General features: G+C 36.6%; 35 protein-coding genes. 18 read left to right on the plus strand and 17 right to left on the minus strand.

The window, feature by feature from the left end:
* The first annotated feature begins 419 nt into the window (after window positions 1–419).
* The 11 genes from tig (at window position 420) to metH (ending at window position 16,399) form a co-directional block, all read left to right on the plus strand.
* Window positions 420–1,793, plus strand: coding sequence for a trigger factor (gene tig / locus HGC4_RS16840; RefSeq protein ID WP_050711303.1), 1,374 nt, complete (start codon window positions 420–422; stop codon window positions 1,791–1,793).
* Between the two features lie 320 nt (window positions 1,794–2,113).
* The gene (gene clpP / locus HGC4_RS16845; protein WP_050711304.1) at window positions 2,114–2,779 is read left to right on the plus strand and encodes an ATP-dependent Clp endopeptidase proteolytic subunit ClpP; all 666 of its coding nucleotides are present in this window, start codon (window positions 2,114–2,116) and stop codon (window positions 2,777–2,779) included.
* 134 nt (window positions 2,780–2,913) lie between these two features.
* A complete protein-coding gene (clpX, locus tag HGC4_RS16850) occupies window positions 2,914–4,158 on the plus strand; it encodes an ATP-dependent Clp protease ATP-binding subunit ClpX (RefSeq protein ID WP_050711305.1) in 1,245 nt (414 codons plus the stop codon).
* A 146-nt stretch (window positions 4,159–4,304) separates the two neighbouring features.
* Window positions 4,305–6,491, plus strand: coding sequence for a DNA helicase RecQ (recQ, locus tag HGC4_RS16855; RefSeq protein ID WP_050711306.1), 2,187 nt, complete (start codon window positions 4,305–4,307; stop codon window positions 6,489–6,491).
* A gap of 176 nt (window positions 6,492–6,667) precedes the next feature.
* On the plus strand, window positions 6,668–7,129 hold the full coding sequence (gene coaD, locus HGC4_RS16860; RefSeq protein WP_050711307.1) for a pantetheine-phosphate adenylyltransferase: 462 nt from the start codon (window positions 6,668–6,670) through the stop codon (window positions 7,127–7,129).
* A 180-nt stretch (window positions 7,130–7,309) separates the two neighbouring features.
* Window positions 7,310–8,902: a S41 family peptidase gene (locus tag HGC4_RS16865; RefSeq protein WP_050711308.1), complete on the plus strand. Its 1,593-nt coding sequence runs from the start codon at window positions 7,310–7,312 to the stop codon at window positions 8,900–8,902.
* Between the two features lie 38 nt (window positions 8,903–8,940).
* Window positions 8,941–9,378: a hypothetical protein gene (locus HGC4_RS16870; RefSeq protein WP_050711309.1), complete on the plus strand. Its 438-nt coding sequence runs from the start codon at window positions 8,941–8,943 to the stop codon at window positions 9,376–9,378.
* Between the two features lie 48 nt (window positions 9,379–9,426).
* The gene (gene smpB / locus HGC4_RS16875) at window positions 9,427–9,879 is read left to right on the plus strand and encodes an SsrA-binding protein (protein WP_050711310.1); all 453 of its coding nucleotides are present in this window, start codon (window positions 9,427–9,429) and stop codon (window positions 9,877–9,879) included.
* Between the two features lie 6 nt (window positions 9,880–9,885).
* On the plus strand, window positions 9,886–11,265 hold the full coding sequence (locus HGC4_RS16880; RefSeq protein ID WP_050711311.1) for a DUF3329 domain-containing protein: 1,380 nt from the start codon (window positions 9,886–9,888) through the stop codon (window positions 11,263–11,265).
* 19 nt (window positions 11,266–11,284) lie between these two features.
* Window positions 11,285–12,691, plus strand: coding sequence for a DUF3329 domain-containing protein (locus HGC4_RS16885; RefSeq protein WP_050711312.1), 1,407 nt, complete (start codon window positions 11,285–11,287; stop codon window positions 12,689–12,691).
* A 15-nt stretch (window positions 12,692–12,706) separates the two neighbouring features.
* Entirely contained in the window at window positions 12,707–16,399 is a 3,693-nt protein-coding gene (gene metH, locus HGC4_RS16890) for a methionine synthase (protein ID WP_050711313.1), read from the plus strand.
* A gap of 147 nt (window positions 16,400–16,546) precedes the next feature.
* Here the strand turns inward: metH and HGC4_RS16895 are convergent, their stop codons facing one another.
* The 14 genes from HGC4_RS16895 to HGC4_RS16960 all read right to left on the minus strand — a co-directional run bounded on the left by HGC4_RS16895 (window position 16,547) and on the right by HGC4_RS16960 (window position 32,994).
* The gene (locus HGC4_RS16895) at window positions 16,547–16,996 is read right to left on the minus strand and encodes a GatB/YqeY domain-containing protein (RefSeq protein ID WP_050711314.1); all 450 of its coding nucleotides are present in this window, start codon (window positions 16,994–16,996) and stop codon (window positions 16,547–16,549) included.
* A gap of 29 nt (window positions 16,997–17,025) precedes the next feature.
* Window positions 17,026–18,318 carry a cell division protein FtsZ gene (gene ftsZ, locus HGC4_RS16900; protein ID WP_050711315.1) on the minus strand — a complete coding sequence of 431 codons (1,293 nt, stop codon included), beginning with the start codon at window positions 18,316–18,318 and terminating at the stop codon, window positions 17,026–17,028.
* 120 nt (window positions 18,319–18,438) lie between these two features.
* Window positions 18,439–19,851 (minus strand): cell division protein FtsA, encoded by a 1,413-nt coding sequence (gene ftsA / locus HGC4_RS16905; protein WP_050711316.1) that lies wholly within the window; start codon window positions 19,849–19,851, stop codon window positions 18,439–18,441.
* Window positions 19,852–20,095: 244 nt separating this feature from the next.
* Window positions 20,096–20,830, minus strand: coding sequence for a cell division protein FtsQ/DivIB (locus HGC4_RS16910; protein ID WP_050711317.1), 735 nt, complete (start codon window positions 20,828–20,830; stop codon window positions 20,096–20,098).
* A gap of 126 nt (window positions 20,831–20,956) precedes the next feature.
* On the minus strand, window positions 20,957–22,330 hold the full coding sequence (murC, locus tag HGC4_RS16915; protein ID WP_050711318.1) for a UDP-N-acetylmuramate--L-alanine ligase: 1,374 nt from the start codon (window positions 22,328–22,330) through the stop codon (window positions 20,957–20,959).
* A 5-nt stretch (window positions 22,331–22,335) separates the two neighbouring features.
* On the minus strand, window positions 22,336–23,451 hold the full coding sequence (gene murG, locus HGC4_RS16920; RefSeq protein WP_050711319.1) for an undecaprenyldiphospho-muramoylpentapeptide beta-N-acetylglucosaminyltransferase: 1,116 nt from the start codon (window positions 23,449–23,451) through the stop codon (window positions 22,336–22,338).
* A 13-nt stretch (window positions 23,452–23,464) separates the two neighbouring features.
* Window positions 23,465–24,667: an FtsW/RodA/SpoVE family cell cycle protein gene (locus HGC4_RS16925; RefSeq protein WP_050711320.1), complete on the minus strand. Its 1,203-nt coding sequence runs from the start codon at window positions 24,665–24,667 to the stop codon at window positions 23,465–23,467.
* A gap of 90 nt (window positions 24,668–24,757) precedes the next feature.
* Window positions 24,758–26,092: a UDP-N-acetylmuramoyl-L-alanine--D-glutamate ligase gene (gene murD / locus HGC4_RS16930; protein ID WP_050711321.1), complete on the minus strand. Its 1,335-nt coding sequence runs from the start codon at window positions 26,090–26,092 to the stop codon at window positions 24,758–24,760.
* Window positions 26,093–26,181: 89 nt separating this feature from the next.
* Window positions 26,182–27,444, minus strand: a complete 1,263-nt coding sequence (mraY, locus tag HGC4_RS16935) for a phospho-N-acetylmuramoyl-pentapeptide-transferase (RefSeq protein ID WP_050711322.1) — start codon at window positions 27,442–27,444, stop codon at window positions 26,182–26,184.
* Window positions 27,445–27,500: 56 nt separating this feature from the next.
* The gene (locus HGC4_RS16940) at window positions 27,501–28,961 is read right to left on the minus strand and encodes a UDP-N-acetylmuramoyl-L-alanyl-D-glutamate--2,6-diaminopimelate ligase (protein WP_050711323.1); all 1,461 of its coding nucleotides are present in this window, start codon (window positions 28,959–28,961) and stop codon (window positions 27,501–27,503) included.
* A 37-nt stretch (window positions 28,962–28,998) separates the two neighbouring features.
* Entirely contained in the window at window positions 28,999–31,206 is a 2,208-nt protein-coding gene (locus HGC4_RS16945; RefSeq protein ID WP_050711324.1) for a penicillin-binding protein, read from the minus strand.
* 27 nt (window positions 31,207–31,233) lie between these two features.
* The gene (locus tag HGC4_RS16950) at window positions 31,234–31,536 is read right to left on the minus strand and encodes an FtsL-like putative cell division protein (RefSeq protein ID WP_242053295.1); all 303 of its coding nucleotides are present in this window, start codon (window positions 31,534–31,536) and stop codon (window positions 31,234–31,236) included.
* A 71-nt stretch (window positions 31,537–31,607) separates the two neighbouring features.
* Window positions 31,608–32,543, minus strand: coding sequence for a 16S rRNA (cytosine(1402)-N(4))-methyltransferase RsmH (rsmH, locus tag HGC4_RS16955; protein WP_050711325.1), 936 nt, complete (start codon window positions 32,541–32,543; stop codon window positions 31,608–31,610).
* Between the two features lies 1 nt (window position 32,544).
* On the minus strand, window positions 32,545–32,994 hold the full coding sequence (locus HGC4_RS16960; protein WP_050711326.1) for a division/cell wall cluster transcriptional repressor MraZ: 450 nt from the start codon (window positions 32,992–32,994) through the stop codon (window positions 32,545–32,547).
* Window positions 32,995–33,430: 436 nt separating this feature from the next.
* On the opposite strand from HGC4_RS16960, the gene HGC4_RS16965 reads away from it, so the two are divergent.
* The 5 genes from HGC4_RS16965 to HGC4_RS16985 all read left to right on the plus strand — a co-directional run bounded on the left by HGC4_RS16965 (window position 33,431) and on the right by HGC4_RS16985 (window position 38,044).
* On the plus strand, window positions 33,431–34,276 hold the full coding sequence (locus HGC4_RS16965) for a 1-acyl-sn-glycerol-3-phosphate acyltransferase (protein ID WP_050711327.1): 846 nt from the start codon (window positions 33,431–33,433) through the stop codon (window positions 34,274–34,276).
* A 94-nt stretch (window positions 34,277–34,370) separates the two neighbouring features.
* On the plus strand, window positions 34,371–35,390 hold the full coding sequence (locus HGC4_RS16970; protein WP_050711328.1) for a GNAT family N-acetyltransferase: 1,020 nt from the start codon (window positions 34,371–34,373) through the stop codon (window positions 35,388–35,390).
* Window positions 35,391–35,553: 163 nt separating this feature from the next.
* Complete coding sequence (locus tag HGC4_RS16975) at window positions 35,554–36,777, plus strand: 3-phosphoshikimate 1-carboxyvinyltransferase (RefSeq protein WP_050711329.1); 1,224 nt, start codon at window positions 35,554–35,556, stop codon at window positions 36,775–36,777.
* 7 nt (window positions 36,778–36,784) lie between these two features.
* Complete coding sequence (locus HGC4_RS16980; RefSeq protein ID WP_050711330.1) at window positions 36,785–37,213, plus strand: hypothetical protein; 429 nt, start codon at window positions 36,785–36,787, stop codon at window positions 37,211–37,213.
* Complete coding sequence (locus HGC4_RS16985; RefSeq protein ID WP_050711331.1) at window positions 37,214–38,044, plus strand: metal ABC transporter permease; 831 nt, start codon at window positions 37,214–37,216, stop codon at window positions 38,042–38,044.
* 213 nt (window positions 38,045–38,257) lie between these two features.
* Here HGC4_RS16985 and HGC4_RS16990 read toward each other — a convergent pair whose 3' ends face one another.
* The 3 genes from HGC4_RS16990 to HGC4_RS17000 all read right to left on the minus strand — a co-directional run bounded on the left by HGC4_RS16990 (window position 38,258) and on the right by HGC4_RS17000 (window position 44,112).
* Window positions 38,258–40,147, minus strand: a complete 1,890-nt coding sequence (locus tag HGC4_RS16990; protein ID WP_050711332.1) for a carbohydrate-binding domain-containing protein — start codon at window positions 40,145–40,147, stop codon at window positions 38,258–38,260.
* A 269-nt stretch (window positions 40,148–40,416) separates the two neighbouring features.
* Window positions 40,417–42,540 (minus strand): S46 family peptidase, encoded by a 2,124-nt coding sequence (locus HGC4_RS16995; RefSeq protein WP_050711333.1) that lies wholly within the window; start codon window positions 42,538–42,540, stop codon window positions 40,417–40,419.
* 78 nt (window positions 42,541–42,618) lie between these two features.
* Window positions 42,619–44,112 (minus strand): lipopolysaccharide biosynthesis protein, encoded by a 1,494-nt coding sequence (locus tag HGC4_RS17000; protein WP_050711334.1) that lies wholly within the window; start codon window positions 44,110–44,112, stop codon window positions 42,619–42,621.
* A 293-nt stretch (window positions 44,113–44,405) separates the two neighbouring features.
* Here HGC4_RS17000 and HGC4_RS17005 point away from each other — a divergent pair, with 293 nt between their 5' ends.
* Window positions 44,406–46,217, plus strand: a complete 1,812-nt coding sequence (locus tag HGC4_RS17005) for an AMP-dependent synthetase/ligase (RefSeq protein WP_050711335.1) — start codon at window positions 44,406–44,408, stop codon at window positions 46,215–46,217.
* 3 nt (window positions 46,218–46,220) lie between these two features.
* Complete coding sequence (hemW, locus tag HGC4_RS17010; protein ID WP_050711336.1) at window positions 46,221–47,351, plus strand: radical SAM family heme chaperone HemW; 1,131 nt, start codon at window positions 46,221–46,223, stop codon at window positions 47,349–47,351.
* Window positions 47,352–47,369: the final 18 nt, after the last annotated feature.

The raw sequence follows: 47,369 nt of genomic DNA on the forward strand, positions 1-47,369 counted from the left end.
GGATGCTAGCTTCAAAGCTGATTACATCTCCCTTATCTTTTATCATATAACGCCATTTTTACTAGGTATCTGATATATAAGATACCGAATATAGGAGCAAATATAAATATTATTTATTCATTATCTGAGTTTTCGAGGTGATAAAAAAATGATATAAAAATTACAATAATATATTCGCTCTTAAAATCGAAGGCCAAATAGCATCAACAATAATTTAATATTCAACAAATTAATCATATTAACACGGGAATTGGTCATAACTAAAATGAAAATGAGAAATAAATTTGAATATTGGAATAATATAAACTATTTTTGTGCCACTAAAAAATTTATCTTTATTCTGAGTCTGAAGCAATATAGCTGGATTTAGTAGATCGACCGAATTAATTACATAACAATATATAAAATACAAGCGAAAGATGGATACATCTCTTATAAACGTAGATAGCGTAAATGCTATACTTAAGGTAGACGTAAAGAAAGCTGATTATCAAGGAAAAGTCGATGAGGCTATCAAAACTTTTCGCAAAAAGGCGAATGTACCGGGATTCCGTCCGGGAACTGTACCAGTAGGTATGGTTAAAAAAATGCACGGAAAATCGATCCTTGCCGAAGAAGTAAACAAATTGGTTGGTGAAGGAATCTACAATTACATACAAGAAAACAAACTTAATATATTAGGTGAACCTCTTCCTAACGAAGAAAAACAACAACCTGTTGATTTTTCTAAAGAAGAAGATTTCGAGTTTTTCTTTGATATTGCTCTTGCTCCTGAAGTAAAATTGGCTTTGAGCAAAAAAGACAAAATCACTTATTACAAAATAGCTGTAGAACAAGATTTAGTTGACAAACAAATCGCTTCTTACAAAGCAAACTACGGTAAATACGAAACTGTTGAAGAAGGTGCTAAACCAACTGACCTTCTTAAAGGTGAAGTAGTAGAACTAGAAGGTGGAAAACCTAAAGACGGTGGTATCCGCGTAGAAGGAGCTGTTTTGATGCCTTCTTATATGAAAGACGAAGAAGAGCAAGCTAAATTTGCAGATGTAAAAAAAGGTGCAACTATCGTTTTCAACCCAGGTAAAGCTTATGAAGGAAACGAAACTGAAATAGCTTCGTTCTTACATATCGAAAAAGATGCAGTAGAATCTATCGCTGCTGAATTTTCATTCACTGTAAACGAAATTACTCGTTACAAAGAGGCTGATTTAGATCAGGCATTATTCGATAAAGTATTTGGAGAAGGAACTGTTACAACTGAGGCTGATTTTATCGCTAAAGTAAAAGAAACTCTTCAAACACAATTAGCTCCAGATAGCGACTACAAATTCTTATTGGATGCACGTGTATTACTTGAAGAAAAAGCAGGTAATCTTGAATTCCCTGATGCATTCCTTAAAAGATGGTTAATGGCAACAGGTACTGACAGAACTGCAGAATCTCTTGAAGCTGATTATCCTCAAATCATCAACGATTTGAAATTCCATTTGATTAAAGAACAATTAGTGAAAGAAAACGATCTTAAGATCGAAGAAGCTGATGTTCGTGCCGTAGCTCTACAAGCTGCTCGTGTACAATTTGCTCAATACGGAATGATGGGTATGCCTGATGATGTTCTTGCAAACTATGCAAACGAAATGCTTAAGAACAAAGAAACTTCTCGCAACTTGGTTGACAAAGCAATGGAAGAAAAAATCGTTGTATGTCTTAAATCTATCGTTGGAGTAGAAGAAAAAGAAATGAGTCTTGACGAATTCAAAAAATTCTTCGAAGGAGAAGCTAACGCTGAATAAAGACCCATATTCATAATATTGCAATAAAAAAATAAGGTCTATACGAAGAGACCTTTGCCTCTAATCTTAAGAAAGACAAAGTTTTTATTTGTTGGTTTCCAATAATTATTTATAACTTTGTTTTAGACTAAGCTCCAATGGCAAAGGTCTCTTTTTTGTTCGCTGCACAACAAGGTCTAAGACCTGTTTATAGCTTCAACAGGTTATTAAGTTATAATTCAAATAACATACAAAATAGTTACTGTAACTTACAACATTAAAAGTTAGGCATAAAATTTGCAGTCTTCTAAGTGAATTAATAATTAAAGATATAAACAACTATGAATGATTTTAGAAAATACGCAACCAAACATATTGGTTTGAACGGATTGGCTCTCGATCAATACATGGATATAACCAGCAGCTATATTTCACCAACCATCATTGAAGAACGTCAACTTAATGTTGCACAAATGGACGTGTTCTCTCGATTAATGATGGATCGTATCATTTTCCTTGGTACTGGTATTGACGATTATACTGCCAATGTTATTCAGGCACAATTACTTTATTTAGATTCTGCCGATTCGGGTAAAGATATTTCTATCTATATCAATTCACCGGGAGGATCAGTATATGCCGGATATGGAATATATGACACCATGCAATTTATCAGCAGCGATGTATCTACAATCTGTACAGGCATGGCAGCTTCTATGGCAGCAGTACTATTGGTTGCAGGACAAAAAGGCAAACGTTTTGGCTTGAAGCACTCACGTACCATGATACACCAACCTTTAGGTGGTGCACAAGGACAAGCTTCTGATATTGAGATCACTGCTCGTGAGATTGCTAAAGTTAAACAAGAATTATATGCTATTATAGCAGATCATTCTGGACAAACTATCGAAAAAGTTGCTCAGGATTCGGATCGTGACTATTGGATGAATTCTACTGAAGCTAAAGACTACGGTATGATTGACGAAATATTAGTTCGAACAAAATAATGCATACATATCATTGTGAATGACTTAATAATTGGCTGCTTATAATTTATAGGCAGTCAATTATTCGTTTGTAGACATAGGCAATAGATAATAAATACATTTCAAAAACAGGTCTGTGACCTCAAATAAAAAATATGGCTAAAAAAGGAACAAACGATTCTTGTAGTTTCTGTGGACGACCTGATAGCGAGGTTAATTTATTAATCTCAGGGATATCGGCACATATATGCGACAAATGCATCGATCAGGCATATCTTATAGTAAAAGATTCTTTAAAATCGGACAAAGGTTTTGGAGATTCACTTGACAGAAAGACGCTGCCAAATCCAAAACAAATAAAAGAATTCTTGGATCAATACATTATTGGACAAGATGATGCTAAGCGTTACCTGTCGGTTTCGGTATACAATCACTACAAAAGATTGTTGCAGGAAGTAGGCGAAGATGATATTGAGATCGAAAAATCTAATATTATCATGGTAGGACCAACCGGAACGGGTAAAACAATGCTGGCACGTACCATCGCAAAATTATTACACGTACCATTCGCAATTGTTGATGCAACTGTGTTAACAGAAGCGGGATACGTGGGTGAAGATATCGAAAGTATTTTGACTCGTCTTTTACAAGCTGCTGACTATGATGTGGCTGCTGCTGAGCGTGGTATTGTATTTATTGATGAAATAGATAAAATTGCCCGTAAAGGAGACAACCCTTCTATCACTCGCGATGTAAGCGGCGAAGGTGTACAACAAGGTTTATTAAAATTACTGGAAGGTTCTATCGTGAATGTACCACCTCAGGGAGGCCGTAAACACCCTGACCAAAAAATGATTGCCGTAAACACCAAAAATATACTTTTTGTTTGCGGAGGTGCTTTTGATGGCATTGAGCGTAAGATAGCACAACGTCTGAATACTCGTGTAGTTGGATATTCTTCGGCTCTGAAAAATGCTGATATCGACAGAAAAGAACTGTTGAAATATATAACTCCTCAGGATTTAAAATCTTTTGGATTAATCCCCGAGATTATAGGTCGTCTGCCTATTCTTACTTACCTGAATGCATTAGATCATTCTGCTTTGAGAAGAATTTTAACAGAGCCTAAAAACTCAATCATCAAGCAATATCTGAAATTATTTACAATGGATGGTGTTGAACTAACCTTCGATGAGGATGTTTATGAATATATAGTAGATAAAGCCATTGAATACAAATTGGGAGCCAGAGGGCTTCGTTCGATAGTAGAAACAGTGATGATGGATGCCATGTTTACCATCCCTTCAAGCGAAGAAAAGAGCCTGCATATTACAAAAGACTACGCAGTGCAACAGTTGGAAAGCTCGAATCTGGACAGGCTGAAAAATTCTTATGAATAATTCTCATTTTTCTATTAAAAAAAAATCTTTTTCTATTGTATTTTTCACTTAAGAAGCTATCTTCGTAAGATATAATTACATTTTCAAAAATTACGAGTGTAGGTTATGTCTATTTTTGAGATTCCATTTATGCGATTTAATTAACTATGTCAAAACGAGAAGATTTATTAATCGAAAATCTAAAAAAGCATTTTGGATTTGATAAGTTCAAGGGTAACCAGGAGGCTATCATTCAGAATGTTTTAGCGGAAAAAGATACTTTTGTTTTGATGCCAACAGGAGGTGGCAAATCCCTTTGCTATCAGCTTCCTGCAATTTTGATGGAGGGTACAGCTATTATTATATCCCCATTGATTGCATTGATGAAAAATCAGGTTGATGCCATGCGCAACTTCAGCGAAGAAGATGGGATAGCTCACTTTTTGAATTCATCCTTAAATAAAGCTTCCATTGAGTTGGTAAAAGCTGATGTAGTATCGGGCAAAACAAAATTATTATATGTAGCTCCCGAATCTTTAACAAAAGAGGAAAACATCGACTTTTTGCGACATATCAAGGTATCTTTTTATGCGATAGATGAAGCGCATTGTATATCGGAATGGGGACACGATTTCAGACCCGAGTACAGACGTATCAAACCCATAATAATGGAAATCGGGCAACGTCCGCTTGTAGCATTAACAGCTACTGCGACGCCTAAAGTACAGCACGACATCCAGAAGAGTCTGGGTATGTTGGATGCAAAAATCTACAAATCATCCTTTAATCGGGAAAACCTTTATTACGAAGTTCGACCCAAAACAGAGAAAGTAGATCGGGACATTATCCGCTATATTAAATCTCAGGCTGGAAAATCAGGGATCGTATATTGTTTAAGTAGAAAAAAAGTAGAAGAATTCGCAGAAATTCTTCGTGCCAATAATATAAATGCACTTGCTTATCATGCAGGGTTAGATGCTTCTACTCGCGGAGAGAATCAGGACTCGTTCTTAATGGAAAAAGTGGACGTAATTGTTGCCACTATTGCTTTTGGGATGGGAATTGACAAACCCGATGTAAGGTATGTTATCCATTATGATATGCCCAAAAGTCTCGAAGGATATTACCAAGAGACCGGACGTGCAGGACGTGATGGAGGCGAAGGGCAATGTGTTGCATTCTATTCTTATAAAGATTTGCAAAAACTCGAAAAGTTTATGCAAGGAAAACCTGTAGCCGAACAGGAAATAGGCAAGCAACTTCTTCTTGAAACTGCAGCTTATGCTGAAACAGCGATGTGTCGTAGAATAGTTCTATTACATTATTTCGGAGAAAAATATAATCAACATAATTGTGGTAATTGTGACAATTGTATAAACCCTAAAAAACAAGTGGAAGCTCAAGATTTATTATTAACAGCGATAGAAGCTGTGTTAGCATTAAAAGAAAAATTTAAGACCGAGTATGTGATTAATTTCCTTAGAGGAAAAGAAACATCTGAGATTGAGACCTACGGACATCAAGAGTTGGAAGCATTTGGATCTGGAGAAGAGACAAACGACGAAACATGGAATGCCGTTATAAAACAGGGGTTAATTGCGGGTTATCTGGACAAGGATATTGAAAACTACGGTTTACTGAAAGTTACAAAAAAAGGAAAAGACTTTTTAAAGAAGCCAGTTTCATTCAAAATTGCTCAAGAAGAGGATTTTGATGATGAAAGTGACGATGAGGTAGTTATCAAAGGCGGTGGCGGAAGTTCGGCTGTCGATCCTGTACTATTCTCGATAATGAAAGACCTTCGTAAGAAGATGTCTAAAAAGCTGAATGTTCCTCCTTATGTAATATTCCAAGATCCTTCGTTAGAATCGATGGCAACCATCTATCCTACAAGTATCGACGAATTACAAAACATACCGGGTGTAGGAGCAGGTAAAGCAAAAAGATACGGTGCTGAGTTTGTTGAAATCATCAAAAAGCACGTAGAAGAAAACGAAATTGAACGCCCTGAAGATTTACGTGTTAGAACAGTAGCAAATAAATCGAAATTAAAGGTAGCGATAGTTCAAAGTATAGACCGTAAGGTGGCTCTTGATGATCTTGCTGAATCGAAAGGCATAGAATTTCCTGAGCTATTGGCTGAACTTGAAGCTATTGTTTATTCGGGTACTAAAATAAATATCGATTATTTCTTGAATGAAGTGATAGACGAAGACCATATGGCTGACATCTTTGACTATTTTCAGGAAGCCGAGTCGGATGATCTCGAAGATGCAATTAATGAACTAGGCATGTTTACCGAAGAAGAAATTCGTCTGGTAAGAATCAAGTTCATTTCCGATATGGCAAATTAAGGTCATTGACCTTCTTATTATTACTGTTTGATTCATAATTAAGTTCATCTAGGTATTAAATAATATACAACTATTTGTTGTTATATCTTGTAGCGAAAATCTACGATTTAATTCCCTAAGTCATAAAAGGTTTGTGAACCTAATAATGATACAAACAGTAAGTACAGCAGTAAAAAATGAAGAGAGCTATTTTTCCAGGCACATTCGACCCATTTACAATTGGTCATGCATCACTGGTTCGAAGAGGATTAAACGTTGTTGATGAAATTGTTATATCAATTGGAGTTAACGATAGTAAAAGGAGTTATTTTTCGTTGGAGCAACGAATTCAAATGATAGAAAAGTTGTATGCGGATGAGCCTCGAGTTTCGGTAGGTTCATACGATTCTCTGACTGTTGATTTTGCAAACAAAGTAGGTGCAAAATTTATTATCCGAGGAATAAGATCCGTTAATGATTTCGAATATGAGAAAACTATAGCCGACATGAATCGCAATATCTCAGGTATCGAAACATTAGTACTCTTTACTGAGCCAGAATTAACTCATATTAGCTCTACAATTGTTCGGGAACTTTTGCGCTATAAACACGACGTTAGCAAATTTGTACCGGATGGTATTGATTTTAATACAGACTAAGACAATTGAATTGGAATAAAATAAAACTATCCAAAGAGTCAAGTAAGAGCCTTTGCTTGACTTTTTTGCATAAATAAGGTCGTAGACTTTTTATTACTTTAGAACTATAACACCTACAACCTGTTATAATTCTAAATATATATCACTTAATACTTTTATTTACTTAAAAGAGAACACAGAATGAGAAAGACACTGTTATTGATAATAACCTGTACATTTATTTTTGTTAATACAATTTCGGCACAATACGCCATGAGTCAAGGGACTAAGAAATTAGCCACGACTATGACTTTAATAGAGAGAATGTATGTTGATACTGTTGACGACGAAAAGTTGGCAGAAGATGCTATCGTAGCCATACTAAAGGAACTCGATCCTCATTCCTCTTATCTAAGTGCTGAGACTGTAGCAGATATGAATGAACCATTGGAAGGTAATTTCGATGGAATAGGTATATCATTTAACATGATCTCCGACACGCTGTATGTGATAGAAACAATAGCCGATGGTCCTTCGGAGCGTGTAGGCTTACTTCCTGGCGATCGTATTATAGCTGTGAACGATACCGCCATTGCAGGTGTTAATATGAATACACGTGATATAATGAAACGGCTGAAAGGGCCAAAAGGAACTAAGGTGAATATAAAAGTACTTCGCCGAGGTGTTCAAAAACCAATAAGCTTTCAGATAATACGTGCAAAGATTCCTATTTACAGTCTGGATGCAGCCTATATGATTGATGATAAAACAGGCTATATCAGATTGAGCCGCTTTGGAGCAACAACCGTTGCCGAATTTAAAGAGGCACTAGCTAAACTATCATCTCAAGGTTTACAGAACTTGATTCTGGACCTTGAAGGTAATGGCGGAGGCTATTTAAATGCTGCAACAGAACTTGCTGATGAATTCTTAGATAAGGACAAGCTTATTGTTTATATGGAGGGAACTCATCAGGCTAGAACCAGCGATTCGACAACTGAAAAAGGGCTATTCGAAAAAGGAAAATTAGTAATTCTGGTTGATGAAGGTTCGGCTTCGGCAAGTGAAATTGTTTCAGGAGCAGTTCAAGATTGGGACAGAGGTTTAATAGTTGGTAGACGCACCTTTGGTAAAGGGCTTGTTCAAAGACAGTTTCCCCTACCCGATGGATCGATGATTCGCTTAACTGTTGCACGTTATTACACACCTACAGGACGTTCTATTCAGAAACCATATACACATGGAGATCAAGATTCTTACAATAAAGATTTGATTGACAGATACAACAGAGGTGAAATGATGAATGCAGACAGCATACATTTCCCTGATTCTTTGAAATACAAAACACTCGTAAATGAGCGTACTGTATATGGTGGCGGTGGTATTATGCCTGACTATTTTGTGCCAATAGATACTGCTGAATATACAGAATACAGCGGACGTATAAATGCAATGGGCATTATTTACCGACTGTCATTACAAACAGTGGATGCTAATAGAAAAGAGCTTCTGAAGAAATATCCGACTATCGAGAAATTCAAAAAAGAATATGAGGTATCGGATGAACTTCTATCAGAAATGATAAAAATGGCAACCGATGATAAAATCGAATATAAAGAAGATCAATATCTCAGATCTAAAGAACAGTTTAAGCGCAGAATAAAGGCTTTAATTGCGAGAGATCTATTCAACACCGAAGCATACTTCAAGATTATCAATGACGAGAGTGAAATCTTCAAAAAAGGTCTTGAAATTATAAATAGTGATACTGAATACAATAAGTTACTTAAATAAGGAGTATCAAGAAAGAAAAGAATAAACATCAATAGATTATGACAGCAAGAAAAGTGTATAAAGAAATTTCGAAAGTTCTGACCGAGGCAATTAATGGTTTGAACGAAGGGTATACAGGCAGTTCTTTAACTGATATATTTCTTGTTGTCGATAAAGATAGCGGTAGCCTATCCGTTTTTGATGATGAAGAGAATCTACTTTCTCAAGTTATAGTAGAGGCTTGGGCATCAGAAGATGATGACCAAGTTATTGCCCGTCAATTAAGAGAGGTTGTGGAACAATTCGATATGGATAATAAGTTCGACTCTCTGGACGTGTTTAAACCATTCTCGATTAACATTGCTGATGAAAACTTGGTGGTTCTCGAAGAACTATTAGTTATTGAAGATGATTCTATCATCAGAATCGAGAATGATTTTCTTAGCCGTATAGATAAAGAATTTGACGACTTTTTAGATAAATTGCTGAAAGAATAAGCTCTTCGCATCTTATTCACACACAGCTACTCCAAGATAGATTATACGATGAAACAATTAAATATAAATATAAAGAATAAACGAGCAACTTTCGATTATGAGTTACTCGATACTTATACTGCGGGAATAGTATTAACCGGAACCGAAATTAAATCAATCAGATTAGGTAAAGCCAGTCTGGTTGATACTTTTTGTATATTCGAGAAAGAGGCACTATGGGTAAGAAACATGAATATTACCGAATATTTTTACGGTTCATACAACAACCACGTAGCTCGTAGAGACCGCAAACTTCTACTCAATAAAAAAGAACTAAAAAAGATTCAGCGATCTGTTAAAGAAACAGGCTATACAATTGTTCCTACACGCCTATTTCTTAACGACAGAGGCTTGGCGAAACTTAATATTGCAATTGCACGAGGTAAAAAGCAATATGACAAACGACAAACTCTAAAAGAAAAAGATGATAAAAGAATGATGGATAGAATAATGAAAAAATAAAGAGGAATGAATTACAATAAAAAAAAAATAACGGGGGATAATACTAATAAGATTATTCTGGGATTATTTCTTCTTATTTTTTTCATCTTAGTTTTTTTACTAAATCGATTGTATCCTATTCATTCAGATGATTGGATGTACTCATTTATTTTCAATGAGACTCCACCCAAACGTATTGAAAGCATACTCGATATATTCGTATCACAGTACAATCATTATCTGTATTGGGGTGGTCGAAACGTGGTTCATTTCATCGATCAGCTTTTGTTATTATTGAATCCTATTATCAGAGAGATAATCAATAGTATAGCTTATATTCTTTTCGCATTTATAATATACAGAATAGCCAATAACGGGCGACCAACCAATCCCTTTTTATTTTTGCTGATCAACTTATTGATCTGGTTACTAACACCCGTATTTCCTCAAACAGTTATTTGGATTACAGGCAGCAGTAATTATTTATGGGGCACATTAATCATCATTGTATTTCTATCATACTATTATAGCTTTTATTTGAACGAAAAAAAGCACAAAGGTGTTTTTAGAAACATTCTGTTTTTGCTCTGTGGAGTTATTGCAGGATGGACAAACGAAAATTCCGCCATTGCACTTATTTTCATTCTATTCAACATCCTTCTGTATTTTAAGATAAGAAAGATCAAGATACCTATGTGGGCTACTTATGGCTTTATTGGTGTTTGTATCGGTTGCATCATTATGTTGTTAGCACCCGGTAACTTCATCAGATCGAAAGATACACATGCAGCGTTTAATCTAACTGACAAACCCTTCATGGATGTACTAGAGTACAAAGCGCGAAATATATATTGGATTTATAAATATGTCAATTCAATAGGTATTCTTATTGTAATATATGCATGCTTTACATTCCTCTTCTTTTGTCAGAATAAGGATAGCAGGAATTACAAAGCATGGTTTGGCTCATTATTGTTTTTTACTGCGGCTCATGTCTCAGCTTTTGCAATGATTGGCTCACCTATATTTCCACTTCGTGCTACATTCTGCTTATCAAGTTTTATGATCATATCCATATGCATACTTTATGCTAATATCAGTTTGAGTAATTTGACTCTCAAAATCGGAAATATTTTGATATTGATCGCGGGAACTACTATCTTCGTATTTACTTACATAGAAAGGTATCAAGTGTTATCCTCTCTTTCTGACAGATATCAGCAAAGAGAATTATATATAGAAGACCAAAAAGAAATAGGTAATAAGGATATTATATTAAAAGAATCACCGATTATACTGCCTGCCGAATTTGATTTTGAAGATATTTCGGGTGATCCAACATCTTGGCGGAATACAATTTGCGCCGACTATTATAAGTTAAATTCAATAAAACGGATCGATCCGTAAGCACATCTAAGATTGACTAATGAAAGAGTATTACGAAAACTGTATCAGCAAATATCTTAAACTAGATGCTACACTATCTGGTGAAAAGTCAGCTAAATTTATTTTTAGCATACTTCTGCTATTCTTTTTCGTACTCATTCTATCGCTAAATATTATATATCCTTTATATGCTGACGATTGGGGTTATGTATTTAAAGAAGGAACAAATTTCACTCAAAGGAATAGTGGTATATCCGATATTCTACATTCGCAGTATAGCCACTATTTTGGGCATGGCGGAAGAACTGTAGTGCATATCATAGCCCAATATCTACTCTTTCTTGGAGGTTATTGGACTGATCTCCTTAATAGTGTTGCTTACATTCTATTTACTTTTGTAATATACAAGATCTCTAATATTGATAGAAAGGTTAATCCTTCGTTATTCTTTTTTATCAATATCCTAATCTGGTTTTTTCAACCAGCATTTTCTCAAACAATTCTCTGGATAACAGGTAGTGCTAACTACTTATGGGGAACGCTCATTATTATTTCGTTTCTATATTTCTTTTGTCAATCATTTATAAAAGAAAGCAATAAAAGTTCCGCCTCTAAAACTACTATCTTCTTCTTTGCTGGTATTATTGCAGGATGGACTAACGAAAATACAGCTTTAGGCATGATATTTATGATCTGCCTATTGCTTATATATTTAAAAAGAACACATAATCCAATACCGATGTGGATGATAACCGGATTGGCAGGAGCAATTATAGGCTTCATCATTATGGCTGCCGCACCCGGTAATTATGTAAGATACGAAGGTATCATCCAAACTAATGAAGTCATACAACAATCGAAAATAAAATATTACTTAACAAGGCTACTACCCGTCATAGGTGATTTTTACAAATTTGCGTTACCTCTTGTCATGATATATTCGCTAGCACTAGTCACATATATCTATTTCGACAAAAAAAGAAATATAAGAATCATATACCTATCGCTCTGCTTCTGTGCTGCTGGTATTATAGCAGATATGGCAATGATTGCTTCTCCTGAGTTTCCTTCTAGGGCTTGGTTTGGTATCATTACATTCTTTATTATTGCTATTGGAATTATATATGCCAATCTAAAGACAGAACATATATACCTTTCAGTTATAAAGACACTTCTAATCTTTTTTGCATCAATCTATTTCTTACTGACATACCAAAAAGGATTTAAAGACTTATATGCTCTTAACGAAGTATTTAAAAGAAGGGAACAAATTATAGATCAACAACAAAACAAGGCTGAATTCGACTTTGTTACTAAAGAAACAATCAATCCTCAAACAGCTCTACCGATGATAGATGAAGTTCCATCGGATAGTGAACACTGGATAAATTACTTCTATATTAAATATCACAAAATCAGATCCTTCAAAATAGAGTCCGAGAAATAAATAAGAATACTAAGAATGCTACAGATTAAAGATATACTAAAAGAGAGAATACTTATATTAGATGGTGCCATGGGTACCATGATACAACGATATACGCTTACTGAAGAAGATTTTAGAGGAGACAGATTCAAAAACTCTACGAATCTCCTTAAAGGCAATAACGATTTATTGTGTCTTACCCGTCCTGATATAATTGAAGCTATACACTGCGAATACTTAGAAGCAGGAGCAGATATCATAGAGACCAACTCGTTCAATGCAAACTCTATTTCTATGGACGACTATAATATGTCGGACTTAGTAAAAGAAATGAATATTGCAGCGGCTCGTCTTGCTCGTAAGGCAGCAGATGAATATACAAAACGTACACCTAATAAGCCTCGCTTTGTGGCAGGATCAATAGGTCCTACTAACAAGACTGCATCTATGAGTCCTAAGGTAGAGAACCCAATCTACCGTGCTGTGACCTTTGACGATTTGCATCAAGTATACAAAGAGCAAATAGAAGGTTTGATTGATGGTGGAGTTGATCTGCTTTTAATAGAAACTATATTTGATACACTGAATGCTAAAGCAGCTCTTTTTGCAGCAGCAGAAGTTCGCAAAGAACGAAATATAGAGATGCCAATTATGATTTCGGTAACGTTATCAGACAAAGGCGGACGTACTCTTTCGGGACAAACAACCGGAGCATTTCTTGCATCTGTCAGCCATATCGATTTCCTCTCAATAGGTCTTAACTGCTCATTCGGGGCATCTGACATGAAACCTTTCCTTAAGGAATTGGGCAGACTTGCACCTACATATGTATCGGCATATCCTAATGCAGGTTTACCAAATCAATTTGGAGAATATGATGAGACTCCCGAAATTATGGCTAAGCAGATCAAAGAATATATAGACGAAGGTCTTGTTAATATTCTTGGTGGATGTTGTGGTACTACCCCCGATCACATAGCGCAATACGTGAGTTTAGTTGAAGGAGCAACTCCTCATAAACCTGCTGAAAAGCCTAAATATATGTGGCTTTCCGGTTTAGAATTATTGGAAGCTAAACCTGAGATTAATTTTATAAATGTTGGTGAGCGTTGTAATGTAGCCGGTTCTCGTAAGTTTCTTCGACTTATAAAAGAAGAAAAATACGAAGAAGCACTAACCATTGCCCATAGACAAGTAGAAGATGGCGCTCAGATTCTTGATGTAAACATGGATGAAGGTCTATTGGATGGAGTCAAAGAAATGACGACCTTCCTCAATCTGGTAGCGTCCGATCCCGATGTATCACGTATTCCCGTAATGGTCGATTCATCTAAATGGGAAGTACTTGAAGCAGGTCTTAAATGTCTGCAAGGTAAAGCTGTTGTAAACTCAATCTCGCTGAAAGGTGGAGAGGAAGAGTTTCTTCGTCAAGCACGTTTGGTTAACCAATACGGAGCAGCCGTAATTATTATGGCATTTGATGAAACAGGACAAGCTGATAGATTCGAGAGACGTATCGAAATATGTGAGCGTGCTTATAAGTTACTTGTAAATGACGGATTTAATCCGATGAATATAATCTTCGACCCCAACATCTTAGCAATAGCTACGGGGATTGAAGAACATAGAGGCTATGCGGTTGATTTTCTTAAAACCATTGAATGGATAAAAGCGAATCTACCTCATGCTAAAATCAGTGGAGGTGTTAGCAACCTTTCGTTCTCGTTCCGCGGGAATGATTATATACGAGAAGCTATGCACTCGGTATTTCTTTACTATGCCATCCAAAAAGGTATGGATATGGGTATTGTGAATCCGGGGCAGTCAGTTATATACGACGACATCCCCACAGACCTTAGAAACCTCATAGAAGACGTTATCTTCAACAGAAGAGAAGAAGCTACCGATGAACTTATTGATTACGCTGAGCGTATCAAGAATGAGAAATCGAACCAACCCGAACAAAAAGTAGAAGAATGGCGTAGCTATGCCTTAGATCAGCGTTTAGAATATGCTCTGATTAAAGGTATCAGCGACTTTATGGAAGAAGACTTGGAAGAAGCTCTAAGAGTGTATCCAAAAGCCGTAGATATCATCGATAAACCTCTTATGTCAGGGATGAACAAAGTAGGAGATCTCTTCGGATCGGGAAAAATGTTTTTACCACAGGTTGTAAAAACCGCACGTACAATGAAACGTGCCGTAGCTATACTTGAACCTACACTTGAGGCTCAAAAAGATTCAAAATCGGTTTCTAACAGTGCCGGTAAACTTGTTATCGCAACCGTGAAAGGCGATGTTCACGATATTGGTAAAAATATCGTAGCTATCATTCTGGCTTGTAACAACTATGAAGTTATCGATCTTGGCGTAATGGTTCCACCGGAAGTAATTATCCAAAAGGTAATAGAAGAGCAACCTGATATATTATGTCTTAGTGGACTTATTACTCCATCTTTAGAAGAAATGAGTATTGTTGCTCATGAGATGGAAAAAGCTGGATTTACGATTCCGCTTATGATTGGAGGTGCTACGACTTCAAAACTGCATACAGCTATAAAAATTGATCCTAAATATAACAACGGTTCGGTAGTATATGTGAAGGATGCTTCACAAGCTCCATCAGCTGTTGCTAAACTCATCAATCCTGCCTCTAAAGAATCTTTTATCCAAGAGATAAGAGACGAGTATCAGGATCTGAGAGATTCAATGGAGACAAAAAAAGTGGAACTTCTTCCACTTGATGAAGCTATAAAGAATTCATTCAAAATTGATTGGGCAAATTATACACCGTCTACTCCTAATAACTTGGGTCGCCATATTATTCCTCACATTCCGATAGAAGAGATTCTTCCATATATCGATTGGAAGTTCTTCTTCCACTCCTGGAATCTTTCGGCACGTTATCACACTGTACAGCATTTAGATGGTTGTCCTAGTTGCGATATTGAATGGCTGAACACTTTCCCCGAGAAAGAGAAAGAAAAGGCTCAAGAGGGTATGAGTTTGTATCGTGATGCTAAGAAAATGTTAGATCAACTAATCTTTTCGAAAGCTGAGTACATCAAGGCTGTATATGCTATTCATGAAGCTTATGTAGATAATGAATGTATCTATATCAACAACATTTGCTTTCCAATGTTACGTCAGCAAAAGAAAAACGACAAAGGGGTATATCTTTCTCTTTGTGATTTTGTTCTACCAAAGAATAGTGGCAAAAAAGATTATGTAGCAGGATTTACAGCAACAGCAGGTGTAGGTTCTAACGAATTGCTAAGCCAATACGAACATCAGGGAGATGAGTACAATGTATTGCTTTTGAAATCATTACTTGACCGTTTGGCTGAAGCCACAACCGAATACCTTCATGCTAAAATTAGAAAAGAATTCTGGGGATTTGCTCCAGATGAAGATATTACAATAGATCAGATGTTTACTCTTAAATATCAAGGCATTCGCCCAGCAGTAGGCTACCCTTCTATACCCGATCAGTCTATCAACTTCCTATTGAATACCGATCTTTTACAATCAACAGAAATAGGTGTTGAACTAACTGAAAATGGTGTTATGCTACCTAATGCTTCGGTGAGTGGGCTAATCTTTGCTCATCCACAATCTAGATATTTCAGTATCGGACAGATTTCAGAAGAGCAAGCTGATAATTATATCGAACGCCGAGGAGAAAAAGCTGAGCTAACCAGAAAATTTCTAGCTGCCAATATGATGTAAGATCATAAACCTTTTTATTGCCTTGGTAAGGCAGAACTGCATTTGCTAGGTACAAGCAAAAAGGTACAATAATAAATAAAGAAGCCGATGAAAATTATTTTCATCGGCTTCTTTATTATGATAAGAATCAAAAGGTTTGTTGACCTTTTATGATAATAATTTCTTTACAGTCTCCGAAATTGCTTTTCCCGGAGCTAATCCTGCTAATTGTTTTGTAGCAGCACCCATTACTTTACCCATATCGGCTGCACTTGTTGCTCCTACAGAAGCTATAATCTCTTTCAATTTAACTTCAAGCTCTTGTTCTGTGAGTTGCTTTGGTAAATAATGCTCTAGTACAGCTATTTCTTCCAATTCTTTTTCAGCTAACTCAGGACGATCTTGCGACTTGTAAATATCTGCACTGTCTCTTCTTTGCTTTACCATTTTTTGAAGAATCTTCACAGCAACTTCGTCCGACAATTCACCATCGCTATCTTTAGCTGTTTTTGCTTCAATAAACTCTTTTTTCGCTCCGCGTAATGCTTCTAATTTGATCTTATCTTTAGCACGCATTGCATCTTTAATATCTTCACTTACTCTATCAAACAAGTCCATATATGGTTGTATTTTTAAGGTCTCAGACCTTAGTTAAATAAATCTGTTGATTTTTTAGTTTCGGGCTTATAGTCATTCGGATTGAAATCTTCACCTCTTTTAAATACAGGAGTGTTTTCCAATGCTTCAACTATCTTATCATCATCCAGTTCTTCGGTCGATAATATAATAGGACGTGGAGTAAAGAATGATTTAACATCCATAGTTTTAACTCCGTCTTTCCCGTAATGCTGCTCAATCATAGTATTGATACGGCGTTTTTCTTCCTCTTCTTTGATGAAACGTTCCTCTTCCAAGCGTTGCTCTTCTTCGGTCATTTCTCTCAGATGATCTCCAATACCTGGTATGCTCGACATTCCAAAACCTGTTGCCAGCAAAGTAATTTTAACCTTACCACCCAAGCTCTCTTCTGTTGCTGTACCCCATATAACTTCAATCTCAGGACCAAAGCGTTTCATGAATTCAGATACAGATTCCATTTCTTCAACAATAAGTGGAGTTTCTGCTCCTGCATAAATGTTGAATAGTATCTTTTTTGCTTTAAAGACATCATTGTTATTCAACAATGGCGAATGTAATGCGTTTCTGATAGCTTCCTCTACTCTGTTTTCTCCTTCGCCCATGCCACTACTCATGATAGCTACACCACCATCTTTAAGGATGGTTTTAACATCGGCAAAGTCGAGATTTATATGCCCGTGTACGGTTATAATCTCGGCAATACCTTTTGCTGCAATAGCTAAAGTATCATCAGCTTTGGCAAATGCATTCGGAATCGTAAGATCCGAATATATATCTATCAAACGCTCATTGTTGATTACCAATAAGGCATCTACATTCTGAGCAATATCTTCAACACCTCTAAGGGCTTGGATTATCTTTTTACGACCTTCAAACACAAAAGGTATTGTAACAATACCAACGGTCAGAATATTCATATCTTTTGCAATACGGGCTACAACAGGAGCTGCACCGGTTCCGGTTCCCCCTCCCATACCTGCCGTAATAAATACCATTTTGGTACCATCAGCCAGAAGTTCCTGTATGTCTTGGCGACTTTCTTCGGCAGCAGATTTTGCTACTTCGGGGCGGTTACCTGCTCCTAGACCTTCGGTTGTACGTCTACCAAGTTGTACACGGGTTTCAACGGGAGATTCATGCAATGCCTGATTGTCTGTATTACAGAGAGCAAACGATACGTCATGTATTCCCTCATTATACATATGATTCACGGCATTTCCACCACCACCACCTACACCAATAACTTTGATGATAGTCTGGGTTTTTCGCGGAAACTGAAATTCTAATATCTCGTCATTCATATAGCGTATCTTCTTTATTTATCACGTTTGTAAGGTTGCAGACCTTATATTGCTTTGGTAGGTCTAATATCCCTAATTAGCTATTAATTCGAAATTGGAGGACTAAAAGCTGTAGATTAATTAATCTTCATCTTTAAACATAGTTCCACCTAAGTTCTGTATTTTACCGAAGAAATCAAAAAGACCAGGCGTTTTTTTGTCTTTCACCTTTTTCGCTTTTCTTGGTCTTTCTTCGTATTCCGGCTCTTCGTCTTCGTATTCTTCGTCATCATCATTATCCACAGGTGGTTGTTCATGATGTACAGAAGAGTTCTGATTTCTTTCTGAGGCTTCAGAATAACTACCACTCTGTGCTGAATCTAATGGACGTGGACGGTTGATATAATCAACTTTAGGAGCTTCTACTTTTTCGCAATTCTCATTTGCAAATAACAATAGTCCTAAACATTGAGCATACGCAGGATTTTGCAATAAATCGGCTGCATTATTAATATACAATCGTTTTGCTGCTCCTTTTTTAACAGGCATCTGTGCTTTTTCTTCTAAAAACTCAGGTAAACCTGTCAACTGAGAAGCACCTCCCACTATTATTATACCGGCATCTAATTTGCCTGCATAACCCGATTCTTTTATCTGATTAAGGATGTTTAAAATAATCTCTTCTTCACGAAGTTGGATTACTTTATTCATCTCCTTTACATCAACTTCAGAATTAGAAGAAGATGTGGCTTGCTTATTTTTATCCTTGCCTACTCTACCATATTTTATTTTATACGATTCGGCAGCTGTGTCTATAAAACCTAGTTCTTTTACATCTTTAGAAATGGTGCGACCTCCAAATGGTATCACTGCCATGTAACGAAGAAGACCTTCTTTGTATATTGATAGTGTAGTTGTACCTGCACCAAAGTCGATAAGAGCACAGCCTGCTTGCTTATCAGTCTCATCCAGAACGATAGCTCCGGCTGCAACGGGTCCAACAATAAATCCGGCAATGTCTAACTGATTCTTTTCAGTAATACATTTTATAAGGTTGCTCTTGATATTGGGACGACCTACTATAAGGCGATAACGCCCCTCTACTAGAGTTGCAGTTTTACCAATAGGATCATCCTCGGGATGTCCATCCAAAAATATTTCTGGTGCAACAACACTATAATTTGTCAAAAAATCAGGCTTATTCTGACGAGCTTGTTGTTCCATTTGGTCTATAACCGCAAATGAAACTTCTGACTCATCTATAAGATCTTTTGTTAAAGTATATTCTATTGCCCGCAGAGATTTTCCGGCAACCGACACATATATTTTTCCTATTTTACGACCCGACTTGTTTTCCAACAAGTTTACCAACTTCTTTATTTTTCCTGCCGCTTCATCTATATTGTAAACCACTCCGTGCTTTACACAATTATCAGATGGGATAGATTCTGATGCGAGAATAGATATTACTCCCTGCTCATTTTTCCGTCCTAACAATCCTACAATTTTCGAAGTCCCTAAGTCGATACCGACAATAAAACCTGATTGTTCCATATCTTCTTTCCTATTAAGGTCTAAGACCCATTATATCATTTCCTCTAGCAAAACAATTCTAGTTTGTTTACTTAGATAGATCTCTAAACTCTTTTATTTACTTATATACATACTAAACGTTCTTTTCACAAAAATATTTAAGCTCGTAAAGCTTTTTATGGCTTTGATAAACATAATAACAACAAGCTATTATAATTATCGGCTCTGCCTTTAATATTTTTTGTATCTGTAGTATTTCTTACATTCAACGCTTTGTGCCTACAACTTGTTTGTCGTATTTCAAATTTATTTTTGTATACCTGTTCCAGCCCGTACCGGGTAAAGCTTCGGTATAGAATTTTTTCAGCCGATCTAGCTTAGCATCAACATCTTCTAACTTTCCCATCAGTACTTCGTGATTCCCAATTCGGGTTATCAAGATAACTTCGTCTTTCGGTTGAACCACAATTTGTTCGATCTGAGCATTCCAAAATTCGTTCTTTGACAAAAATAGTGCAAATTTATATAAATCTGTCTTTGCAAACTCATCTTTTATTTCCCCAGTTGCAATTGGTAGGTACGCTGTATTATGAATAGAGAGGGGCATTTTCTCCCCATCTTTATCAATATAGTAACTTTGTTCACCCGATGGCATAACCCTGAGAATAGGGATTCGCTCAATAATTACGGCTCTTATACCACCTCCGCTAGTTAAGAAAACCTCGGCAGATTTAATCAATTTATTAGACAACAAGGCTTCTTGTATAGCTAAAGTATTAACTTCTTTTAGCTGCTTTCCATAAGGATTTAACCCTCGCGAGTCTATATCTTTCTCCAGGTCAGACACCTGTATAAAACGGTCAGTATCTTCATTGTTTACCACAATCTCAAATTGGTTGCATACTTTATCTTGTGGCTTTTTCTCGAAAAAGAAAGCCGCAAAAATCAGGTAACCACCCAATAAACACAATCCGATAATAACTAATATTTTCTTTACCATTCAGTATTTTAAAGTCTCAGACTTTTTTCAATATTAAGTAACATTAAAATATTTATTGCTACATTTTTGTTTGTAACCAAACTATGTTTTTATTCACTCCTATGTCCTGTAACAAGGTTAGTAGCCTTATTTTAAACGAGCTTCTAATATATCTTTTATTTCAGGTAACAGACGATCAATATCTCCGGCTCCAATTGTCAAGAGTACTTCAATATCGTCCTTTTTCTCTAGTATATCTAATAGTTCTTCTTTTTTACACAACGTCTTTTTGCAGGTTACTTTATCAAAAATAACTATTGAAGTTATACCTTCAATAGGTTTTTCGCGAGCTGGATATATATCTAATAGAATCAATTCATCTAAGAGTGATAAACTTCTGGCAAACTCATCTACAAAATCTCGGGTTCGTGTATATAAGTGCGGTTGAAAAACACCCAGCACTTTTTTATCGGGATATAATTCTTTGACAGAAGATATACTTGCCGACAATTCATCGGGATGATGCGCATAATCATCTATCATTACCAGATTATCAGATTTGAGAAGAAAATCAAAACGACGTTTTGCTCCTTGAAAGGTAGCCATTGCACGGCGTAATTCTTCATCCGTCGTTCCATTTAACCAAGCCAGCGCCATAGAACCTATTCCGTTTTCGATATTAATTCGAACAGGAACTCCCAATTCTATATTTTTAATAGAGCCTTTAGGTGTCACAAAATCGAAACGAATAGTACCTCCACCTACTTTTATATTCTCTGCATGAAAGTCTCCTCTATCAATAGAATATGTATATAGTCTGACTCCTTCAACCAGTTTAGGTGACAATTTTATATTGTGCTTCATCACTAAAGCCCCTCCGGGTTGGATTAGGCTTGTGAATTTTTCAAAGCTTTTCAAATACTCGGCTTCTGTTCCATATATATCCAGGTGATCGGGATCAACCGAAGTTATCAAAGCCATATAAGGATGCAGCCAATGGAAAGAACGATCGTACTCGTCAGCTTCAACCACTGTAAATTCACTTGTATCGGACAACATGAGATTACTTCCGTAATTCTTAAGTATTCCTCCCAGAAAAGCATTACAATCGAGATGAGAGCCTTTCAGAATATGAGCAAGCATACTCGAAGTAGTTGTCTTGCCATGAGTACCTGCACAACATAAAGCTTTACTGCTTTTAGTTATCAAGCCTAAAACCTGAGCTCGTTTTTTAAGATCGAAATTATTTTGTTGGAAATATTGTAACTCAGCACTATCACTGGGTAAAGCTGGGGTATAAACAACTAAAGTTGAATCTTTATCTATAAAATCAGTTGGAATATTATTTGTATTATCATCGTAATGAATACTTGCTCCTTCTTGCACAAGAGTCTGAGTCAACAAAGTTTCGGCTCTATCATATCCTGCCACTTTTTTACCTTTCGATAAAAAATAACGAGCCAAGTTACTCATACCAATACCACCTATTCCTAAAAAATATACTGATTTTATATTTTCCATAATTTCTATTTACCTTCTTTATTAACCAGTTTTTCTATTTCGTCAACTATATGATCTGCCGCATTAGGATGCGCCATTGTCTTTATATTTTTTGCTAACATAGCAAGCATACTGTCATCTTTCACTATCTGTAACGCACTACCTAGAAGTTTGGACGTCGCATCTTCATCTTTAATCATTATAGCAGCATTTTTATCAACCAATGCCATTGCATTTTTAGTTTGATGATCTTCAGCTACATTCGGAGATGGTACCAAAATTGTAGGTTTTCCCAATATACTAAGTTCCGATATAGAACCTGCTCCTGCTCTCGAAACCACAATATCGGCAGCCTTATATGCCAAATCCATTCTATTTATAAAATCATATAAATGAATATCTTTTGCCTGAGGTTTATCCGACATTTCTATTGTCAAATCATATTGGTAACGTTCGCCACATTGCCAAAGAATCTGCACCCCTGAATTATCTAAAAGAGATAAATTTCTCATTATACTCTGGTTCAAAGTGCGTGCGCCGAGACTTCCTCCCAAAACAAGAATAGTTCTTTTCATGGGGTCAAGCTTGAAGAAACGATACGCTTCTTCTTTCGAAACGTCCGAAAGCAAATCCTGACGACAAGGGTTACCCGTCAATACTATTTTATCTTTTGGAAAGAATGCTTCCATCCCTTCGTAAGCTACACAAATTTTAGAAGCTTTTTTAGCCAATAATTTATTAGTTACCCCGGCATATGAGTTTTGCTCCTGAATAAGAGTCGGTATACCTCTTCTTGAAGCTACTTTTAACAATGGACCACTTGCATAGCCTCCTACACCAATTGCTATATCGGGATTAAATTTCTTTACAACACTGTTTGCCTTAAAAAGACTTGTTATCAGTTTCTTTACAACTGCTATATTTTTAAATAATTCTTTTCTATTGAAACCTGCTACCGGAAGACCTACAATGTCATAACCAGCTTTTGGAACGCGGGTCATTTCCATTCTATCTTCTGCACCTACAAAAAGAATAGCTACATCGGGATAACGCAATTTGATAGCATTGGCAATAGATATGGCAGGAAAAATATGACCTCCCGTACCTCCTCCACTTATAATAACTCTCATCGGCTGTTTCATAGATCGTTTTATTTTACTCGTATTCTACATTTGCAATATCTTCATCTACATCTTCATGTTGATCTTCTTTTGCATTTGAACAAGCTAATATTATTCCAAAATAAATACACGTTATGATGGTAGACGTCCCTCCCCTACTGATAAGCGGCAGAGGTTGCCCCGTAACGGGTATCAAATTTACGGCAACAGCCATATTGGCTAATGCTTGTACTGTTATAATCAATCCCGCACCCAATAAGAGATAGCGGGGAAATAATTTCTCACATTTAGAAGCCAAAACTCCCGTACGAATCATTAAGGCTACATATAAAAGTAATGTAAACAGACCACCAAGTAACCCCATTTCTTCGAGAATTATGGCGAAAATAAAGTCGGAATATGCTTGTGGCAAAAAGTCTCGCTCATTACCACTACCGGGCAATCCTATAATTTCGCCATTAGCTATCGCAATCTTTGCATGCGAAACCTGATAGTTGTCATCTGTTATCTTATATTCTTCGGGCGATGAGATATTGCTATCTTCCTGCTCTGCCGAATGTCGATCGATACGATTTTGCCATGTAGCAAAACGATCAGGCAAATAATCTCTTGCCGTAGATTTAGGTATGAGAGTTAAAGAACCGACCAATATGACCAGAGCACTAACACCGCACAAAGCTATCAATCCTAACTTCTTAAAGCTAACCTGACCGATAAACATCATCAAATAACAAACTCCAAAAAGCAAACAAGCAGTCGATAAGTTTTCTGTGATAATAAGGGCACAGGTAACTAATATACCACCCATTAATATTTTAAATAGAAACGATTCGTTATCAGGTTTAAGTTTACTCAGGAAGAAAGCTACAAAACCAACCAAAGCTAACTTAGCAAACTCCGAAGGCTGTATGGTAAAAGCTCCTACCCCCAACCAACGTTGCGCGCCATTGACATCCGTACCGATAAACATAGTCATTACCAGCAATATCCACGATATAGGCAACAATAGCAATAATGCTGCAAAATAGCGTGTAGGCACTCTTTGAAGGAACATTACAGACCCAAACCCAATCAGAAGGAATACTGCATGACGCAAAATAGGCCCCCAGTGATTGTGTTGGCGATAAACAATGGTACTGGAAGCACTAAATACCTCCAATAGTGAAATGATGCATAAGGCTATAAATATGCACCAGATTGTTTTATCCCCTTTAAATATTCGCTCAAAGACGTTCATATAAGTAGCATTAAATATTTATTGCTCTATTTTATAATTATACCTATCATCGTTTCCATGTATCAAAGCAATAAAAAGGCATGAGACCTATTAGAGTTTTCTGACCCAATACTTAAACTGGTCGCCTCTGTCTTCATAACTTTTAAACAAATCGAAACTTGCACAGCAGGGTGATAAAAGAACAGAATCTCCTTCTCCTGACAATGAATAAGCTTTTGTTACAGCTTCTTCCATAGAACCTGCATCAACAATAGTTTCGATCTTTCCATCGAAAAATCTATGCAGCTTCGAATTATCTACTCCCAAGAAAACCAGAGCATGAACTTTTGTTTTTACAAGCTCCTCTATTTCCTGATAGTCGTTTCCTTTATCTTTTCCACCCAATATAAGTACAACTTTTGTTTTCATGCTCTTCAAAGCATACCAACAAGAATTGACATTAGTAGCTTTAGAGTCATTTATAAATTGTATCCCCTTTACGGTAGCTACTTTTTCTAAACGATGCTCTACACCTTTAAAATCACTCAATGACAATCTTATCTTCTCATCTTTAATATCTAAAAGTTTGGCTGCAATAGCCGAAGCTAGAGAATTATATAAGTTGTGAGTACCCGTTAAAGCCAATAAATCTTGCTCCATGGTGAATACTGATTTTGATGTATTAATTACTATCTGATCATTATCTGCATATGCTGATACATTGTCAGCTTTATGCTCCGAGAACGTAAACACCCTAGCTTTAGGCTGTTTCTTTGCCACTTCCTTTGTTACAACCGGATCTTCTGCCCAATATATAAAAGCATCTTTCGGTGTTTGATTTTGAGTAATACGCATCTTTGCATCTACATACTTCTGAAAATCATGATCGTACCGATCCAAATGATCGGGTGTTATATTGAGTAATATAGCGATATCTGCTTTAAAATCGTACATATTATCTAACTGAAAACTACTAAGCTCCAATACATAATAGTCGTAACTATTATCAGCAACCTGCCTTGCAAAACTTTTTCCGATATTACCTCCCAGACCAACATTCAGTCCGGCAGATTTTAGTACATGATAAAGCAAACTTGTTGTAGTTGTTTTACCATTGCTACCCGTTATGCATATTTTTGTTGCATTGGTATATCTACCTGCAAATTCTATTTCCGAGATAATAGATATTCCTTTAGCTTTTGCCTGCAGAAGTAGAGGCACACTATCGGGAATACCTGGACTTTTAATTATCTCATCTGCTGAAAGTATATTCTCTTCGGTATGACCTTTTTCTTCGAAAGGAATATTCCGTTCTGTCAATTCAGTTTTGTATTTATCCTGCAAAGCTCCATTATCGGACAAAAAGACTTCAAATCCTTTTGCCAGAGCCAGTATAGCCGAACCTACTCCACTTTCGCCTCCTCCGAGTATTACTATCTTTTTCATTTAACTTAAGTCTCTAATTATTAAGAAACAGAAAACATTAATCCCTTCTACTATTGTCGTTTAGTTGCGATATAATTCGCTCCAACTTTTTATCGCATTTTCAATGTAGCTAAAGTAATAGCTGCCAGTATAATTCCAATAATCCAAAAACGAACTACAATTTTAGATTCAGGTACCGGGTTAAATGGTTTTTGTATAAGTGCTTGTATTCCCGAATTACCCGATTTTTGAAAGTGATGGTGTAAAGGTGTCATTTTGAAAACACGACGTCCTTCTCCATATTTCTTCTTCGTAAATTTGAAATAGAATACCTGAATCATTACCGACAAGCTCTCCACAAAGAAAACTCCGCAAAGTATAGGTAATAATAGCTCCTTATGTATAATAACAGCAAATACACCTATAATACCCCCCAAAGTTAAGCTACCTGTATCTCCCATAAATACCTGAGCAGGAAAGGAGTTATACCAAAGAAAACCAATGGTAGCACCTATAAAGGCGGAAGCAAATACAACCAGTTCTTCACTACCGGGAATAAACATTATATTCAGATAGGAGGCAAACTCAACGTGCCCCGATACATAAGCTAAGATACCAAGCGTTACACCTATAATGGCCGAACTACCCGCCGCCAAACCATCGAGACCATCGGTTAGATTGGCTCCGTTTGACACTGCAGTAACAATGAATATTACGATGAATACAAATAATATCCATGCAGCAGGAGTTGAATAATCGCCTAAGAAGGACACAAACGATTCATAATCCAAGTTATTATTTTTCAGAAAAGGAATAGTTGTCTGAGTTGATTTCACACCCTCTACCGTATAAGTAACTCTTTCGATTACATTATCTTGATTACGAATTTCAGTATTTTCTCTAACTATTACTGTTGGGCTCAAATATAAAGTCAATCCAACGATTAAGCCAAGGCCTACTTGAGCAATAATCTTAAATTTGCCATGCAAACCCTCTTTATCCTTTTTAAAGACCTTTATATAATCGTCTAAAAAGCCTAACGATCCTAACCACAATGTTGTTATCAGCATCAATATAATATAGGTATTTTCGAGACGTGCCAATAATATGACAGGAACTATAATAGCAATGATAATAATGATCCCTCCCATAGTAGGAGTACCTTTCTTACTAAGCTGTCCTTCGAGCCCCAAATTACGTACAGTTTCACCTATTTGCAGCATCTGCAACTTATCGATAATCCGCCGACCTATAACCGTAGATATTATCAGAGAAAGTATAATAGTTATAACTGCTCTAAAAGATACATATTTAAACATCCCTGCACCGGGAAAGTCTAAGGAATCCAAATAGTTAAATAGATAGTATAGCATTATATAATTTAATTTTATCGCCTATATCAGGTAGTTTATAATTTCTTAATTTAGGATTACAATCCAAGTATATTTTTGACAATTTCTTTATCATCAAAATGATGTTTCACGCCTTTTACATCTTGATAATCTTCGTGTCCTTTGCCTGCAATAAGTATCACATCTCCGGGTTTTGCAAAAGTACAAGCTGTTTTTATTGCCTGTTCTCTATCTACAATACACAAAGCTTTTTTCATCTGTACAGGATCTAAACCTGCAACCATATCATCAACGATAGATTGAGGCTCTTCGAATCGGGGATTATCCGATGTTAGAATCACCTGATCGCTTAATGTTACCGCCTCACGAGCCATTATAGGGCGTTTAGTTTTATCTCTATTGCCACCGCAACCTACTACGGTAATCACACGACCACCTCCTTCTAAGACATCATGAATAGCTCCAAGCACATTAACAAGTGCATCGGGTGTATGCGCATAATCTACAATTGCAGTAAAACCATCTTTGGAACGAATAGTTTCAAAACGGCCTGCAACCGATTTCAAAGTACTCAACACTATCAAGATTTTCTCTAGATCTTCACCTAGCAATACGGATGCACCATATACTGCTAATAGGTTGTAGACATTGAATACTCCTACAAACTGAACCTCTAGTTCTCTACCGTTTATTTCGATAGCAGTACCATCGAAATGCTTTTCGATAACACGAGCTTTAAAATCGGCAAGAGTTCGCAGCGAATATGTATATTTCTTGGCTTTGGTATTTTGTAACATAACCAAACCATTCTTGTCATCTACATTTGTCAACGCAAAAGCGGTAGCTGGCAGATTATCAAAAAAAGCTTTTTTCGCTTTTAAATAATCCTGCATAGTACCGTGATAATCTAAATGATCTTGAGTCAAATTAGTGAATACACCTCCTTTAAACTCTAAGCCACTGATTCGTTTTTGGTGAATGGCGTGCGAACTAACTTCCATGAAAGCATATTCACAACCTGCTTCAACCATCTTAGCCAGAAATTCATTCAATGAAATAGGGTCTGGCGTGGTATGAGTTGCCGGAAACTGATCGTCGTTTACATAATTGCAAACCGTAGAAAGCAATCCTGCTCCATATCCTAATTTACGAAAAACATTATACAGAAGAGTTGCAGTAGTAGTTTTGCCATTTGTACCGGTAACACCAACCAGATTCAATTTCTGAGAAGGGTTGCCATACCATGCCGAAGCTATTTTTCCAATGGCATCTGCCGCATCTTTTACCTTTATATAAGTAACAGATGAGTTAGATGTATCAGTATCTTCGTCATGAATAATAACTTTTGCTCCCAACTCTATTGCTTTCGCAATAAAATCATGTCCATCCACTTGAACACCTTTCAGTGCTATAAACGCATAACCCGTGGTTACTTTGCGTGAATCGGAAGTAATACCTGTTACATTTACATCTTTAATGCCTAGTATTTCTACTATATCTTCCGATTTTATGTTTGATATCAAAGCCTGCAATTCCATATCCTGTATTTTGTTAAGTCCTCAATTATTAATTGCTTTATTTTAGCCCAAGTGTTACTTGCGAACCTTTAATTACTCTGCTTCCTGCCGGAACAGATTGAGATGTAACAGTTCCGTATCCTTGTAAGACCACCCTTAAACCTGCTCTTTCAAGAAGAAACAAAGCATCTTTAGCACCCATTCCGCGAACATCGGGTACTAATCCGTTCTGAACTACATTTTTACTTAATTCTATCTTATTTTGCAATGTACTAGCCATTACCCATTCAGCTTCACCAACAGGAAGCGTAAAAGGAATATTCAACTGAGTAAACACTGTTTGCATATCTTTTAAAGACCCATTTTTAACATAAGGCATCATCGTCATCACTGAATCGGGCTTACATTGATCTGGGGCAACAAAAACATTACGTGCATATACCTCCTCAGCTATACGCTTGAAAACTCCTCCCGGCATAAGCCCTCCCGAAGGAATACCTCTAGGACGTCTGATACCTACAAAGCAAGTATATAAAGGTTTATCTGCCGGAAAATATCCACAAAACGACACAAAGTGTCCGTTAGCATAATTACCACCACTTGCAATTTGAGCTGTACCCGTTTTTCCTGCAATTTGAAACGATTTCGATGCAACAGCTTTACCCGTTCCTTCATTTACAACACCCACAAGCATTGCTTTTATCTCTTCTAAAGTTTTAGGAGAACACAGAGAGGGATTAATTACCTCTGTTTCGAACTTCTCCTGAACATCTCCATCCTTTATAAATGCCTTAGTGAGAAAAGGTTTTATCATTTTACCACCATTAGCAATACCATTATAAAACATGAGTATATAAATAGGTGGAATTTGAGTTTCGTATCCGAATGACATCCAAGGAAGCGTAGTTTTTGACCAATAACTCGATTTATCATTTGGATGACGAATAACAGCGGTACCTTCTTTTCCACTCAATGGTACATCCCATTCTATCTTTTTCGTAATTCCTAAATCATATAAACGTTGAACGTATTTCTCCGGATTATTTTCATACCCCTTCAAAATAGTTTTTGCAATAACAATATTAGATGATATATACATACCCTCTGCTACTGTCAAATCTCCTCTATCCTGACCCTTTTGCCAGTAGTGATCTCGTATCCAGCTTTTACCGTATTGATACAAACCGTTTCCCACATGAAATTTTTCATTGGGAGTAACAACTCCATCCTCTAAAGCAATCATTACAGAAAGCGTCTTAAAGGTTGACCCCGGTTCGTTCATATACGAAAACGCATTTGGATTACCCTCTGCATATACACCATCCGAAATCCGGTCAAGGTTAGAAATTGCTTTGATTTCACCCGTTGCAACCTCCATTATAATAGCTGTACCCGATTCGGCATCCGTTTCTACCAATTTTGCATACAATGCACGTTCGGTTATATCCTGAATATCCACATCAAGAGTTGTTTTTACATCCCAACCATCTTCGGCAGGAACTTCAACTATATCAATCCAACGTCCTTGTACTTTTTGACGGCTCTTCACACCGGGTTTACCTCTCAATATAGAATCGTATTTCATTTCGATACCACTCGCCCCGCCTTTTGCCATATCTTTATAGATAGAACCAACGGTACGTCCGGCAAGTCTGCCAAAAGGTTTAGCACGCATTGTTCTCTCCTCTACAATCAAGCCCGTTTTGTTTGAGCGTTGATTCAAGAATGGATAAGTACGCAGTTCTTTTAATTCCAAGTAGTCTATATCTCGTTTTATGATTCGAACATAACGACTTTTCAACTTCACTTGCTTATCAGAACCACTTGCTTTGTTACGTTCTATTTCGGCTAACTCTCTACGGCTTAATTCCCAGCCATTCAGAATAACATTTTTATATTGAGCAGCCGTTCTGTCAGGAAACTTTTTAGATAACCTAACCGACAAATCTCCTACATATTTCATTAAGGTATCTTTTCGTATACCTTCCGACATAAAATCCATATACACCCCATAAAGAGGTTCACTTGTTGCTAACAAACGACCGTCGGCAGCATAAATATTACCTCTATTGGGCTTAATCTCTCTATCTTTTTTCACAGTCTCTTTGAGACCTAATGCGCGCCACTGTTCGCCTTCTACAAACATTATGCGAATGATATAACCGAAGATTACAATAAAAACAGTCAAAAAAAGAATCACTATCAACCCATATCGATTGATTATCGCATTCTTCTTTTTTCTGATATTATTCGCATCTTTTGACATGCTTATACTAATATATATGTGTTGTTTTTATTTCTGTTTACCTAATTTAAAAGCCGGAACGGAAGGTGTCATCAGCTTAAGATCATTCTGATCGATAAGAGTTTGCACCTGAGTTTGTCTGCTTATACCCGTCAAATCCGAAGAGATAGTTAACGACTCGTATTTAACATCTTTCAGTTCTCTTTTTAAAGATTCTATCTCAGCCATTTTCGAGATACAACTGTAACGATTGCTGATATACAACACCATAATAATAAAAACGACAAGCATAAAGCGGGTATTCTTCAAGAAGAAATCTTCAGTGAGAATAGTCCCACCTAATACGTGCATTATATTTTTCTTTATATCCTTGAGCTTCACACGCATGTTCTAATTTATAGGTTTACAACCTCGTTTCAATCTTATTTCTTTTCTGCAATTCTCAGCTTAGCACTTCTTGATCGGGGATTAGCATCCTGCTCTTCGGGAGATGGAGTTATAACTCTATTATTCACCAATACAAAGGGAGTATTTACATTTCCGTAAAAATCTTTATCTACCTCTCCTTCGAAATTACCGGTCTTAAAGAAATTCTTAACCAACCTATCTTCTAACGAATGATATGTGATAACCGACAAACGTCCGCCTGGAGTTAAAACGCTTAAAGCCTGAGTCAACATATCCTTTAAAGTCTGCATCTCCTGATTCACTTCAATACGCAGAGCCTGAAAAGCCTGAGCCAATATCTTTTTCTCTTTAACCCCTTTTGCATACGGAGCCAATATCGCCAATAAATCTTTTACTTTTTCGAATGGCTTTTCTTTGCGTTGACGAGCTATTGCCGCAGCAATTTGTCTCGAAGGTTTCAATTCTCCATATAGATAGAGAACATTCGCAATATCTTCTTCCGCATACTCATTCAATATCTTTGCAGCTGTAAGATTCGACTTCTGATTCATTCTCATATCAAGATCACCTTCTTCGAAACGAAAAGAGAAACCGCGCTCGCTATCGTCAAAGTGGTGAGAAGATACGCCCAAATCAGCAAGAACAGAATTTACCTCTGTTACATTATGATATTTTAGAAACGTTTTTAGAAAACAAAAATTACTGCGAATAAAAGTTTGTCTTTTATCATCAGTAATATTATGTATTGCATCTTCATCCTGATCGAAAACATATAAGTGACCATCGGAACCTAGTCGAGATAAAATTTCCCGAGAATGCCCTCCTCCACCAAATGTTACATCCACACAAATATCATTTGCCTGAATATTCATACCATCTACACTTTCTTTTAACAGAACAGGCACATGATAACCATCAGCCGTTACAACCGTATTTTTATTTTTTGCCATATCAATCTTCTCCACTCATTATACGTTGAATCTCAACTCCAAAATCTTCGGGAGCAACCAGAGTTTCATTCAATTGATTTTTACCCCAAATTTCTATCGTATTGTCGACACCAAGGAATTGTATTTCAGAACCAACACCTATCATTTGCAAATAACGCTTCGGTATAAGAATACGACCACTGGCATCAATTTCTAAACGCTCGGCATCTACCACAAACTGACGAAACAGTTGCTGTTGGGCTTTATCCCAACGACTCAATCGCAAACGCAGCTTCTGAACCTCAGCATCCCAAACTTCCACTGGATACAAAACAAGACAATCTTGGAAAATATCTTTACGCAGAATAAGCACAGATTGGGCTTCTGCTTGCAAAACCTTCCGGAAATTCGCAGGCACAAACACACGCATTTTTGCGTCAATCTTTGCATCTATACTACCTAAAAACTGCATTCTATCCTAAGTTTAGACATTTCAATTTGTTAATATTCCAAACAGAAACGCTGTGATTACATTCTAAAACATTGCTTACACACCTTGTATTCTATACAATAGTGCGTAAAGGTATAAAATTATCCACTTTCCCCCACTTTTAAACACAAAGTTTTAATAAAAAGTTTTCAACACACCCATTTCTATAAAAATCAACCCATTAGAGTTAACAAAAAACAGATAAAACAAATTACTTAAAACAATCTTAAAATATAAAAATGAGAATAAATAGGACTACTAAACCGTGACTTTGTATAAAAAAAATTATCTTTACAGTTTTGGAAAATCAGAACAAGGTCACAGACCTCTTTATTGCTTTAAGAGTATTTAAAAACAGAGAAATAGAGTTAGTAAACCAATAATAAACGGTAGGATTTCTACTGTGCCCGGAAAAGTAATGGATGAAGTAAAAGATAATGCTCCGAACTTAATTGATTTGGACAAGGTGTTTATAGATAAGGCTCCCAAGCTCTATGCCAAGACACCTACTTTTGCTCTAAACTACATAAAAAAGAAAATACACCTTGAAGAGCTAAACGAGATATTGACTATCTATGCAGATAAATATGGGGTCGATTTTATGGATTCCGTTGTTCAGTATTTCGATTTACATTTAAATATCAAAGGCTTAGAAAATATACCGAATGACAATCGATATATTTTTGTTTCCAATCATCCTTTAGGTGGGCTCGATGGTATTTGCTTATCGTCTATCATCGGAAATAAATTCGATAAAAAGATAAAATATCTGGTTAACGATGTTTTGTATTTTATAAAAAATCTGAGACCGATATTTATTCCGATCAATAAATACGGAGCGCAAGCCAAAGAAAAGGCTGCATTATTGAACGAAGCCTATGCTTCGGACGATCAGATCATTACATTTCCGGCAGGATTATGTTCCCGCAAAATAAACGGGAGAATATATGATCTTAAATGGCAGAAGTCTTTTATACAGAAAGCCATACAAACCAAGAGGGATGTTGTTCCTGTGTATTTTGAAGCGAAAAACTCAAATTTCTTTTATAGATTTGCAAATATTAGAAAGAAACTAGGGGTGAAATTTAACATCGAAACATTTTTTCTACCCGATGAAATGTTCAAAAATAAGCATCAGACATTTTCTGTTACTTTTGGAGATCCCATACCGTGGGAATCTTTTGATGAAACAAAAACTCATCAACAATGGGCAGAAAAAGTAAAAGATATAACATACAGTCTAGCCTCAAGTAATAAGCAATAAGGTCATACACCACGCTCCTACTCAGGTTAGAAGAATAACGAAAAATCGTTACAAATATAAAATACAGAAATAAATATTTGACGTTACTTAAAATATGGAAAGTATTATTCCGGCAATTGATAAGAAACTTTTAAAAGCTGAGCTTACAAGAGATAAATTCTTACGTAAGACCAACAAAGCCAATAATGAGATTTACATTATCACGCATCACAATTCTCCGAATGTAATGCGCGAGATCGCCCGTTTGCGCGAAATTGCTTTCCGTTATTATGGTGGAGGTACAGGCAAAGAAATAGATATAGACGAATATGATATGATGGATAACCCCTACAAACAACTGATTGTATGGAATCCTGAAGCCGAAGAAATATTAGGCGGTTACCGTTTTATCTGTGGTCCTGATATCAAATTTGATGAGCACGGAGAGCCCGAATTGGCAACCTCTCATCTTTTTCACTTTTCACCTAAATTTATCAACGAATATTTACCCTACACTATTGAACTGGGACGTTCGTTCGTTTCACTCGAATACCAAAGTACACGTGCAGGATCGAAAGGAATTTTTGCTCTTGACAACCTTTGGGATGGATTGGGAGCCCTATCGGTAGCTGAACCTACGATGAGATATTTCTTCGGAAAGGTTACCATGTATGACACCTATGATGCTAAGGCTAGAGATATGATTTTATATTTCATGTTTAAGCACTTCCCCGACCCCGACAAGTTAGTATATCCTAAGAAGAGTCTACATATCACTACCGAAACTAAAGTTTTAAAGAAACTTTTTATTGAAGACGATCTCAAAAGTGATTATAAAATATTGAATACAGCTGTACGCAGATTAGGAATCAATATTCCACCTCTTGTAAATGCTTACATGGGTCTTTCTCCACAGATGAAAGTGTTTGGAACAGCCGTAAATGACTTGTTTGGAAACGTAGAAGAAACAGGAATACTTATCGACAAAGACGAAATTCTGGAAGAAAAGCGTAAACGACATATAGAGTCGTATATACTCGATAAACCCTCTAAACGTTTCTTAAAAAGATTACGACAAATGATCAACTGGAATTGGAGTTCGTACCGTACAAAAACCACAAAAAGAACAAAATAGCTATACACATCAAGCTCTTGAAGCGAGGCTAAAATCCTGCTCCAAACATTGATAAGTATCAACTTAACTTTAATTTTTATAAACTTTAATTTGGACTGGCTTTTCCAAAGTTGCTTTTTGCTATCTTTGTAATTATTGTAATAAATACATTTTACCAATACTCATGAAATATAAAATAACAGCACCAAAATCTCCGATATATACAAGTATTAAACTTCCTGCTTCGAAAAGCATCAGCAACAGAGCTCTTATATTAAAGGCTCTTAGTAACAGCCCTTTTCCTATCGAAAACCTGTCTGATTGCGACGATACTAAAGTGATGTTGGAAGTTTTCAATTCTAAAACAAATACGTTTGATATAGGTGCAGCAGGAACTTCGATGCGTTTTCTTACTGCCTACCTATCAAAAATACCGGGAGAATGGGTAATCACCGGAAGTGAGCGGATGCAACAACGACCAATAAATACATTGGTGGAAGCACTTAACACTCTTGGTGCACATATTGAATATCTTAAAAATCAGGGATTTCCCCCATTAAAGATCAGAGGTAGTGCATTAGACGGAGGAGACATCTTCTTGTCGGGCGGAATAAGCTCTCAGTTTATTTCGGCTCTATTAATGATCGCTCCAACAATGGAAAAAGGTTTGACTCTACACCTTGAGGGTGATGTTATTTCGATTCCTTACATAAAGCTAACGCTTCGTATGATGGAAAAATTTGGAGTGAAATGCGATTGGGTAGGTAATGTTATCAAAATATTTCCGAATGAATATAAGCCAATCCCATATCTGGTTGAATCAGATTGGTCGGCAGCTTCCTATTGGTATTCAATCGCAGCATTGAGCAGCGATGCCAAAATTGAATTAAAAGGCTTATTCAAGGAAAGTGGACAAGGCGATTCTAAGGTTGCCGAATTATTTCAAGACCTAGGTGTTGAAACCGAATTTAAAGAAGACGGCGTTATTCTAACCAAAACTGATAGAATTGCAAAAAAGCTATTCCACAATTTTATAAATGAGCCCGATCTTGCTCAAACCTTTGTTGTTACCTGCTGTATGATGGGTGTACCTTTCCTTTTCACAGGACTTCAAACTCTTAAGATTAAGGAAACAGACAGAATAGAAGCTCTAAAAGCTGAAATGAAGAAATTAGGCTATGTTATAACAGACAGCCAAAACAGTATACTTGAATGGGATGGCGAAAGATGCGAGCCAGAACAAACTCCTGTAATAGCTACTTATGAAGATCATCGCATGGCAATGGCTTTTGCACCGGCCGCTCTTAAATTAGAGAACCTTACAATAGCTGAGCCTATGGTTGTTACTAAATCTTACCCCTATTTTTGGGAGGATTTAAGTAAAGCCGGATTCTCGGTAGATAAATAAATAATTAATGGAAATACTCTTTATCTTTTTAGGCATTATCATATTCTTTGTGATCGCTCTGTTTGTATGGAACTCATACCAGCGAAAACAAGGAAATACTGAACGTGCTGAAATAGTAAACAGCGATCCTATAGATGGCACATGTTGCGGACAACATGCCACTTGCGAACAAGACAGTCTTCTGAACTGTTTTGTTGAGGAATCGGACTATTTTGATGATGAGGAACTTGATAAATACAAAAAATATTCGGAGGAAGACTATACACCTCAAGAAGTGGACGAATTCCGTGAGGTATTCTATACATTGCTTGATGAAGATAAGCCACGTTGGGTTAGAAGCCTTCAACAACGAGAAATCCCTATTCCGAACGAATTAAAAGACGAGATACTACTTATAATTAACGATTTGCGTAGTACACAAACAACCAACGCTTAAATGGACTTTTTCGAACTTTTTCGATACGACTTTTTCATCAATGCTCTTTTAGGAGGATTGTTTGCCAGCATTGCCTGTGGTATAATAGGTACATATATTGTAATCAAGCGTCTGGTATTTATCAGTGGGGGTATCACACATGCTTCGTTGGGAGGGCTGGGAATAGGTTTCTATTTCGGCTTCAACCCTATACTTTCGGCAATGGTATTTTCTATCCTATCAGCATTCGGTATCGAATGGTTGTCCGGTAGAAAAGGGGTTCGCGAAGACTCTGCAATAGCCGCGTTCTGGTCATTCGGGATGGCTATCGGGATTATTTGTATATACCTCAAAGCAGGTTTTGCTCCTAATCTTTCTGAGTATTTGTTTGGTAATATATTGACTATCACCACTGCCGACATATATGCCTTTATTGCATTATCAGCAGTATTGGCTGCTATATTTTACTTTTTCAGACGCGAGATTCTGTATGTAGCATTCGATTCTGATTTTGCTAAGACCCGAAATCTTCCCGTAAAATTTATAGAATATGCAATGATGTTTTTCATCGCTGTATCTATTGTTCTTACTATACGCTTGGTGGGTGTTGTATTGCTAATGTCTCTATTGACTATGCCTCAAATGACTGCCAATCTATACACAGCCAATTTCTCTAAGATGATTTTTCTTTCTATCGTCTTCGGATTAGTAGGATGCATTTCTGGACTTATATTATCTGCATTCATCAATGTACCTTCGGGTGCGTTCATTATATTTATTCTGATCGCAATCTACTTTATTTGCAGATTAATAAATGTAATATTCAAGATAGATACTCTAACTGCAAAATAAAGGCTACAAACCTTTGTATAGCTTCACTAAATACAAGAGTAATTTATCTTTTTTATCTCTCAGCAATAATATTTCATTTTACATAAATAAGGGGTGTCCCCAAGACACCCCTTATTCTCACAACCTTGTGCTAAACACTAAAAAAACATAAACACAATAAAACTGCTTCCTATAATTACTTTTTGTTTCCTGTCTTGTAATCTATTCCTCTTTTCAAGGACGCCCACCGCCTCCACCAGGACCTGTACTAACATTACCCACTGTAGTTACCATTGAAGTAGGAGTAAATGTACCGAATGATGTTCCTTTGGTATAAGTTGCGCCGGTATATAATCCGTGGAAATCTGTACCCCCCGAAACACTACCTCCTGTATAAATTGTATAGGTTGTAGTTGATACCAAATTGGCACTACTAAACAATAAGGTCATCTGACTATACGTTCTTGGCACTTTAAAGGTAAGGACACGCGTACCATCAGCGGCCGCAATATGTACAAACTGATTAGCCGCTCCCGAACCTCCGTAAATAACCGTACGCTGAGTACTTACGCTCGATGTAGGTGTACTGGTAGAACCTCCAACTCCAACTAATGTACCGCCTGTTATTTTGAAGGTGTTATTATCACAATCGAATCCCTCTTCTGGCGCTCCTGCACCTGCTGAAACTACTGTTCCACCCGTTATAGTTAAAGTTCCATTAGAATCTATTCCATCGTTTGTTTCGCTATAACAATAAATAGAACCTCCATTTATCTGAATATGATTGGTGGCATTGATACAATCATCGTAAGCCTCTATCTCGATCTCTCCATTATTTATGGTTAGTGTAGTCTTACTTTCTAAACCCTCTGCCTCTGTTTTTGAGGTTTTAATAGTTATAGTACCATTATTGATCGTCAGATCACCATCACTTTTTATAGCTTTGGCTGCTGTATCATCTTTTCCATATTTAAATTGATCTCCTGTAGTTACCACAGATATAGTTCCATTGTCTACTGTCAGAGTTCCATCAATACTGATACCTTTACCTCCTGCTCCTGAACTATTGATAGAAACTGTTCCTTTTTTCATCAAGAAGTTCCCTTCTGCTTTTATACCTGCCGACGAGGATATGTCTGCATCATCTGTATCATAATAAGCACTACCGGTAGTTACAAGAGTTATATCACCATCAACAATTGTAATATCTCCTTTACTTTTTATTGCCTTTGCTCCTTCACCCGTAGTGGTTATATCAAGTGTACCTCCATTGATAGCTATATAGGGGAGAATCGAAATATCAACTCCTTTGTATGAGGTTTTAATTCCATCTCCTACACTCTTCACTTTTATGCTTCCCCCATTTACTGTAATATATCCTTCTTCGCATTCTATACCATCGCCCAATGCTGTAATATCTAATACTCCACCATCTATACGAACATAATCGTTGGCATGAATACCATCTTTAGCAGCAGTTTTCATTGTTATATTTCCGCCTTTTATTCTTATATAATCATCGCTTACTATTGCATGCTTATTGTATCCATAAACTAAAAGAGTGCCATTTCCATCAAAATTCAACTGTCCTTCACTGAACAGAGTACCTTTCATATCTTCATCGCCACTTGCTGTATAAGTTGCATTATCGACCAACCTATTAGAAGTACCTCCAACCAATACTAAGGATACTTTCTTTCCCGATTGAATATTTATAGCTGCTCCGTCACCATTTATAATACTTACACCATTGAGGCCAACTCCAAATTTATAATCACTGTAAATCTTAAAAGAACCATCTTTAGTTGTTCCCGATAATACATAATTCACCTCTGTGTCTGCTATTGTAGATGTTACTATAACATCGCTCCCTGTCTTTGTTACCACTACACCTTTGTCGACATATGGATTTGTAATCTCGACTGTATTATCCGAATAAGCAATCAATACTGCATTTACAAATGTGGTATCTTTTGTATTAGTCACAAAATCTTCATCAACTACAACATTACTTCCATCACCTCCACCAGTTACATCGTCATCGTTATCATCATCACTACTACACGATAGTGCAAAGACAGATGCAACACATAAAAAGCTTACTAAAAGTTTGTTTAATCTCATACTCAAATTATGATAAGTGAAGTCTTCCTCCTGTTAATATATTAGCTAGCATAACACCTTCTGCTATGAGCCTTATACATTTCATTAAGCAGACTGAGTTCTTTACAGTTTTCAATATTATAAGTTTCTTCTAAAACTGGCAACTACATTCTACATAAGCAGTAATCTACTCGACCAATTATGCTATTTAACGGACAAAAAAATAGCCTTGCTAGAATTTATCTAACAAGGCTATCTATATTGTTGAAGGTATAGTACCTCTCTTTATCTTATTTCTGAATAGTAAGCTCCTCAATCAAACGAGGGCAATTCATAATTTTGTCGATAGTATAAAGTACATAACGAATGTCTACACTGATCGTACGTTGTAACTCTGGCTCAAATACTACGTCGCCACTCAAAGCTTCCCAGTTACCATCGAATGCAAGACCGATCAATTCAGCCTTACCGTTAAATACGGGACTACCTGAGTTACCTCCTGTAATGTCATTATTAGAAAGGAAACCAATAGACATAGAACCTTTTTCATTAGCATATTCGCCCCATTTCTCTGCACGAAGATTATCTAAGATATAACTTTGTACAGCAAACTCAGGATCGTTAGGATTTTCTTTCTCTAAAATACCTTTACTTGTAGAGTAGTAATCGTATTCAATTGCATCAGCAGGGCTATAACCGCCTACCGAACCATAGCTAAGACGCTGAGTAAAGTTAGCATCTGGAGAGAATGCTTTATTGGGTTCCATTTCCATTAAAGCAGCCATGTACTTACGAGCATTTCTATCGATGATAGGATATACGGGCGAAAGATCTTCAACAACCTTCAAACGACCTTCGGCAACCGATCTTGCCAAAATCAGAGCAGGGTCTTTATCCAATTCTTTTACACCTCCAGCACTTATTGCCGAAATAAGGTTGTCTAGGTTGGTAAATTTACTGTTTTTGAAAACCCAATCAGCATATTTATCATAGTCACCTTTAAACTTCTTATCAATAGTTTGATATACACTAGGCAGATATTCAGCAGGAACTCTTTCTCTGTATAGTTTAAGTAAAGCAGGCATTACTTGTTTATCCAACTCAGGAACATAATCTTTATATGTATCCGTTAGTTTTGCTCTCAGATAAGCCATTAGCTCTTCTTTGTCCGAAATATTAGCAATGTTTACACTATTTGCCAAACGTGCTATTTCTATTCCATTGTTGAATGTTTCACCAAAATAGGTTCCTATTTCCACTGGCTTCATTGTGTTTTTATACACAACTTCAAGACTTGGTAATACATCACCATATTTTTCAGTTGCAGCAGGACTGCTAACTATCCAATCTGCAAGACGAGATTCTAAAGCTTGTTTAGCTTCTACTACATTCAACTTTTTCAGAGCAGCATTCATTCCCATAGCATTTTTCCAATAATTGGAACTTCTGCTGAATTTCACCGAATACTTGATACGTACGGCATCATCTGCATTCATTGCTTTTCTCCAAATATCTTGTTTCACGGTACGAACTTCAATACGTGGAATATTTTCAGATTCCATCATTTGAGTAATTCCCCAAGAAGATAAATAACGCTCAGTACTTCCCGGATAACCGATTGTCATTGCATAATCTTTATCCTTGTATCCTTTTATTGAAACAGGCACAGAATATTTAGGTTTGTAAGGCACATTGTCTACACTGTAATGCGATGCCTGATTGTCTTTATTAGCATATACTCTAAATACAGAAAAGTCTCCTGTATGACGAGGCCATTGCCAGTTATCGGCATCTCCTCCGAATTTACCGATTGAAGATGGTGGAGCAAAAACCATTCTTACATCTTTGAATACTTCGTAAACAACCAAATAGAATTTGTTACCAGTATAAAAAGGCACAATACGTGCTGTTAAGAACTCATTGTCTTTGTATTGAGCCAGAATATCGGTTGATATTGAATCTATGATATGATTTCTTTCTTCTTCAGATGTAGCATCTGTTACACCCACTGTCACCTGATCGGTAACATCTTCTGTCTTTTGAAGAAAAGAAACAGTCAACCCTTCAGTATACAACTCTTCGGGTTTCGATTGGCTTACAAACCCATCTTTCAGATAGTCATGCTCTACCGAACTATGTTTTTGAATAGCATCGTATCCACAATGGTGATTGGTAAAAATCAGACCTTCTTGCGATACAGCTACACCTGTACAACCTCCTCCGAATATAACAACTGCATCTTTTAGAGACGCATTATTTTCGCTATAAATACTATCAATAGGGAATGTAAATCCCAGCTCTTTCATACGAGCTGCACTTTGTCTGTTTAGCTCTTTTAACAGCCACATACCCTCATCTGCCTGAACAGAAGCTAGCGAGAGTAAAACGCCTAGCAATAAAAAGATTTTCTTCATTTCAATTATTTAAATTAAGGTCTAAGACCTATTGGATTATTTCGAGATACACACTAAAAAAGAATAGTGCTTATTCTTTTATTTTCGTTTTACTATTTTACCAATAACGGGAATTTCCGATAAGGGTAAATCTCTCTTGATAAGAACAAAAAAGAAAATAGCGAACAACACTGTATTAAACGCCAAGCGTAATGCTTCTGTATCGAAACGTATATAACAACTTACTCCATAAAGCACAATAGCCAGACCAAAATACAAACCTATCGATTTGAAATCGTAAGGCAGTGGTCGGTATTTTCGTTCAAAGTAGTAAGAAAGTAACATCATTATCAAATTACAAATCAATGTAGCCCATGCACTAGCTATATATCCATAGATAGGTACAAAAACAATATTCAGTACAATAGTTATTACACAACCTGCGATTGAGAATACTGCTCCGAAATAAGTTTTATCGACCATCTTGTACCAAAAAGACAAGTTGAAGTAAACCCCAAACAGAATATACCCCATCATTACGATAGAAACCACATTCAACCCCTCATAGAAATCCTTGCCTATAAAGTGTTTTATTATATCCATATAAAACATTACCCCAAGAAATATAATCAAGGAGAAAATGATAAAATACTTCATAGCTTCAGTGTAAGCCTTATCGTGATTAGCATCTTTGTTTTTAGCAAAAATAAAGGGCTCATAGGCGAAGCGGAAAGCTTGCGTGAACATCATCATAATAATAGCTACCCGCGAACATGCCGAATAGATACCCAGTTGACGAAAAGCTTCTACCTTATCATCAAATAAGAATGGATAAATTATTTTATCAACTGTTTGATTCAGCATGCCTGCAATTCCCAATATCAATAAAGGGAAGCAATATTTAAGCATACGCTTCAACAGATTGGTATCGATCACGTATTTAAAGCCTCTCAGTTCGGGAATCAAGAGAATAAATGTAATTGCCGAACCTATAAGATTGGCTACAAATACATAACCTTCTTTGTATGACGGATTATAAAACCAAGCGATCAATGATGGATTAACAGCATGAATCTTAGGGCAAATAATCAGGAAAAAGATAGTAAATGCAATGGTTATAAAAATACTCGACAACCGAAGGGTGGCAAATCGAATAGGACGTTTCTTGTATCGTAAATAAGCAAAGGGAATGGTCATTATAGTATCAATCCCTACCACAATAGCCATTATAGCAATATAATCAGGGTGATGCGAATAATCTAAAAAGTCGGCTATAGGATTCAAAAAACTAAAACAAAAAACCACAAAAAGAATAGAGGTAAGGGCAATAGACAGAAGAGTTGTAGAATATACCTTCATTGGCTCATCGTCTCCCTTATTCATAAAACGAAAAAAGCCGGTCTCCATGCCATATGTAAGAATCACCGCCAGTAAAGCAGTATAGGCATAGACGTTGGTCATTACACCAAATTCGCCGGTGGTTAACACCCTTGTATAGATTGGCACAAGACACCAACCTATAAATTTCCCCAGGATACTACTCAAACCATAAATGGCGGTATCCTTGGCCAGACTTTTCATTCCTCCTGCCATCTTTCTGATTTTTCGGATGCAAAGGTAATATAAATCGTATGTATATTATAGTTAATATGAATGAAATACACAACATTTTAGACCTATCGTTACCCTAACAACTAATGTGTAGACAATTATAAAAATCAAGCTATTAACATCAATTAATGATTTATTCAGCTAACTTTGTGTTATAAAAACTTCAATAATACATTTGAGTCGTATATCCGTATCGTTTAATAAGCTTTACTGATGTCTCTTATAGGAATAATAACGAGGTCTGAGACCTTACCACATAAGTAAAAAACATAGAGATGAGTTACTATCATTTAGCCGAGCTTGTGCATAAACGAGCAGCCAAATACAAATCGAGTACAGTTCTTAAATACAGAGATGCCAACGAAAAACGTTGGAAAACAATCTCATGGAATCGTTTTTCAGAATATGTCATGAAAACGGCATGGGCTATGGCTGAGGTTGGAATTGAGGCTCAAGAGAATATAGGAATATATTCTCAGAATATGTGTCAGTACTTATATACGGAGTTTGGAGCTTTTGCAAACAGAGCCGTAGTTGTTCCTATATACGCAACAGCATCGCCACATCAAGTAGAATACATAGTGAACGATGCTCAAATAAAAACGCTATTTGTAGGAGAGCAGTTTCAATATAACAACGCATACAAAGTACAACAGCAGTCGGAAACTCTGAAAAAGCTGGTTATATTCGATCCAAATGTAAAACTTCATCCCGAAGATCATACATCCGTATATTTCAGTGACTTTATGGCATCCGGAGAAAATTCTGATGCAGAAGTAAAGGTTACTGTGAGAATGAAAACAATTCGCGAAACGGATATTGCCTGTATCATCTACACATCAGGTACTACGGGTGAACCTAAAGGAGTTGTTCTTCTACACTCATCTTTTCTTGAGGTTTTTAGAATCCACGATGAAAGATTACCACAACTATCGAACAGAGATGTATCGATGAACTTCCTTCCATTAGCACATATTTTCGAGAAGGCTTGGACATACTATGTTATACATAAAGGTATGACAATCGCAATCAATACAGATGCTAAGGAAATACAAAAATCTATCAAGCAGGTAAGACCAACAGTCATGTGTAGTGTACCTCGTTTCTGGGAAAAAGTATTTCAAGGCGTTTCCGAAAAGATCGAAAGCTCTAAAGGTTTAATGAAATGGTTATACACCGATGCGATAAAGACAGGAAAGAAATATAATCTTGACTATAAGAATAACGATATAAAGCCTCCGATTGGCAATGCTATAAAGTTCCACTTTTATAACAATACCATATTCCGCATATTAAAGATGGTAATTGGTATCGAAAAAGGAGTATTATTTCCTTGTGCAGGTTCTCCTTTATCTGATGAAATAAACATATTCCTCAAATCAGTAAACATACCTATTATAGTGGGTTATGGTCTTACTGAGACTACAGCTACTGTAAGTTTTTACCCTCCCGTTCATTTTAAAATTCATTCAGTAGGTGCAGTAATGCCGGGTCTGGAAGTAAAAATAGACCCAACAAATGATGAGATTTTGGTTAAAGGTCGTACTGTAATGAAAGAGTATTACAAGAAACCAGAAGAAACAGCTAGAGTATTTACCGAAGATGGATTTTTCAGAACCGGAGACTCGGGTAAAATGATAGAAGGTAATGTTATAGTATTGACTGAAAGGATCAAAGACCTTTTCAAAACATCAAACGGAAAATACATTGCACCACAAGCCATCGAAACCATTATTGCAAACGATAAGTTTATTGATATGATAGCTGTTATTGGCGATGAGGTGAAATTTGTAAGTGCACTCATTGTTCCAAACTACGAAGCTATAGTTAAATGGGCTGAAGAGAACCAAATATTATACAGTAATATGGAAGATCTGCTACAAAATAAAGATGTAAATTCGATGATATCAGGACGTATCGAAATGCGTCAGGCAGATTTAGCTCCCTACGAAAAAGTAAAACGTTTCACTCTTCTTCCTGAGCCATTCACTATGGAATCGGGAGAGTTAACAAACACCCTCAAGATAAAGAGAAAAGTTGTAGTTGAAAGATACAAAGACTTGATTGAGAAAATGTACGCCGAATAATAAATGGCAGGAATATACATACATGTTCCGTTCTGTAAGACAAGATGCATATACTGCGACTTCTTTACAAGAACCGATATGAAACAAAAGAATCCTTATGTATCAGCAATATGTAAGGAAGCTGTTCTCCGTGCCGAATATTTAGGCGGAGAAACTATCGAAACAATTTACTTTGGAGGAGGAACACCCTCTCAGCTATCCATCGAAGACTTACAGTCCGTACTCAATACCCTTCGGAATACTTTCGAGATAAGCCCTCAGGCAGAAATTACGCTAGAAGCTAACCCCGATGATTTGAATGCTAGTTATCTAGCTCAACTCTTATCTTCGGGATTCAACCGATTGAGCATGGGCGTGCAGAGCTTTGATGATGCACAATTGAAGTTTCTCAACAGACGACATTCAGCCCAAAGAGCAATAGATGCAGTCAAAATGGCTCAGCAAGCTGGCTTTCAAAATATAAGTATCGACCTCATGTATGGTCTCCCTGACCTTACAATGGATATTTGGCAAAACACACTTGATAAAGCAATTACCCTGAATATACAACACATATCGTCCTACCACTTAATATATGAGGCAGGTACTAAACTATATCGTTTACTACAAAAAGGCGATGTAAGATCGGCTGACGAAGAGCTTAGTCTGGATATGTTTTCACTATTAATTGAGAAACTGAAAGAAGCCGGATTCATACACTACGAAATATCCAATTTCGGTAAGGAAGGGCTTTTCTCTCGTCATAACAGCTCTTATTGGCTCGACAAAAAGTATCTGGGTTTAGGACCTTCCGCACACTCATTCAACCAGATTAACAGGTGCTGGAATATAGCATCCATACCCAAGTTTATCGAAGGAATAAAAGCCGAAAAGCCGAATATTGAAGAGGAAATACTGGATACTCAAGCCCGATATAATGATTTCATCTTAACAGGTATGCGTACCATGTGGGGCATCAACATTTCGACTTTGAAAGATAAGTTTGGAGATAAGCTGCTCGAGTACTGCGAGGCCAATTTGAGAAAGCATCTCGAATCGGGAAATGTAATTCTCGCCGATAACCACTACAAAATAACACCACAAGGCATCTTTATTTCAGACAGTATCATGAGCGATCTCATGTATGTAGAATAAAAAAAACAATATAAAAAA

It is taken from the genome of Dysgonomonas sp. HGC4, assembly GCF_001261715.1.
Classification (GTDB): Bacteria; Bacteroidota; Bacteroidia; order Bacteroidales; family Dysgonomonadaceae; genus Dysgonomonas_A.

Bases quoted from the DNA above. Each gene is read 5' to 3' on its own strand.
- HGC4_RS17005 (WP_050711335.1), top strand. From the start codon at position 44,406: ATGAGTTACTATCATTTAGCCGAGCTTGTGCATAAACGAGCAGCCAAA.
- HGC4_RS16990 (WP_050711332.1), bottom strand. From the start codon at position 40,147: ATGAGATTAAACAAACTTTTAGTAAGCTTTTTATGTGTTGCATCTGTC.
- HGC4_RS16965 (WP_050711327.1), top strand. From the start codon at position 33,431: ATGGATGAAGTAAAAGATAATGCTCCGAACTTAATTGATTTGGACAAG.
- HGC4_RS16960 (WP_050711326.1), bottom strand. From the start codon at position 32,994: ATGCAGTTTTTAGGTAGTATAGATGCAAAGATTGACGCAAAAATGCGT.
- clpP (WP_050711304.1), top strand. From the start codon at position 2,114: ATGAATGATTTTAGAAAATACGCAACCAAACATATTGGTTTGAACGGA.
- rsmH (WP_050711325.1), bottom strand. From the start codon at position 32,543: ATGGCAAAAAATAAAAATACGGTTGTAACGGCTGATGGTTATCATGTG.
- HGC4_RS16870 (WP_050711309.1), top strand. From the start codon at position 8,941: ATGACAGCAAGAAAAGTGTATAAAGAAATTTCGAAAGTTCTGACCGAG.
- HGC4_RS16885 (WP_050711312.1), top strand. From the start codon at position 11,285: ATGAAAGAGTATTACGAAAACTGTATCAGCAAATATCTTAAACTAGAT.
- clpX (WP_050711305.1), top strand. From the start codon at position 2,914: ATGGCTAAAAAAGGAACAAACGATTCTTGTAGTTTCTGTGGACGACCT.
- HGC4_RS16940 (WP_050711323.1), bottom strand. From the start codon at position 28,961: ATGGAATTGCAGGCTTTGATATCAAACATAAAATCGGAAGATATAGTA.
- HGC4_RS16895 (WP_050711314.1), bottom strand. From the start codon at position 16,996: ATGGACTTGTTTGATAGAGTAAGTGAAGATATTAAAGATGCAATGCGT.
- murD (WP_050711321.1), bottom strand. From the start codon at position 26,092: ATGAAAAAGATAGTAATACTCGGAGGAGGCGAAAGTGGAGTAGGTTCG.
- HGC4_RS16880 (WP_050711311.1), top strand. From the start codon at position 9,886: ATGAATTACAATAAAAAAAAAATAACGGGGGATAATACTAATAAGATT.
- HGC4_RS16980 (WP_050711330.1), top strand. From the start codon at position 36,785: ATGGAAATACTCTTTATCTTTTTAGGCATTATCATATTCTTTGTGATC.
- HGC4_RS17000 (WP_050711334.1), bottom strand. From the start codon at position 44,112: ATGGCAGGAGGAATGAAAAGTCTGGCCAAGGATACCGCCATTTATGGT.
- HGC4_RS16970 (WP_050711328.1), top strand. From the start codon at position 34,371: ATGGAAAGTATTATTCCGGCAATTGATAAGAAACTTTTAAAAGCTGAG.
- HGC4_RS16865 (WP_050711308.1), top strand. From the start codon at position 7,310: ATGAGAAAGACACTGTTATTGATAATAACCTGTACATTTATTTTTGTT.
- HGC4_RS16950 (WP_242053295.1), bottom strand. From the start codon at position 31,536: ATGCACGTATTAGGTGGGACTATTCTCACTGAAGATTTCTTCTTGAAG.
- recQ (WP_050711306.1), top strand. From the start codon at position 4,305: ATGTCAAAACGAGAAGATTTATTAATCGAAAATCTAAAAAAGCATTTT.
- murG (WP_050711319.1), bottom strand. From the start codon at position 23,451: ATGAAACAGCCGATGAGAGTTATTATAAGTGGAGGAGGTACGGGAGGT.
- HGC4_RS16925 (WP_050711320.1), bottom strand. From the start codon at position 24,667: ATGAACGTCTTTGAGCGAATATTTAAAGGGGATAAAACAATCTGGTGC.
- murC (WP_050711318.1), bottom strand. From the start codon at position 22,330: ATGGAAAATATAAAATCAGTATATTTTTTAGGAATAGGTGGTATTGGT.
- HGC4_RS16910 (WP_050711317.1), bottom strand. From the start codon at position 20,830: ATGGTAAAGAAAATATTAGTTATTATCGGATTGTGTTTATTGGGTGGT.
- HGC4_RS16975 (WP_050711329.1), top strand. From the start codon at position 35,554: ATGAAATATAAAATAACAGCACCAAAATCTCCGATATATACAAGTATT.
- coaD (WP_050711307.1), top strand. From the start codon at position 6,668: ATGAAGAGAGCTATTTTTCCAGGCACATTCGACCCATTTACAATTGGT.
- smpB (WP_050711310.1), top strand. From the start codon at position 9,427: ATGAAACAATTAAATATAAATATAAAGAATAAACGAGCAACTTTCGAT.
- HGC4_RS16995 (WP_050711333.1), bottom strand. From the start codon at position 42,540: ATGAAGAAAATCTTTTTATTGCTAGGCGTTTTACTCTCGCTAGCTTCT.
- ftsZ (WP_050711315.1), bottom strand. From the start codon at position 18,318: ATGAATGACGAGATATTAGAATTTCAGTTTCCGCGAAAAACCCAGACT.
- metH (WP_050711313.1), top strand. From the start codon at position 12,707: ATGCTACAGATTAAAGATATACTAAAAGAGAGAATACTTATATTAGAT.
- HGC4_RS16945 (WP_050711324.1), bottom strand. From the start codon at position 31,206: ATGTCAAAAGATGCGAATAATATCAGAAAAAAGAAGAATGCGATAATC.
- HGC4_RS16985 (WP_050711331.1), top strand. From the start codon at position 37,214: ATGGACTTTTTCGAACTTTTTCGATACGACTTTTTCATCAATGCTCTT.
- hemW (WP_050711336.1), top strand. From the start codon at position 46,221: ATGGCAGGAATATACATACATGTTCCGTTCTGTAAGACAAGATGCATA.
- mraY (WP_050711322.1), bottom strand. From the start codon at position 27,444: ATGCTATACTATCTATTTAACTATTTGGATTCCTTAGACTTTCCCGGT.
- tig (WP_050711303.1), top strand. From the start codon at position 420: ATGGATACATCTCTTATAAACGTAGATAGCGTAAATGCTATACTTAAG.
- ftsA (WP_050711316.1), bottom strand. From the start codon at position 19,851: ATGGAACAATCAGGTTTTATTGTCGGTATCGACTTAGGGACTTCGAAA.